The sequence below is a fragment of the Clostridium celatum genome, from assembly GCF_021412605.1.
GTDB classification, from domain to species: domain Bacteria; phylum Bacillota; class Clostridia; order Clostridiales; family Clostridiaceae; genus Clostridium; species Clostridium celatum.
This window is the reverse complement of the sequence record NZ_JAJKGM010000006.1, coordinates 1-57,671: the sequence shown is the minus strand read 5'-3', so window position 1 is coordinate 57,671 and position 57,671 is coordinate 1. Positions and strand designations below refer to the sequence as shown.

The 57,671-nt window shown below is 27.8% G+C and carries 50 protein-coding genes and 1 other annotated feature (1 of these 51 running past the window's edge); of the genes, 15 read left to right on the top strand and 35 right to left on the bottom strand.

Annotated features, from left to right (window positions below; all coding sequences use genetic code 11):
* Positions 1-863, bottom strand: partial view of a S8 family peptidase gene (locus tag LPC13_RS04340; RefSeq protein WP_040420234.1) — the 5' portion only. Its footprint begins 127 nt before the window's first position; only the first 863 of its 990 coding nucleotides appear in the window; its start codon is at positions 861-863; its stop codon lies beyond the left edge, outside the window.
* Between the two features lie 289 nt (positions 864-1,152).
* On the opposite strand from LPC13_RS04340, the gene LPC13_RS04335 reads away from it, so the two are divergent.
* Complete coding sequence (locus LPC13_RS04335) at positions 1,153-1,575, top strand: zinc ribbon domain-containing protein (RefSeq protein ID WP_040420233.1); 423 nt, start codon at positions 1,153-1,155, stop codon at positions 1,573-1,575.
* A gap of 68 nt (positions 1,576-1,643) precedes the next feature.
* The gene (locus LPC13_RS04330) at positions 1,644-1,799 is read left to right on the top strand and encodes a hypothetical protein (protein WP_005216324.1); all 156 of its coding nucleotides are present in this window, start codon (positions 1,644-1,646) and stop codon (positions 1,797-1,799) included.
* Positions 1,800-1,910: 111 nt separating this feature from the next.
* Here LPC13_RS04330 and LPC13_RS04325 read toward each other — a convergent pair whose 3' ends face one another.
* The 6 genes from LPC13_RS04325 to LPC13_RS04300 all read right to left on the bottom strand — a co-directional run bounded on the left by LPC13_RS04325 (position 1,911) and on the right by LPC13_RS04300 (position 10,745).
* Complete coding sequence (locus LPC13_RS04325; RefSeq protein ID WP_005216322.1) at positions 1,911-2,714, bottom strand: class I SAM-dependent methyltransferase; 804 nt, start codon at positions 2,712-2,714, stop codon at positions 1,911-1,913.
* 92 nt (positions 2,715-2,806) lie between these two features.
* A complete protein-coding gene (locus LPC13_RS04320; protein WP_005216320.1) occupies positions 2,807-3,718 on the bottom strand; it encodes an AEC family transporter in 912 nt (303 codons plus the stop codon).
* Between the two features lie 179 nt (positions 3,719-3,897).
* Positions 3,898-8,247 carry a PolC-type DNA polymerase III gene (locus tag LPC13_RS04315; protein WP_195244428.1) on the bottom strand — a complete coding sequence of 1,450 codons (4,350 nt, stop codon included), beginning with the start codon at positions 8,245-8,247 and terminating at the stop codon, positions 3,898-3,900.
* A 149-nt stretch (positions 8,248-8,396) separates the two neighbouring features.
* Complete coding sequence (locus tag LPC13_RS04310; protein ID WP_005216310.1) at positions 8,397-8,807, bottom strand: arsenate reductase ArsC; 411 nt, start codon at positions 8,805-8,807, stop codon at positions 8,397-8,399.
* A gap of 220 nt (positions 8,808-9,027) precedes the next feature.
* The gene (locus tag LPC13_RS04305) at positions 9,028-9,975 is read right to left on the bottom strand and encodes a ribonuclease Z (RefSeq protein ID WP_005216308.1); all 948 of its coding nucleotides are present in this window, start codon (positions 9,973-9,975) and stop codon (positions 9,028-9,030) included.
* Between the two features lie 29 nt (positions 9,976-10,004).
* Entirely contained in the window at positions 10,005-10,745 is a 741-nt protein-coding gene (locus LPC13_RS04300; RefSeq protein ID WP_005216306.1) for a nuclease-related domain-containing protein, read from the bottom strand.
* Between the two features lie 153 nt (positions 10,746-10,898).
* Between LPC13_RS04300 and LPC13_RS04295 the strand changes: the two genes are divergently transcribed.
* From LPC13_RS04295 to brnQ, 3 genes are all read left to right on the top strand, one after another.
* Positions 10,899-12,296 carry an MATE family efflux transporter gene (locus LPC13_RS04295; protein ID WP_040420232.1) on the top strand — a complete coding sequence of 466 codons (1,398 nt, stop codon included), beginning with the start codon at positions 10,899-10,901 and terminating at the stop codon, positions 12,294-12,296.
* Positions 12,297-12,416: 120 nt separating this feature from the next.
* Entirely contained in the window at positions 12,417-12,860 is a 444-nt protein-coding gene (locus LPC13_RS04290; protein WP_005216303.1) for a MarR family winged helix-turn-helix transcriptional regulator, read from the top strand.
* Positions 12,861-13,155: 295 nt separating this feature from the next.
* Positions 13,156-13,407 (top strand) — a binding site (T-box leader).
* A gap of 226 nt (positions 13,408-13,633) precedes the next feature.
* On the top strand, positions 13,634-14,974 hold the full coding sequence (brnQ, locus tag LPC13_RS04285; RefSeq protein ID WP_195244425.1) for a branched-chain amino acid transport system II carrier protein: 1,341 nt from the start codon (positions 13,634-13,636) through the stop codon (positions 14,972-14,974).
* Positions 14,975-15,099: 125 nt separating this feature from the next.
* Here the strand turns inward: brnQ and LPC13_RS17075 are convergent, their stop codons facing one another.
* The 6 genes from LPC13_RS17075 to LPC13_RS04255 all read right to left on the bottom strand — a co-directional run bounded on the left by LPC13_RS17075 (position 15,100) and on the right by LPC13_RS04255 (position 19,320).
* Positions 15,100-15,819, bottom strand: coding sequence for a GNAT family N-acetyltransferase (locus LPC13_RS17075; protein WP_234088626.1), 720 nt, complete (start codon positions 15,817-15,819; stop codon positions 15,100-15,102).
* A 171-nt stretch (positions 15,820-15,990) separates the two neighbouring features.
* On the bottom strand, positions 15,991-16,734 hold the full coding sequence (locus tag LPC13_RS04275; RefSeq protein WP_234088625.1) for a hypothetical protein: 744 nt from the start codon (positions 16,732-16,734) through the stop codon (positions 15,991-15,993).
* A 69-nt stretch (positions 16,735-16,803) separates the two neighbouring features.
* On the bottom strand, positions 16,804-17,550 hold the full coding sequence (locus LPC13_RS04270) for a DUF434 domain-containing protein (protein WP_234088624.1): 747 nt from the start codon (positions 17,548-17,550) through the stop codon (positions 16,804-16,806).
* Between the two features lie 183 nt (positions 17,551-17,733).
* A complete protein-coding gene (locus tag LPC13_RS04265; protein ID WP_147576287.1) occupies positions 17,734-18,093 on the bottom strand; it encodes a DUF2500 domain-containing protein in 360 nt (119 codons plus the stop codon).
* Between the two features lie 30 nt (positions 18,094-18,123).
* The gene (locus LPC13_RS04260) at positions 18,124-18,426 is read right to left on the bottom strand and encodes a hypothetical protein (RefSeq protein WP_040420230.1); all 303 of its coding nucleotides are present in this window, start codon (positions 18,424-18,426) and stop codon (positions 18,124-18,126) included.
* A gap of 51 nt (positions 18,427-18,477) precedes the next feature.
* Positions 18,478-19,320 (bottom strand): hypothetical protein, encoded by an 843-nt coding sequence (locus LPC13_RS04255; protein WP_040420229.1) that lies wholly within the window; start codon positions 19,318-19,320, stop codon positions 18,478-18,480.
* Between the two features lie 171 nt (positions 19,321-19,491).
* On the opposite strand from LPC13_RS04255, the gene LPC13_RS04250 reads away from it, so the two are divergent.
* The 3 genes from LPC13_RS04250 (at position 19,492) to LPC13_RS04240 (ending at position 23,777) form a co-directional block, all read left to right on the top strand.
* On the top strand, positions 19,492-19,932 hold the full coding sequence (locus LPC13_RS04250) for a MarR family winged helix-turn-helix transcriptional regulator (RefSeq protein ID WP_040420228.1): 441 nt from the start codon (positions 19,492-19,494) through the stop codon (positions 19,930-19,932).
* 142 nt (positions 19,933-20,074) lie between these two features.
* The gene (locus tag LPC13_RS04245) at positions 20,075-21,808 is read left to right on the top strand and encodes an ABC transporter ATP-binding protein (RefSeq protein WP_005216282.1); all 1,734 of its coding nucleotides are present in this window, start codon (positions 20,075-20,077) and stop codon (positions 21,806-21,808) included.
* A gap of 34 nt (positions 21,809-21,842) precedes the next feature.
* A complete protein-coding gene (locus LPC13_RS04240) occupies positions 21,843-23,777 on the top strand; it encodes an ABC transporter ATP-binding protein (protein ID WP_234088634.1) in 1,935 nt (644 codons plus the stop codon).
* Positions 23,778-23,926: 149 nt separating this feature from the next.
* Here the strand turns inward: LPC13_RS04240 and LPC13_RS04235 are convergent, their stop codons facing one another.
* The 9 genes from LPC13_RS04235 to LPC13_RS04195 all read right to left on the bottom strand — a co-directional run bounded on the left by LPC13_RS04235 (position 23,927) and on the right by LPC13_RS04195 (position 32,416).
* A complete protein-coding gene (locus LPC13_RS04235) occupies positions 23,927-24,730 on the bottom strand; it encodes a hypothetical protein (RefSeq protein ID WP_234088623.1) in 804 nt (267 codons plus the stop codon).
* A 6-nt stretch (positions 24,731-24,736) separates the two neighbouring features.
* Positions 24,737-25,984: an ABC transporter permease gene (locus LPC13_RS04230; protein WP_005216277.1), complete on the bottom strand. Its 1,248-nt coding sequence runs from the start codon at positions 25,982-25,984 to the stop codon at positions 24,737-24,739.
* Positions 25,984-26,646 (bottom strand): ABC transporter ATP-binding protein, encoded by a 663-nt coding sequence (locus LPC13_RS04225; RefSeq protein ID WP_005216276.1) that lies wholly within the window; start codon positions 26,644-26,646, stop codon positions 25,984-25,986. The genes LPC13_RS04230 and LPC13_RS04225 overlap by 1 nt, the downstream gene beginning before the upstream one ends.
* A 112-nt stretch (positions 26,647-26,758) precedes the next feature.
* Entirely contained in the window at positions 26,759-27,103 is a 345-nt protein-coding gene (locus LPC13_RS04220; RefSeq protein ID WP_040420227.1) for a hypothetical protein, read from the bottom strand.
* Positions 27,104-27,361: 258 nt separating this feature from the next.
* The gene (locus tag LPC13_RS04215; RefSeq protein ID WP_005216274.1) at positions 27,362-27,991 is read right to left on the bottom strand and encodes an ABC transporter ATP-binding protein; all 630 of its coding nucleotides are present in this window, start codon (positions 27,989-27,991) and stop codon (positions 27,362-27,364) included.
* Positions 27,981-28,925: an ABC transporter ATP-binding protein gene (locus LPC13_RS04210; RefSeq protein ID WP_005216272.1), complete on the bottom strand. Its 945-nt coding sequence runs from the start codon at positions 28,923-28,925 to the stop codon at positions 27,981-27,983. The genes LPC13_RS04215 and LPC13_RS04210 overlap by 11 nt, the downstream gene beginning before the upstream one ends.
* Positions 28,926-28,946: 21 nt before the next feature.
* Positions 28,947-29,813 carry an ABC transporter permease gene (locus LPC13_RS04205; RefSeq protein ID WP_005216270.1) on the bottom strand — a complete coding sequence of 289 codons (867 nt, stop codon included), beginning with the start codon at positions 29,811-29,813 and terminating at the stop codon, positions 28,947-28,949.
* Positions 29,806-30,789, bottom strand: coding sequence for an ABC transporter permease (locus LPC13_RS04200; protein WP_005216269.1), 984 nt, complete (start codon positions 30,787-30,789; stop codon positions 29,806-29,808). The genes LPC13_RS04205 and LPC13_RS04200 overlap by 8 nt, the downstream gene beginning before the upstream one ends.
* Complete coding sequence (locus tag LPC13_RS04195) at positions 30,782-32,416, bottom strand: ABC transporter substrate-binding protein (RefSeq protein WP_005216266.1); 1,635 nt, start codon at positions 32,414-32,416, stop codon at positions 30,782-30,784. The genes LPC13_RS04200 and LPC13_RS04195 overlap by 8 nt, the downstream gene beginning before the upstream one ends.
* A 196-nt stretch (positions 32,417-32,612) precedes the next feature.
* Here LPC13_RS04195 and LPC13_RS04190 point away from each other — a divergent pair, with 196 nt between their 5' ends.
* Positions 32,613-34,256 carry a potassium/proton antiporter gene (locus LPC13_RS04190; RefSeq protein ID WP_040420226.1) on the top strand — a complete coding sequence of 548 codons (1,644 nt, stop codon included), beginning with the start codon at positions 32,613-32,615 and terminating at the stop codon, positions 34,254-34,256.
* Positions 34,257-34,360: 104 nt separating this feature from the next.
* Here the strand turns inward: LPC13_RS04190 and LPC13_RS04185 are convergent, their stop codons facing one another.
* Positions 34,361-34,687: a metal-sensing transcriptional repressor gene (locus tag LPC13_RS04185; RefSeq protein ID WP_425458695.1), complete on the bottom strand. Its 327-nt coding sequence runs from the start codon at positions 34,685-34,687 to the stop codon at positions 34,361-34,363.
* A gap of 440 nt (positions 34,688-35,127) precedes the next feature.
* Here LPC13_RS04185 and LPC13_RS04180 point away from each other — a divergent pair, with 440 nt between their 5' ends.
* A complete protein-coding gene (locus LPC13_RS04180) occupies positions 35,128-36,231 on the top strand; it encodes a DEAD/DEAH box helicase (protein WP_005216261.1) in 1,104 nt (367 codons plus the stop codon).
* A 115-nt stretch (positions 36,232-36,346) separates the two neighbouring features.
* Positions 36,347-37,729 (top strand): GTP pyrophosphokinase, encoded by a 1,383-nt coding sequence (locus LPC13_RS04175; protein ID WP_234088622.1) that lies wholly within the window; start codon positions 36,347-36,349, stop codon positions 37,727-37,729.
* 144 nt (positions 37,730-37,873) lie between these two features.
* Here LPC13_RS04175 and LPC13_RS04170 read toward each other — a convergent pair whose 3' ends face one another.
* The gene (locus tag LPC13_RS04170) at positions 37,874-38,830 is read right to left on the bottom strand and encodes a poly(ethylene terephthalate) hydrolase family protein (RefSeq protein ID WP_005216258.1); all 957 of its coding nucleotides are present in this window, start codon (positions 38,828-38,830) and stop codon (positions 37,874-37,876) included.
* A 124-nt stretch (positions 38,831-38,954) separates the two neighbouring features.
* On the opposite strand from LPC13_RS04170, the gene LPC13_RS04165 reads away from it, so the two are divergent.
* Positions 38,955-39,446, top strand: coding sequence for a TetR/AcrR family transcriptional regulator (locus LPC13_RS04165; protein WP_005216256.1), 492 nt, complete (start codon positions 38,955-38,957; stop codon positions 39,444-39,446).
* Between the two features lie 119 nt (positions 39,447-39,565).
* On the opposite strand, the gene LPC13_RS04160 is transcribed toward LPC13_RS04165, so the two are convergent.
* The 4 genes from LPC13_RS04160 to LPC13_RS04145 form a co-directional block, all read right to left on the bottom strand.
* Positions 39,566-41,335, bottom strand: a complete 1,770-nt coding sequence (locus tag LPC13_RS04160) for an oleate hydratase (RefSeq protein ID WP_005216254.1) — start codon at positions 41,333-41,335, stop codon at positions 39,566-39,568.
* A 223-nt stretch (positions 41,336-41,558) separates the two neighbouring features.
* Positions 41,559-42,134: a TetR/AcrR family transcriptional regulator gene (locus LPC13_RS04155; protein WP_005216252.1), complete on the bottom strand. Its 576-nt coding sequence runs from the start codon at positions 42,132-42,134 to the stop codon at positions 41,559-41,561.
* 272 nt (positions 42,135-42,406) lie between these two features.
* Positions 42,407-42,817, bottom strand: coding sequence for a peptide deformylase (locus LPC13_RS04150; protein ID WP_040420225.1), 411 nt, complete (start codon positions 42,815-42,817; stop codon positions 42,407-42,409).
* 197 nt (positions 42,818-43,014) lie between these two features.
* The gene (locus LPC13_RS04145) at positions 43,015-43,398 is read right to left on the bottom strand and encodes a DUF3221 domain-containing protein (RefSeq protein ID WP_005216249.1); all 384 of its coding nucleotides are present in this window, start codon (positions 43,396-43,398) and stop codon (positions 43,015-43,017) included.
* Between the two features lie 502 nt (positions 43,399-43,900).
* Between LPC13_RS04145 and LPC13_RS04140 the strand changes: the two genes are divergently transcribed.
* Complete coding sequence (locus LPC13_RS04140; RefSeq protein WP_234088621.1) at positions 43,901-44,722, top strand: nitroreductase family protein; 822 nt, start codon at positions 43,901-43,903, stop codon at positions 44,720-44,722.
* Positions 44,723-44,821: 99 nt separating this feature from the next.
* Here the strand turns inward: LPC13_RS04140 and LPC13_RS04135 are convergent, their stop codons facing one another.
* The 4 genes from LPC13_RS04135 to LPC13_RS04120 form a co-directional block, all read right to left on the bottom strand.
* Positions 44,822-50,566 carry an endo-alpha-N-acetylgalactosaminidase family protein gene (locus tag LPC13_RS04135; RefSeq protein WP_005216246.1) on the bottom strand — a complete coding sequence of 1,915 codons (5,745 nt, stop codon included), beginning with the start codon at positions 50,564-50,566 and terminating at the stop codon, positions 44,822-44,824.
* Positions 50,567-50,915: 349 nt separating this feature from the next.
* Entirely contained in the window at positions 50,916-51,149 is a 234-nt protein-coding gene (locus tag LPC13_RS04130; RefSeq protein WP_005216245.1) for a hypothetical protein, read from the bottom strand.
* 80 nt (positions 51,150-51,229) lie between these two features.
* Positions 51,230-51,793: a chromate transporter gene (locus tag LPC13_RS04125; RefSeq protein WP_005216244.1), complete on the bottom strand. Its 564-nt coding sequence runs from the start codon at positions 51,791-51,793 to the stop codon at positions 51,230-51,232.
* Positions 51,793-52,368 carry a chromate transporter gene (locus LPC13_RS04120; protein WP_005216243.1) on the bottom strand — a complete coding sequence of 192 codons (576 nt, stop codon included), beginning with the start codon at positions 52,366-52,368 and terminating at the stop codon, positions 51,793-51,795. Before LPC13_RS04120 ends, LPC13_RS04125 begins: the two co-directional genes overlap by 1 nt.
* 148 nt (positions 52,369-52,516) lie before the next feature.
* On the opposite strand from LPC13_RS04120, the gene LPC13_RS04115 reads away from it, so the two are divergent.
* The gene (locus LPC13_RS04115; protein WP_005216242.1) at positions 52,517-53,383 is read left to right on the top strand and encodes a LysR family transcriptional regulator; all 867 of its coding nucleotides are present in this window, start codon (positions 52,517-52,519) and stop codon (positions 53,381-53,383) included.
* 53 nt (positions 53,384-53,436) lie between these two features.
* Here LPC13_RS04115 and LPC13_RS04110 read toward each other — a convergent pair whose 3' ends face one another.
* Entirely contained in the window at positions 53,437-53,916 is a 480-nt protein-coding gene (locus LPC13_RS04110) for an LURP-one-related/scramblase family protein (protein ID WP_005216241.1), read from the bottom strand.
* A gap of 322 nt (positions 53,917-54,238) precedes the next feature.
* On the opposite strand from LPC13_RS04110, the gene LPC13_RS04105 reads away from it, so the two are divergent.
* Positions 54,239-55,093 carry an MBL fold metallo-hydrolase gene (locus tag LPC13_RS04105; protein WP_005216240.1) on the top strand — a complete coding sequence of 285 codons (855 nt, stop codon included), beginning with the start codon at positions 54,239-54,241 and terminating at the stop codon, positions 55,091-55,093.
* Positions 55,094-55,160: 67 nt separating this feature from the next.
* Here LPC13_RS04105 and LPC13_RS04100 read toward each other — a convergent pair whose 3' ends face one another.
* The gene (locus tag LPC13_RS04100; protein WP_051040733.1) at positions 55,161-56,462 is read right to left on the bottom strand and encodes a L,D-transpeptidase family protein; all 1,302 of its coding nucleotides are present in this window, start codon (positions 56,460-56,462) and stop codon (positions 55,161-55,163) included.
* Positions 56,463-56,601: 139 nt separating this feature from the next.
* Entirely contained in the window at positions 56,602-57,507 is a 906-nt protein-coding gene (locus LPC13_RS04095) for a hypothetical protein (RefSeq protein WP_234088620.1), read from the bottom strand.
* Between the last annotated feature and the right edge of the window lie 164 nt (positions 57,508-57,671).

The window sequence follows — 57,671 nt, the reverse complement described above, 5'->3', positions numbered from 1 at the left end:
GTTTTCTTAATTAATTGTGCATAAATTTCTGTTTCACTTAATTTTCTTTTAAATACATCTTCTGCCCAATTAATTATTAATGCCAATGCTCCTGCAACATGCGGTGTTGCCATAGATGTTCCTTGCATCTCAGCAAATTTATTTCCTGGTGCTGTTGATAATATTCCCCTATTATTATATCCTTGTCCAGGTGCAACTAAATCAACTTGATTATTTGAAGCTGAAAATCTACTACTTTCTTTATTTGCATTAATAGACCCAACAGATATTACTTCATTATAAGCAGCAGGATAACTTAATTCTGTTGTTTTAGCTTTTGCATCTCCATCATTTCCCGCTGCACATACTACAAGTATCCCCTTATTTACTGCATTTTTTATAGCATCATGAAGTGCAATATCGTCATATTTTCCACCTAAAGACATTGAGATTATATTAACATTTTGTTTCACTGAATAATTTATCCCATCTACAATCCAGTTGTAGTTACCTCCATTTTTACTTAAAGCCTTAATTATTAAAAGATTTGCTTTAGGTGCAACTCCTACTACTCCATTTCCTATCTCACTTGCGGCAATAATTCCTGCAACATGAGTTCCATGTCCAACATAATCTGTTACAATACTCGTATTTCCTTTATCATCATCAGTAAAATTTCTTACACCTACTATTCTATCCTTTAAATTAATATGGGTAATATCACATCCAGTATCAATAACAGCAATAGTAATATTTTCTCCCTTTCTACCTCTATCCCAAAACTTTGGTGCATCTATAATATTAACTCCATCTGGAATACCACTAGCTACACTTTGTTGCTGAAGTACTGTATATGAAGTTAAATTTATATCTCTGTTTATCATAATATTTCCCCTCATTTTATCATTAGATTATTTTTATCTTCTAATAATAAAATACGAAGTAAACATTATTATGGTTACGAAAGGTTTATAAAATACAAAAGACGTTGCATTTTGTGCTGCAACGCCCCATAATCAAATTCTAGTTACTTTGTAACTAGATGACTATGCTTTTATTATTTCTTTTTATTAACTTTTTATTCATTATTTATTCTCATAATATAAATTGTACATGGTTATAAAATATATTATAATTATGGTAAATTTATATTTTAATATAAGGAGTGTTTATATGAAATTTTTACAAGGTAGATATGGAGTAGATTTGTTATCCCTATTGCTAACTTTACTTGCAGCAATACTTAATATTTTTGATATAACAAGACTTTTAGCACTTATAATCTTAATTTATGCAATCTATAGAGCTTTTTCAAAAAAAATATATAAAAGAAAAGAAGAATATAATATATTTTTTACATACACAAATAAAATTTTAAAAAAATTTGGTAAATCTATCCCATATAATCTTCCTGTTTATGATTTAAATAATTTAGTTATTTACTTTGATAACTTTAAAAAAAGATATATTGAATTTAGAAATTATAAAATTACAAAGTGTCCTAACTGTAAGCAAAAATTACGCTTACCTAGAAAAAAAGGTAAGATAGTAGTTACATGTAAAAGATGTGGACATAAATTTGATTTAAAAACATAAATATTTTTATTAAATTTGTAACATACTTAAAATAAATAGTTTTAGTAGTTATTTTATGGAGGTTACAAATGAAAAAATTTCTTATGTATATACCAATACTTTTTTTAACATTATCTATGTTTTCAACATCTAATATATATTCTATTTTAGTTGAAAATAAATCAAAAATTACAAATTATTCAATTACTGCTCCAAATAAATCATTGCCGAAATGGTGGAGATAACTTATTTAGAAGTTAGTATTTATAGTTTAAAAAAAGAGATAAAGTCAGTTTATTACTGATTTATCTCTTTTTTATATTTCTCTCAAATATATTTTCTATTAATACTACCCACTAATTAAAAGGTTTTACTCCTTTCGCCATTAAATTTAAAAATATTATTGTACAATTATTACTTAAATTTGTATCATTACATAGTTTTAAAATTTTTGCTATTCGTGGATTTTTTCTTGATATCATTTTCAATTCTTGTTGTCCTATTTTGGGAGTTCCAATTATGTTTTTTATACCTACTATATCACTATGAATAGTAACAGCTTCAAAATCTAATTTTTCAAATCCTTGATATTTTAATATTTTTACAAGCTTTCTACCTATTTCTCTATTCCAACCTACACGTTTTTCTATTTGGCTTATATAGCCTCTACCACTTTTGAATAACATATCTGGATCACTTACACCATAAAGTCCCCTATCAGAGTCTATTATTACAACTATACCACCTGGTTTTAATAGTCTATATACTTCTTTTGCTGCTTCAAATGGATTTTCTAAATGTTGAAATACAAATCTGCAAATTATGAAATCATAGGTGTTTTCAGAAAGACCACTATCTAAAATAGATCCATACTTGAAATTAATTCTTCCTTCCGAATACTTCTTTAATCTTTCCTTTGCTATACTAAGCATATTTTTATCAACTTCTAAATCAGTTATATTTGAATTAGGTAAGTTATCTAATAATAATTCACTATAGACTCCTGTTCCAGAACCTACATCTAATATCTTCATTCCATCTCTTAAACCTAACCATTTTAGAGTTCTAAACTCTTTTTTCCAACCAAGCTTTGCTTGCATTTCAAGTCTATTAATTTCATTATTTAATCCAATAATATTATAAATTGAATTATAACTCACTACATTCCCCTTTTAGTGCTAATTATTCTTTATCTACATGTTATGTTTTTAATAATTAATGTGTTCTTTAATACTTAATAAAAATATATTTTCTATAATATGAATTTCAATAAAATTGGAAATGTTACTAAGAATAATAATGTAGTTATAAAAACAATTATTGCTGAATATTCTACTTCTTTTTCATAGCTTTCAGCTAAAATTGATGTCATTGCAGCTGCCGGCATTGCAGTAAGTACAATCAAAGTCTTAACTACTATAGAATTATCATTTATCACTTTAGATATTATTATAAGAATAATAGGCAATAAAATTAATTTTAAAAATGCACTATAATATATAGTAAAATCCTTTAAATATTTTATAAAATTAGCCTTTGAAAGTATAACTCCTACTATAATCATTGATAAAGGACCTGTTAATGAACCTACTAAATCTAAAGTATTCAAAATTACAGTTGGTAAATTTAAATTAAAAATCATAATTATTAATCCTATAACTACTGCAATAATTGAAGGATTTAAAATAACCTTTTTTATATCTTTAAAACTAACCTTACCTGTATATAACAAAACTCCATAAGTCCATAAAAATATAGTAAAATACATATTAAATATAGATGCATAAATTACTCCTTCAGCTCCAAAAATACTAATTATTACAGGAAATCCTATAAAGCCACAGTTTGAAAAAACATTTGCAAATTGAATTATTACCTTTTTGTCTGATTTTAAAGGTAGAAGTAATAAATATGAAACTATTATTGTTATTAAAATTACTATAGGACTATAATAAAAACATTTTATTATGTTATTTTTAACCTCTTCATTCATATCAAAAATAAAAGATACAATTATCATAGCTGGCAATGTTATTTCTAACAACAAATTAGTTAAACCTTTATTAATTTCTCCTGTAATAATATTTCTCTTACTCCCATAAATACCAACCAAAATTATCAAAAACAATGATATTACACTATTAATTATTACTGATAAATCCATTTTTCATCCCCCTTCATTTCTATATTATTCTAAAACTATCTATAAGAGAAACACTTAACATCTTAATTTTTACAAATTTTTTTATACCAAATATACTCACTTAAAAATTTTAACAAATAAAAATGATAAGTTAAAGAAAACTCTACGTTTTAACTTCAACTTATCATTTAAATTTTTAACTAAAATAATGATAATTGGTTTGTTTCTGACATTCCTTCTAAGCATCCATGATTACTTAAAGTTTCAATTACTGTCTTAGAAACCTTTGATCTCAACCTTAAATCTTCCTTTGAAATAAATTCCCCATCTTTTCTAGCTTCTGCAATAGATTTAGCTGCATTTACTCCAACTCCTTGAAGAGAACTTAGCGGTGGTCTCAATGCATTATCTACAATTTGGAATTTAGTTGCATCTGATTTATATAAATCAACCTTTAGCATTTTAAAACCTCTCTTATACATTTCAAAAGAAAGCTCAAGTACAGTCATTAAACCCTTATCCTTTACTGATGCCGAATTTCCAAGAGCATATAGTTCTTGTAATTTAGCATGTACTGCACTTTCTCCTTTACAAACTAAATCTGCATCAAAATCATCAGCACCTCTTACTGTAAAGTATGTTGCATAATATGCTAAAGGATAATAAACCTTAAAGTAAGCAACTCTAACTGCCATCATAACATATGCAACAGCATGCCCTTTAGGGAACATGTACTTAATTCTTTTACAAGACTCTATATACCAATCTTCAACTTTATTTTCCTTCATTATTTTTTCAAATTCTTCTGTTAAGCCTTTACCTTTTCTTACACTTTCCATTATTGTAAAAGCTGTTTTTGGTGGTACACCTTTATACATAAGGTATACCATGATATCATCTCTTGTTGCAATACAATCTCTAAGTGTAGTGTATCCTTCCTTAATAAAGTATTGAGCATTATTAAGCCAAACGTCTGTACCATGAGATAAGCCAGATATTCTAACTAAATCTGAGAATGTTTGTGGCTGTGTATCAACAAGCATTTGTCTAACGAATTTTGTACCAAACTCAGGAAGTCCATAAGATCCGACTTCACATTCAAGTTCCTCTTTAGTAACTCCTAAAGCTTCTGGTGATGTAAATAAAGACAGTACTTTTTTATCATTAAGTGGAATAGTCTTAGGATCTACTCCAGTTATATCTTGAAGCATTCTAAGTACTGTCGGATCGTCGTGTCCAAGTATATCAAGCTTAAGTAATCTACCTGAAATTGAATGATAATCAAAATGTGTTGTAGTTACATCGGATGTAGAATCATCAGCTGGTCTTTGTATAGGCGTAAAATTATAAACATCTGTATAATTAGGTACAACCATGATACCACCTGGATGTTGTCCTGTAGTTCTTTTAATACCTGTACATCCTATTGTTAATCTTTCGATTTCTGCTTGAGATACCACTATTCCTTTTTGATCTAAATATTTTTTAACAAATCCATATGCAGTTTTTTCAGCCACTGTTCCTATTGTACCTGCCTTAAATACGTATCCTTTACCGAATAAAACTTCTGTATATTTATGAATATCAGCTTGGTTATCTCCTGAAAAGTTTAAGTCGATATCTGGTTCCTTATCCCCTTCAAATCCAAGGAAAGTTTCAAATGGTATATCATGCCCATCCTTAATATATGGCACATGACAATCTGGACAATCCTTATCTTCTAAGTCTGCACCCGAACTTACAGATCCATCTAAAAAGAATATAGATTTTTTACATTTTGGACAAACATAATGAGGTGGAAGTCCGTTAACCTCTGTTATATCTGACATTGTTGCAACGAAAGAAGATCCAACTGATCCTCTAGAACCAACTAAATATCCATCTGAATATGACTTTGCAACTAACTTTTGTGCAATTAGATAAAGTACTGCATACCCATTATTAATGATTGAATTTAATTCTTTATCTAATCTCTTTTGAACTACTTCTGGTAAATTATCACCATAAATAGAGTGAACCTTATTTAAAGTCATATTTCTAATATCATCATCTGCACCTTCAATTTTAGGCGGATAAGTTTCATCTGGAATTGGTTTTAATATATCAATAGAATCTGCTATTGCTTGAGGATTTTTAATTACAACTTCTCTGGCAATATCAGAACCTAAATATGAAAATTCCTTAAGCATTTCTTCTGTTGTCTTAAAATATAGTGGTGGTTGATTATCAGCATCAGCAAATCCTTGCCCTGCCATTATAATTCTTCTAAAAGCTTCATCATACGGCTCTAAGAAGTGAACATCTCCAGTTGCAACTGTAGGCTTATTTATTTCCTTAGCTAAGTTATATATTTTTCTATTTATATCTCTAAGCTCTTCTTCATCTTTAACATTACCTTTTTCAATTAAGTACGCATTATTTGCAATTGGTTGAATTTCTACATAATCATAAAATTCCATTATACTTTTTATTTCATCATCACTTTTACCACCAATTACAGAACGATAAATCTCTCCAGCTTCACAGGCCCCACCTATAATTAAATGTTCTCTCATTTCCATAAGTCTTGACTTCTTAGTTCTTGGTCTTCTAAAGAAATTATCTATATGTGCTTCTGAAACAAGTTTATATAAATCCCTAATACCTTCTTGTGATTTTGCTAACATTATTATGTGATATGTAGGTAATTTCTTAATATCAACCTTTTCTAAGAATACCTTATTTAACTCTGTTAAAGTTTCTATTTCTAATTCTTCTTTAATTTTCTTTATACATATAACTAAAATATCACCTGTTGCCTTTGCATCATCTACTGCTCTATGGTGACTTTCAAGCTTAACACCTAAATGCTTAGCAACTAAATTTAACTTTACGGATTTAAGCTCTGGATATAAAAATCTACAAAGCTGTACAGTATCAACGATGGTATTATTAAACTCTAAACCTAAATCCATGCAGTTTTTTGATATAAAGCTGCAATCAAAACTTGCATTATGAGCTACAACAACTGCATCCCCTATAAATTCTAAAAATCTTGGGAGTACATCATCTATTGCATTTGCATTTGCTACCATATCATCACTTATACCAGTAAGTTCTGTTATATTATATGGTATAGGCCTTCTTGGATTAACAAACTCACTAAAGTTATCAACTATAACTCCATTTTGAATTTTAACTGCACCAATTTCAATTATCTTGTCATTTTTAGATGAAAAACCTGTTGTTTCTATATCAAATACAACATATGTATCATCTAAGCTTTGACCTTTTTCATGTAATGCAAGAGGCACACCATCATCAACTAAATATCCTTCAACACCGTATAAAACCTTTATCTTATTTTTCTTAGCTGCAATTTGTGCATCTGGGAATGCTTGAACCCCACCATGGTCTGTAATTGCTATTGCAGGATGACCCCATTTTGCAGCTCTTTCTACAATTTTACCTACTGGTGTTGTACCATCCATAGCACTCATAGTAGTATGGCAATGAAGCTCAACTCTCTTTTCTTCAGCTCCGTCCATTCTTTCAATTTTCTTCATCTTAAGAATATCTCTGCCCATTATTACAACTTCACGCTGATAAGTATCGTATATAGCTTCTCCTCTTACTTTACAATAAAGGCCTTTCTTAACATTTTCAAGAACTTCATCTTTTTCTTGTTGCTTTAAGAAGCACTTAACTGTAATTGACCCTGTATAATCAGTTATATAGAAAGTTAATATTATCTTACCTGTCTTAGTTTCCATAGTTTCAACTTTAAATACTTCGCCAAGTATAGCAACAAAACCTGAAGTTTCATCTATATCTCTAATTGCAGTTGCCTCAATAGAAATATTTCTACCATATATAGCATTTTCAGCCTTAGGCTCTCTCTTATATGTATTTTCTCGCTTTTCATATGGCTTCTTTTCTTGTGGTTTATTAGCTACTGGTTTAGATTGACTAGCTAACTTTGACTCTGAAGCCATTTCCTTAGCCCTATCTGAAAGTGCCTTAGTTAATAATTCTCTTTCTCTTCTTTCAGCTTCCTTAGGATCAATAACAATTTCCATAGCAGGATCAAATTTAACTTCAATTTTACACGTTATTCCAAACATAGCATTTATGGAATTTTCTAAAGACTTTACTCCATCTTTAGCCTTTAAATGATCTGTTAATTTTTCATAACCATTATAAAGAACTACTTTATTTCCTGTAACTTCTTTTCTACAATTCATTAATAGTGTCTTACAAAGTGGTGTTTTCTTTAAAGTATCAGTAGTGCACTCAATCCAATGATTTTTTATTACTTCCTCTAAAGTAATATCACTGGCATCTCTATAAAAAACTATCTCAACAGTTATTTTTATCATAAGAGTTCTACATATAATATTTTTTATTAGCTCTTCTTCTTCTATAGCTAATTTTTCTTTACCTCTTAAAATGACCTTTAAAATCATACTTTTTCTTAAAAGTTGAAATTTTATTATTTTAAGCTCCTTATCTTCTAAGCTTTCTTGCTTATTTATTTCAAGGGTTAACTTTTTAATAATGTCTTTGCTCATATTCTTCCCCCTTAATTTCAACTAAAATAATCAGCTTTACTATTATATCATAAATTAAAATTACTTAAATAACTTTAATTTATTCCATTTATAATAATAAAAAAACAACCTCAAAACTACTTCTTTATAGCTTGAGGTTATTTAATATCTTAAACTAATTCATTATTTTTTATTCTTTCCATTAAATCTTTAATTTTAATTTCTATAGTTTTTGCTGTCTTAATAAAGTCTTCATCACATTTTCCTGTAGGGTCTTCTAATCCCCAATCTTCAATATGCTTTGCTGGTAAATATGGACATACTACATTACATCCCATTTTTATAACTATATCTACAGTTGGAATATCATTTAATAATTTTGATTTTTGTGTTTCATTCATATCAACATCATATAACTCTTTTATTATTCTTACTGCATCTTGATTTATTTGTGGTTTTGTTTCAGTTCCTGCAGAATAACTTTCAAAAACATCTGATCCATATATTCTCCCTAATGCTTCTGCCATTTGAGATCTACAAGAATTGTGCACACATACAAATGCTACCTTTGGTTTATTCATAACTTTCTCTCTCCTTATATAGATATATATCTATATAGTATAAAGAAATTATATTCATAGTCAATATAGTTTCTTCATATTATTCTTAGTTGCTAAAAATCACTAATAATTTCCTAAGTTAATAATCCCTTTGTAGAAAAAATAATCACTAAATTTTATCTTTTTATATCTACTTAATTAAATATAAAAATAATAAATATCGTATTTTTATTACTTCTACTTACTCTGTAAAGCTAATATTTTTTATTAATCTATCTTCACCTATTATTGTATTTTCAAAAATATTAGTTGCATTTTCTATAAATTCCTTTGGTTCTGCTAAAGCTGGACTAAAATGTGTTAATAAAAGTTCTTTACATCGTCCTTCTTTTGCAATAGTAGCTGCTTCACTAAATGTCATATGTTTATTTTTTATTGCCTTATCTTTATCTAAATCACTTCCATAAGTTCCTTCACAAATAAATAAATTACTTTCTTTAATAAAATCTATCATTTCTTCCTTGGGTCTGCTATCTGTAATTAAACTTAACTTTATTCCTCTTCTTTCATCACCTAAAACCATCTCTCCAGTATACTCTTTACCATCATATACTATCACTTCATCAATCCCACCTTTTTGAAGCTTATTCCATAATATTTTAGGCACTCTATTTTTCTCAGCTTTATCCACAGAAAATTTTCTATCACGTCTAAAATAAAAGCTATATCCTATACATGGTGATGAATGTTCAACTTCTAATGTAGTTAATTTTATTTCTCCTTTTTCTTCTACTACATTTATATTTTCTTTAGTAACATTTAAATTAACCTCTCTTGGATTTTCTATTATATTAATATCGTATGGCAAATACTTTGCTATAACTCTAAGACTATTAACAACTTCAGTAATTCCTTGTGGTCCAATTATAGTTAAAGGCTCCAATCTTCCACTATTTCCTATAGTTGCTAAAATTCCTGGAAGTCCTACAATGTGATCTCCATGGCAATGAGTAATCATAATTACATCTACAGACTTAAACCCCCACCCTACTATTCTCATAGAAACTTGAGTTCCTTCACCACAATCTATAAGTATCTTTCTTCCTTTAAAATTCAAAAGTGTTGCCGATAAATTTCTATAAGGCATAGGCATTCCACCTAAACTACCTAATAAACATAAATCAACCATATTTACACCAACTTTCTACTGTATACTTATTAATATTCCATCCTAAACGTACACCCTGGATAGTTTTTGCATCCTTTAAAGCTACCATATCTATTATGACGTTTCTTTAGCTTTCCTCCACATCTAGGACATCTATTTTTATTTAATCTTTTTTTAGCCTTTTTAACACTTCTTTTAATACTTTTAATATGTACTTTTCTTTCTCTTAAAGAATTTATATTTAATTCTTTAAGCTTTCCATAAATATTATTTACCTCTTCTATAGTAAATTCTCTCTCTTTATTTTTCTTTATAATCCTATTTATTTTATTACAATAAACTACGTCTGTTTCAACATTAATATTTAATTTTGCTCTTTTAGTAAATGCAATTATTGAATTTATCTTTTTATATTTAAGTTCCGGAATTATATTTTTTAATGCTATTATATGACCATTATTTTGCTTTATAGGATTTCTTAGAGTTTCTTTCTTATTAAAAAGTATTTGTATCCAATTGTGGTCATATTCATTTCCTTTAATTATTCCTTTATAGTTTTTAGTTTCTATAACAAATATTCCATAAATTGATATAACTATATGATCTATTTGGGTAGTAGTGTTTGGTGCTTTTAAAAGTATATTATTTATTACCTTATATTTTTTCTTATTTAATTTACTAAGTCTTTTACTTACTATTATTTCCCCTATATAACCTTTAACCTTAGATTTATATACATTTATAATAGTCAGTAAAATTATTAATATTCCAACTAATGCTTTTATCTTCATGTACTTCCTAATCTTTCTATCTGATTTGATAATATTATTTTGCCATCTTCCATAGTTATTGTAAATATTTTATTTTTTCGTTGCTAACGCAACAATGTTATGATAAAATTCATTTCGTTGCTAACGCAACAATATTTAAAGGAAGGTGAAAATATGTCTAAAACAAATAATCAAGACACTCTTGGTAATGAAAGTATTTTAAAACTTTTAATTAAATTTTCAATTCCAGCCATAGTTGGTATGATAGTAAATATGCTTTATAACGTAATAGATAGAATTTACATCGGTAATATACCTAATATTGGTGGACTAGCTATAACTGGTGTAGGTATAACTATGCCATTAACTACAATAATAACTGCATTTGGTATGCTAATTGGTATTGGAACATGTGCTAATATATCTATTGCATATGGTAAGAAGAACAAAACTGAAGCTGAAAGTTTCTTAGGAAATGGTGTAGCACTTATAATTATCATTAGTATCTTAATTGCTATACTTGGTAATATATTTGCTAAACCACTTTTAACTTTATTTGGTGCAAGTGAAAATACATTACCTTATGCATTAGCATATATAACTCCATTGTTTACAGGAACAATTTGTAATTTATTTGCATTTGGTTTAAATAACTCTATACGTTCAGATGGTAATCCTAAGCTTAGTATGCTTACTATGATTATTGGTGCAACTATAAACTTACTGTTAGACCCTATTTTTATCTTTGGCTTAAATTTAGGAATAAAAGGTGCAGCCTATGCTACTATTTTATCGCAATTTATAGCTAGTTGTTGGGTTTTACATTACTTTACAAAAAGCAAAAAATCTTCTATAAATATCACATTACCTAAAATGAAATTAAAAAAACATATAGTTAATTCAATATTAATGATAGGCTTATCACCATTTTTAATGCAAATAGCTAGCAGTATCGTTTCTGTTCTTGCAAATAAAGCTTTAATGACTTATGGTGGAGATTTAGCAATTGGAGCTATGGCTATAATAACTTCTATTTATTCAATATTCATAATGCCTATATATGGGTTAAATCAAGGTACTCAGCCAATTATAGGATATAATTATGGTGCAAAAAAATATGATCGTGTAAGAAAAACTTATATTTATGGTTTAACTTGCTGTACGATTATACTAGTATTAAGTGCTATCTTTATTCAATTATTTCCTGAAAAAGCTGTTGGAATGTTCAATAACGATCCACTCCTTACAAATATAACCATATCAGGAATGAAGCTTTATCTTTTATCAATGCCTATAATAGGAATTCAAATGACTGCTTCAAATTATTATCAAGCTGTTGGTAAAGCGAAAAAGGCAATGTTTATAAGCTTAACAAGACAAATAATCTTTTTAATCCCTGCATTTTTAATATTCCCTAAATTATTTGGGCTTACTGGAGTTTGGCTTGCTGGACCTATTGCAGATTTTTTAGCTATATTACTTTCAGGAATTGTTATATTTAGAGAAATGACCTCATTAAAAAATCTCTCTACTGAAGAATCTGATCTAAACACTAAGAAATCTGTTGCATAATAATTAAATTAATATTTCATAATACAATTATTAATTGTATTATAATATAGATTTTTATTTAATTAACATGTTAAAATATCAGTATATATTTTAATAATCGAAAGAAAAGGTAATATATTTATGAATTTATATGATAATGAAACTGTATCAAAATATTTAAGCTTTTTTCATAAAATAGGTGTGAGTTTTTTATCAAATGCTTATGAAAAATATGAAATAGGTGTTGGACAGTATCAATTTTTAATTCAACTTTATTTAAATGATGGTCTATCTCATGATGCTTTAACTGAAAAGGTATCTGTAGATAAAGCTACTACTACAAGAGCCATAAAAAAACTACAAGAATCTGGCTATGTAAAGCTAGAACTTCACGAAAAGGATAAAAGAAAATATCATATATACCTTACAGAAAAAGCAACGTCACTAAAAAATGAAATTTTTGATGTTTATTATTTATGGGAAGAAGAATTAGTTAAATCTCTTTCTGAAGAAGAAGTAAAAACATTACTTTCATTATTTAAAAAAATGTATGAAAATGGTCTGGATAAATTCTTAGTAAAATAAAAAATTAGAGAGCAAGATATAACTTGCTCTCTGTCTTTATATACATATATTTTTCATACATACCTTCTTCAATTATAATTTCAAATTCTAATACAACTATATTTAATACTCACCTCTTTCTTACTTCTCCCTTTAGTTTAATTATTTTTTACTTTTCAATAATATAATTCTCAAATAGTAAATTTACTCTATACTATATATTCATACTTACTCATTAATCTTTATACCAATTATTTTTAAATTTGTGTTGACATATTAAATTCAAAGTTGTATCCTTAATATAACAATTAAGTTAATAAATTCTGTGAAGAGAAAAGTAAGTCTTATATTTGTTCTACAGAGAGTTGGTATTTTGCTGCAAACCAATGTTCAATGTATTACTGAAAATCATCTCGGAGAAGCAGTACTGAACTTTTTAGTAAGTATTGCCGGAGTCTTTCCCGTTAAAAGAAAATCGTATTGTTTGATATGTAACTAAGTGCTATAAGGGATTTTTATAATCTTTTTATAGAATTAGGGTGGTAACGCGGTTAATTCCGTCCCTTGTTTTTAAGGGACGGATTTTTTTTATTCAAATTTATTAATTTAATTAAGTTTTTCACAAAAAGGGGGCAACGTTATGAGTATAGAAAGCGACATAGATATTAAAATAAGAAATTTAAAATCAGATTAAATCATACTACTTGTTATACATTATTGTTAATATTTACTTTAATAAACATATAAATGCTATTTTGTATAACAAATAAATTAAAAATACTGGGGGCAAAATTATGAAAAACTTATCAAAAAAAGATTTATTATTAGTAAGCTTAATGCTTTTCTCATTATTCTTTGGAGCTGGAAATTTAATCTTTCCACCATTTTTAGGGCAATCTGCTGGAAATAAAACTTGGGTAGCTATGGCTGGATTCCTTATAACAGCAGTAGGCTTTCCAATCTTAGGAGTTGTTGCTGTTGCTAAATCTAACGGATTATACAATTTAGCAAAAAAAGTTAATCCTATATTTGCACTAATTTTTACAACATTAATATATTTATCAATAGGACCTGGACTTGGAATTCCAAGAGCTGGTAGCTTACCTTTTGAAATGGCTGTAGCACCTTATTTACCACAAGGCATGTCAAGAACTTTAGCATTATTTTTATTTACTTTAGTTTTCTTTGCTGTGGCTTACTGGCTTTCATTATCACCATCAAAGTTAGTTGATAGAATGGGTAAAGTTTTAACTCCTACTCTTCTATTTTTAATTGCTATAATTTTTATATCTTCATTATTTAGCCCATTAGGCTCTTATGGAAATACTGCAACTGAATATGTTGCTAATCCATTTTTAAAAGGATTTTTAGAAGGTTACTTAACTATGGATACAATTGCTGCATTAAACTTTGGTATTGTTATCTCACTTACTATAAAATCTAGAGGAATAAAAGATGAAAATTCAGTAATTTCATCCTCCATAAAAGCTGGACTTATGGCTGGTTTACTATTAATTGTTATTTATTCAATGCTTGCTCACCTTGGTGCAACTAGTGGTAATTTATATGGTTCAACTTCAAATGGTGCAGAAACCTTGACCAATGTAATGTCTCACATTTTTGGTGCTCCTGGACTAGTATTACTAGCTGTGGTATTTACTTTAGCTTGTTTAACAACATCTGTCGGACTTATAACTTCTTGTAGCCAATACTTTGGTAGTTTAACAAGTAGGATTTCTTATAAAAACTGGGTAAGAATTTTAGTCCTTTCAAGTATGTCTCTTGCTAATATGGGGTTAAATAAAATACTATCTATTTCAGTTCCTATATTGAATGGAATTTATCCAATTGCAATCATGCTTATAGTTCTTGGAATCCTAAATAAATATTTTAAAGATAACTCTACTATATATAAATTAACTATTTTATTTACAGGAGTTGTTAGTTTTTTAGATGCTCTATCTCAACTTGGATTGAATATTGACTTTTTAAATAAATTATTATACAAACTTCCACTTTATTCTCAAGGTCTTTGCTGGCTTGTACCTGCTTTAATTGGATTATTATTAGGGGTTATACTTTGTTTATTTAGAGAAAAATTATCACCTTCAAAATTAAAATCTACTTTAAATTAATATAAATTAAATGGCAAGTAAAAAAAACTTTTGATAATTTTTTATATACATTATCAATTTTACTTCTAACTTGCCATTTATCACTTCTAATTTTAACTAAATAAATTTATATTTAACTTTTAATTTTATTTTATCATTAGCCAATATACCATTTCACTAGAAAGTTCAAATCCTAGTTTTTTTTGAAGCTTAATGGATTTTTCATTATTAACTTTAACTTGTCCATAAGGTATTCTACTTTGCTGTAATGCTAAATTAGTTGCAGGTTTTTGTAATAATGCTCCAATCCCATTCTTTCTATACTGTGGTAATACTTCTAATATTCCCATGGAACCCTCTTCATGTGTTCCAATAAAACCGACTAATTTTTCATTAATAAAAGCACCTAACATAGTATTAGTATTAATTCTCTCCTTTATATATTTAATATCTACAGTATTTTTACTTGAATAATTATTAAATATACTTTCTACATATTCTTCATTAAGAATTTTTACATTAATACTACTTTCTTCAATATTAAAAGGTTTATTTTTTGTATAAACACTCTGATAACAACTCATTTCATCATAAACATTAAATCTTTCTTTTAAATAATTACAATAAAAATATTGATGAATAACTAGCATTTCAACACCTTTAGGTATTTTATCTATTAAAGCCTTTGCTGTTTCCATATTAAAAGCTGTTAACATTATTAATGCCTCTTCTTTATCAGATATTAAAACTCCACCTTCAATATACTCAATTATTTTATACTCATTATTCTTAATACATTCTATCATATCAACATGAAGTAAATACTCTTTATATAAAAATTCTAAAACTTTTTCTATAGCTATCACCTCTCATAAGATTTTCACAATATCCTTTGATTTTCATACCTATTACAAAGTTATTACTTTTCTTTTAATTATAAACTATAATTAAAAGAAAAAATATGTTTAATACAAAATAAAGCCATAGGATTATCTATGGCTTAGAATACAAATTATTTCTATATAAAATTAAACTTTTTATAAAAACTCTTCCTCTACATCAAAATTATCTCCACCACTTAAATTCTCTTGTAAATTTATATTTTCTAAATCTCTAAAACTGTCTAACTCACTTAAATCTTCTTGTGAATTTATATTTTCTGAATCCCTAAAACTATCTAACTCACTTAAACTACCTATTTCACTTATACTATCAGTATTAACTAATTCTTCTGTAGAGTTTAAACAATCTATATACTCAAAGAAATTTATATTATTTTCGCAATTTGTATTACTTTCACACTCTGTGTTATTTAAAGATTCTGTGTTATTTAAAGATTCTGTGTTATTTGAAGTTTTAATACACTCTTCATATCTTAATTCTAATATACATCCTTTTTCTTTAGCTTCAATTGATTTATCAATCATATTTAATGCATTTTTTAATGAACATACAGCCCTCTCAATATATTCTTCTGAAAGATCAAACTGCTCATTAGCACTATCTTTTAATTCTTTACAGCTATTACTGTTTGTATTGCATACATTTCCGCAAATATCCTCACGCAAAATCTTTTCTGCTACACGCTTACATGCTCTTGCCTGATCATAAGTTCTACTTGCATTACATAATGTTTTAATGGCCTCAATAATTTCTTTCCTTGCTGTTTTATTAAGCAATTCCTCACTCTTATCAAATAACCTTTCTGAAAGTCTAATTAAAAGATTATACTTTTGTACAGTTCTAATTAAGTTTTTCTTATTGCAATTACAACAACTCATTCTATCTCCTCCTTTGTAAATAAAATCATTTATACTATTTATTATATGGAGATACATGTAAGCTGTTATTTATTTTAATACATTCTTAATAATATCAAGATTAACTATATCTACATCAGTAATATATTCCTCAATAATATACTTAGCTAAATTAATCCAACCTGTACATTTATCAAGTATTATAGAATCGCTAGATACAACATAATCCATATTTTCAAGTTCTTTATCAGGATTTTGAACAATATAAACATTAGTATTACAATTCCATCTTGTACTTGCTTCTAATATGTTTGTTTTAAGTTTTCCAGAATTAGATACAGGCTTATCTATATAAAAATTAACACCTCTTAACTTTAAATCCTCAAATGCTTTTTCTAAAATCTCTAATACAATATATGTTTTATCAATTAATCTATACGTACCCCTAAGACCAGCTAAATCTCTAATTGTTCCATCCATACATCTTATTAAAAGCCCCTTAGATAATGCCACTTCTAATGTAATTATAAAATTAAACGCATCAATGTTAATATCTTTTCCGCTTAATTCATCAATCTTATATTCCTTAGCTTTTCTTAAAGTTAAATTTTTAATTGCACAACTTGCTCTTTGAATTGCTATACGTTGTCTTGATGAAAACTGATACCTTCCCCCCACAAGCTCCATAATACTCGATATATAATATCCTCTATCTAATAACCATACAACCTCTTCTTCTGCTTTCCTTAACATATATATATTTTCAATTGAAAAAAATCTATTATCTTTGGAATCTGTACCTCTTACTGTAATTTTCTTTTGATTTTCCTTCTCCATACTTATTACCTACCTTATTATACTTATATAAGGTTATTATATCCCAAACAAAACTATTACTTTAATTATTATTAAAATTAATTATATGCTACTTACCTTAATAAATTTTTCGTATACTATAAATAAGAGAATCAAAATGATTCCCTTATTTATAGATTATTTCTTATAAATTTTGCATTTTTATTAAACTATATTCCTTTCAAAACTAATAAACCTGCTTCCTTGGAAAGATAAAATTCCATTATCACCTTCAGCTATTAATCCATATTTAGTCGATGGAACCCTAAGTTCTATCCTTTCCCTATTACTAAACTCAAATGTAATATAATACGTTGTAGAACTAGAGCTAGTATGAGTGTTGTTATTATGATGATGGGTAGTATGTCCCCTCTTTGCAACTACTATAGCATCTACTGGTATTATTGGCTGCTTATTATTATAGCTCCATTCTTTTATTCCTTTAAAAATACTAATAATTATTACTCCTACAATTAAAATAAACATTATAGGAAATATAATTGAGAATATATCGCCAAACCACATATTTATCATCCTCCTAAGCAGTTGTTCTTTTTAAAATATATATGTAATGTTTTGTGGTTCATAATATGATAATCCATGAGCTTTTACCATAGATTGAACCAAATCATTTAAATACTCAGCATCTTCTATCATGCACCCTATTATTACAAAACCTTTTCCTTTATCTGCTGTTATATTAAGCTTTTTTGAAATTAAATCTTCATAAAACTCATCAATTATATCTATATCACCAACTAATGTAGTATTACCTTCACATAACATTTCATATAAAACTTGTGCTCCTGCTGCACTAGATACTGCATCACTATTCCATACTGCACAATACCAATCCATAATTTTCTCCTCCATATATTTCTTTTTTCAAACCTTCTAAAAAAATTTCTACTAACTATTGAATATAAATCTATAAATCATCCTCCAAATATATGTTAAAATTACATTAATTATAGAAAATAAAATAGCTAACATTAAAAACATAAGTATATAAGTATTTATAATACAACCTATTTTTAATAATTTCTCTGGACTAAAACCTAAAAATACCATAACTACGTTTACTATAAATATAAGTATAAAAACACTAGGTAATCCTTTTAAAGCCCCCTTTACATCAGCAGAACTTAATGACCTATGTGATGCCACAGACATTGCTAAAAATATAAATATCCAAAATTGTATCTTTGAAAAATTATCTCTTGCAAAAATTATTGTAATCATATCAAAACTTGTTTTCATTATTATAGAAATAAACTCTAAGCTAAAAACTCCAATTTCTTTACTTATATCTAAAGAATATTTAATTATTTCTAGTAATTGAAAATACGTATTTGGTATTAATAACTTCAATATTACAAAAAGGAATAAAGTTCCTCCTATTATAGGTGCTATACCTACTAAAAATAAAAACATCCTATGTATAATATTACTCTTATTATATGAATAATTTACATATCCGAGCCTTCCATCAGTATACCCTTTAATAGGTCTAAATAGCTTTACTTCTGTTGGTTTCATTCCACCTAATAAAACAAAAATTAAATGACTTAATTCATGAATTACTACTCCCAATCCAGTAATTATAATACCTTTATATCCTATTCCTATATATATGTTTTTTATAGCCTGTCTCTCAAATATCTCTATTAAAAATCCTACAATAGTTATGCAAATCAAAGTATAACATAAAGTTACAAATGAATTTTTAATCACTTCAAAAACTATATTCATTACTTCTCCCCTAAATATTTTTATAGTACTCTTTAAAATTATATCAAACAAACAAAATTTATCCAATCTAAATCCCATAGTAACAAAATGGTACAAATTTATTCTTATTTGACTATAATATCTATTAGTGATAAAATACATAGCATACTATGTATTCAAGGAGAAGAAAAAATGAGTGACTTTAATCCTAGAGATCATGTTGGTCTTTTAATTAAATTTCTTAATGGAAGGATTTCAAATAAAGTTAATAAAAATCTTTTACAATTTAATTTAACTGGCGTTCAACATGAAATATTATGCTTCATTGATAGAAATGAACGAAAAAGAGATGTTTTTCAAAAGGATATAGAAAAATGCTTAAAGCTAACTAATCCTACAGTAACTGGTATAGTAAAAAGATTAGAAGAAAAAAAATTGATAGTTAGATGTCCAAGCACTGATGATGCAAGATATAAATGTCTACATTTAACTAAACAAGGTCAAGAAGTTATTTGTAAAAGCCTTAAATTTGGAGCAACTCATATTGAAGGTAAATTAACCGAAGGAATGACAGATGAAGAGATTAAAATGTTTAAGTATTTATTAAATAAGTCACTAGATAATATGGAATAATACTATTATTCATTTTTAATACAATATATAGTCTACTATGTATTTAAAATTAATGTAAAAACATGAATATTACTGTAATAAATATCTACTACAGTAACAGTAGTGTTTTATATAAATAAAAATTTTATAAAGAGGTGAAATCATGATAAAAAAACTACTTCCGTATATGAAGAAATATAAAACGCCTTTAATATTAGCAGTTTTATGTGCTGCTTTAGAAGCTATTTTTGAATTATTAATTCCATTAGTAATGGCTCAAATAGTTGACGTTGGTATTTCTGCTGGAGATACGGGCTACACAATAAAAATGGGACTACTAATGGTTGTTATGGCAATGATATCACTAGCTTTTGGCCTTGGGCTGTCAAAATTTTCAGCACAAGCTGGACAAGGCTTTGGTTCAGAACTTAGACAAGCTGAATATGAAAAAATTCAAACTTTTTCATTTAAAAATATTGAAAGGTTCAGCACATCCTCATTAATTACTCGTTTAACTACAGATATTACAATGATACAAAATTCTCTTACAATGGGAATTAAACTTTTAGTTAGAGCTCCTATGATGCTTATAGTTGCTTGTATATTATCTATTACAATTAGTTCTAAGCTAGCAATGATATTCTTAGTATCTATGCCAGTTCTTATTATTTCAATTGGACTTATAATAAAAAATGTTAAACCAAGATTTGAATCAATGCAAAAGAAAATTGATAATCTTAATACTACTGTTCAAGAAAATTTAATTGGTATTAGAGTTGTTAAATCTTTTGTAAGACGTAATAAGGAAAAAGAAAAATTCAAAGTAAGTAATGATGATTTATTACAAGCTTCTGAAGGTGCTTTTGGTATAGTTGTTCTAAATATGCCAATTATGCAAGCTGTTGTTTTTGCTAGTGTTATAGGTATTCTTTGGTTTGGTGGAAATATGGTTTACGCAGGATCATTAACAGTTGGTAAACTTACAAGCTTTATGACTTACTCTTTCCAAATATTAATGTCTCTTATGATGCTTTCAATGGTTCTTATGATGATGTCTAGAGCTGTTGCATCAGCACAACGTATAATTGAAGTTTTAGAAGAAGAATCTGATATTAAAGACCCAGTAAATCCAATAACTAAAGTTAAAGATGGATCTATTGAATTTAGAAATGTTAATTTTAAATACGAAGATGATAGTGATGAAAATAACTTAGAAAACATCAATATCACTATTAAAGCTGGTGAAACTGTTGGTATAATAGGTAGCACTGGTTCCGGTAAATCAAGTTTAGTTCAACTTATTCCAAGATTATATGACACAACTACTGGAGAAGTTTTTGTTGGTGGAGTTAATGTTAAAGACTATCATTTAGAAACATTAAGAAACGAAGTTGCAATGGTTCTTCAAAAGAACACTTTATTCTCTGGAACTATAAAAGAAAATCTTATGTGGGGTAATGCAAATGCAACAGATGCTGAAATTGAAGCTGCTGCATCCTCTGCTTGTGTAGATGAATTTATAGATAGACTTCCTGGTAGATATGATATGCATCTAGAACAAGGTGGTGTTAATGTATCTGGTGGTCAAAAGCAAAGACTTTGTATAGCGAGAGCTATATTAAAACAACCTAAAGTATTAATCTTAGATGATAGTACAAGTGCTGTTGATACTGCAACTGATGCTAAGATTAGGAAAGCCTTTGCAGAAGATTTAAAAAATACTACTAAGATAATAATTGCTCAAAGAGTTAATTCAGTATCTACTGCTGATAAGATTATCGTTATGGATGATGGTAAAATAAGTGCTATTGGTACTCATGATGAATTAATTGAAAATAGCGAAATCTATAAAGATGTTTACAAATCTCAACAAGAAGGGGTGGGTTTACGTGAGTAAGGAAAAAATTAAGCCTAAAAATATTTCTCATGGAATGCCAGGTAAAGGTGGTAAAAAACCAGGACCTCCGAAGCCTAAAAATATGAAAAAGACAATTAAAACTTTAATGCACTATGTAGGTAAATATAAATTACTTCTATTATTCGTAATGATTTTAATAGTAATAAATTCCTTTGCAATGATTGCAGGTTCATACTTCCTAAAACCACTAGTAAATAATTATATATTACCTGGTGACTTTGCAGGTCTTGCTAAAATGTTAGTATTGCTTGGAACAATTTTTGCTTTAGGTGCACTTGCTTCTTATGGATATTCAAGAATAATGGTTCATATTTCACAAAATACAATAAGTAATATAAGAACAGATTTATTTAATAAGATGCAAGAACTTCCTATTAAATATTTCAATAGAAATACTCATGGTGACTTAATGAGTTTATATACTAATGACATAGATAATATCGGTGAAGCTTTAAATAATAGTTTTACAAATATTTTATCTTCTGGACTTACATTTATGGGAACTATAATAATGATGGTTGTTTTAAGTCCAATCTTAAGTGTAATTACCATTGCCTTCTTAAGTTTAATGATATTTATTATTAGTAAAGTTGGTGGAAAAAGTAAGTACTACTTTGGCATGCAACAAAAAAATATTGGTAAATTAAATGGTTATATCGAAGAAATGATAGAAGGACAAAAGGTTATTAAGGTATTCTGTCATGAAGATAAAGCAATTGAAGACTTTAGAGTTCATAATGAAGAGTTAAGAAAGGCTTCTACTGGCGCTCAAACATTTGGTGGATTTATGATGCCAATGCTTGGTAATCTTTCTCATATGAATTATGCTGTTACATGCTGCGTTGGTGGATTAATGACTATAGGTGGAGCATTTGACCTTGGTTCTTTAGTTTCTTATCTACAATATACAAAACAAGTTTCTAACCCAATTGCTCAAGTTTCTCAACAAGTTAACATGATATTAGCTGCCCTTGCTGGTGCTGAAAGAATATTTGCTGCTTTAGATGAAGAAGTTGAAGTTGATGAAGGTGAAGTTACTTTAACAAGAGTAGAAATCAAAGAAAATGGTGAATTAGTAGAAACTGAAAAATATACAGGCCACTGGGCTTGGAAGATTCCTGCAGCATTAGCCTCAAAATTAAGAGATAGTGAAGATAAGGAAGCTTGCGCTGATTTAGCTAATGATAACTTAAAAGCTCCTGCATTAAAAGAGCTTACTGGTGATGTTAGATTTAAAAATGTTGTATTTGGTTACAATGAAGAAAAAATAGTATTAAAGGATATTAGTTTATTTGCAAAACCTGGACAAAAAATTGCCTTTGTTGGTTCAACAGGTGCAGGTAAAACTACAATAACTAATTTAATAAATAGATTCTATGAAATAAATTCTGGTACAATAACTTATGATGGAATAGATATTAAGGATATTAAAAAGGATGATTTAAGAAGATCATTAGGAATAGTTCTTCAAGATACTCATCTTTTCACCGGAACTATAGCTGATAACATCAGATATGGTAACTTAAAGGCTACCGATGAAGAAGTTAAAGAAGCAGCTAAACTTGCAAATGCACATACATTTATTAAACACTTACCTCATGGATATAATACAGTTATTACTGGAGATGGTGAAGGTTTATCACAAGGTCAAAGACAATTATTAGCTATAGCAAGAGCTGCAATTGCAAATCCTCCAGTATTAATAATGGATGAAGCTACAAGTTCAATAGATACAAGAACTGAAAAACTTATTGCCGAAGGTATGGACAAACTAATGGAAGGAAGAACTGTTTTCGTAATTGCACACAGACTTTCTACTATTAAAAATTCTAAAGCAATAATGGTTCTTGAACAAGGTGAAATAATTGAAAGAGGAGATCACGATTCTCTATTAGAAGAAAAAGGTAGATACTATCAATTATATACTGGTAAATCTGAATTATCATAATATATATATCCTTATATAAAAATATAATTTAATTAGTATATATATTCTAAAAGAAATAGCACTAAGTAATATTAAAGCTCATTACTTGGTGCTATTATTATATTGGGGGAATAAATTATTTATACTCTGATATGCATATATCTAAAAAATTATAGCTCCGGTTTCATTAACCACTCATATACTGCATAGAATACATCGAGATCTCTACCTTGTAAACTTGAAAGTTTTGAATAATTTCCTGCCTCTATTAAATCATTTATCTCAACAACTAATCCTTTCAAACTCTCTACTTGTTCTAATATATCTGTATACTTACCTTTATCTAACCCATCAAAAGTATCATCTAATGTTTTTATTAAATCATCAGAGATTTTATCAATATCAGTTGTACTTAATCCTATCTTTTCATAATTAATAATAGTATTTGCTTCTAAAATTACGTTGCTAATAGCATCAACAAATCCTCTATCTACTAATTGAGTGTATAGCTTTGCTTCCTCAGTTAAAGATTCTACATCTGCCTCTTTAAGTTGTCCATTAACTATTCTATAACTATATGAATATCCCATTTCATCAGTTATATCTTCAAATTTAATTTCTCCTACAACTTCTACTGCTAAATCTGAAAACTCAATTTTCTTTCCTTCTTTAGGATATACAGCCATAGTATTAACAAGTTGATTAGTATTAGGTAAACAATATACACAACTTTGATATGGCATATTCATTAGATATATCATTGAGCCATCTAAAGGTGAACTTTGAGCCATAAATCCTGTAATTTTAACCTTTGTTCCATCTAACTTGCGTAACTCTTCTACATCTATCATATCCTTAAATCTTATTTCTGTAACTGTTCCTGATGCCTGATTTATACTTTTTGAATCACTATTCTTATTACATCCTACTAATAATAAACAAATTGTAACTATCATTAAAATAAACTTTTTCATACTTTATTAATTCCCCTTTTTAGTTCTAATATAGGTATATAAAATTGTTGAAATCATTATAATTCCTATATAACTTAATGTAATATAAATTTCATTTGGATAAATCTTAGTTACATCTAAAACAATTCCTAATTGTGATGAAATATTGTTTGCAATTTTTAATACAAACTTATTTATCACTAATGATGCTACTATACTTATTGATACTAATATTCCTGTTTGCCATATGACATAACTATATATCTTTGATTTTTTCATTCCTAAAAATCCAAATAAATTTATATCTCTTTTCAAATTAATAAGCATTAAAAAGCTCATTACACAAGTTAAAAGTATTGCTAATATTATTATGATTCCACATAATAATAAAGCTACTTGTTTGCTCATATCTATATTTCCAACTAATTTTCTTAAAACTTTTGTTGTATTTATAACTTGTATATCTGCATTTTCATTAAAATCAGCCTCTAATTTATTTGCTATAGACATATTGCCTGTTTTTATTAATAATGAAGTATATCCAGCAACTTCTTCATGTTCATGATCTTCTTCATAATGAATATCATAACTATACTCTTTATTCTGACTATGACTTTCATTATCATATTCAAGTTCTTCTGTAGATATACCTTCATTTTCATCATCTTCACTATGCTCATGAGAAGCATGTACACTTTCTACATTAGTAAAGCAAGTATTATCATAAGATGTATTTGTTACTTTTAGTATACCTACTACTGTATATGGACTATGGTAATGCTGCTCTGATAAAGCACTAGTCCCATGAGCTGTTATTAAGCTATCTCCAATTTTAAGGTTATAGTCTTTAGCTACATTACCTCCTATAACAATTTCAAAATTATTGGCAAATAAATTACCTTCTTCTAACTGATACTCTTCTAATAAATCACTAGTAGTTCCAACTATTCTACTGTCTCTATAATAATCAGCTATAGCTAGGGGAATTATTTTTGCTAAATCATATTCTTCAGATATTTTATTAAGATATTTACTATCTACTGTTCCTAGAGGATCATCTGAAAAGAATAAACTTGACATAACTAATTGTGTATCGCTTCCTTTTGGTCCAACTATTATATCATATTTTTTATCAACTTGATAAAATCCCTCTTCTATTTGTGAACTAATATTAATAGCTAACATACTTATAGATACTGCAATAAATATAGCTAAACTAAATAAAATACTTATTGTTTTTTTGCTTAATAAAGATTTTATAGAATACTTTATCATTAGTTTATACCTCCAATACTCATCTTAGTAAAATCTTCATAATGAATAACTTTATCAAAATACGAGGTTAAACGTTCATCATGTGTAACTACTATTAAAGTACTTTTAGTTTTTTTATGCAATTCTATAAGAAGCTTTATAATTTCATTTGCTAATGCTTGATTTAATGAACCAGTAGGCTCATCACATAAAATTATTTTTCCTTTTTGTAAGAGTGCCCTTGCAATACAAACTCTTTGCTTTTCTCCACCTGATAATGTACTTACCTTTTGTTTTAACTTTTTTGATAATCCAACAAGTTTTATCGCCTCTTCTATAGAAATATTAGTACTTTTTACATGATTTATTATATTTAAATTATCGTAAACAGTAAAATTATCAAATAAATTAAACTCCTGTGATACATAGCTAATATTATTTCTTCTATACTCTTGCAATTTATCTTTTGGTAAAGCTTCTAACCTATATTTAATATTTTCTATGGTTGCTTGTACATTACCTCCATCAGCCTTTATATTTCCACTTAATAAATTTAATAATGTTGATTTACCACATCCTGATGGTCCAAGTAATACATAAGATGTGTTATCTTCAAAAATTATATCTTTAAACTTTATTTCATTATCTTCGAATATTTTTACAACATGCTTTATTTCTATCATTTAACTTTTCTCCTTTTGAATTATTTATTTTCTCATAAAATTAACTTATTTTATTTTTTAAAATTCAAATAGAGTTAACTATTTTAAAATCAAAAAATAATTCAAAAGGATTTTAAATATCTAACCGCACCTTAAGGGATACTAATGTATTATTATAAAAATACTTATTAACTAATATTAAAATAAATGCTATTATTGCTATATTAAAAAGATTATTAATATTAAAGAAACTAAGTGAAATCCCATATTTATTTATGTGGACTATACAATCATTTATTTCAATACATATTTTACAATTTTCATGTGTACAATTATGATAGGCATTAGATACACTATATCCTATATTAATTAAAATATTAAATAATATGAAAGTTGCTATTAACATAGCTATTAACCGATTATTATTAGTTTTTTTAATAACCTTTTTAAATTCATATTTATTTTTAATATAATTCACCACTATCCTCCTTTCCAACATTTGCATTTATAAATACAGATATAATTTTACACTAATACTAATTTTTTCACCAATATTAAATTTACTTTTTTAGATTCCAGTAAGTATAATTCATTTAAAAATCACATATAAAATATATTAAATATTCAATAAAACAAAAAGCAGTAAATTAGAGAATGAAACTTTTAAGTAATTCAGATCTACTCTTTATAAGTTCTTCCTAAACCTACTACTCTTTATTTTAGACTTTTCATTATTTTATACTGCTACTTCTTCCACTTTATTTAATTTCGGCAATTCTATTACCCTATCACAAACTCTTTTAGCTAATTCCATATTATGAGTAACTACAAGCATCCCAAATTCATTTTTCTTGGAAATCTTTAAAAGAAAATTCCATATTTGTGCTTGAGTTATTACATCAAGCATTGTGCTTATTTCATCACAAACTAAAAATTTAGTTTCTGGACTTAAAACTCTTGCTATACAAAACCTCTGTAACTCTCCACCAGATAATTCACTTGGCCACCTGCTAAGCCATGACTTCTCTATGCCCATTTCACTTAAAATATTATCATCTATCTTAAATGCCTCATTTAAGATTTTACTCATTTTCCACCTTGGATTAACTGACTTTTCAGGATGCTGATAAATCATTTGAATTGGGCAATATCCCTTTTCAGGAATTGGTTTACCATCCCATAAAATTTCACCTTTTTCAGGTTTTATATATCCCGATATTATCTTAGATAAGGTACTTTTTCCATAACCTGATGGACCGACTAAAGCAACCCGTTCTTTAGAGTCTATAGTAAAGCTAACATTTTCAAGTATCCAAGGAGAATTTTTGTTGTATCGATAACTTATATTTTTTACCTCAAGTAGCATTAATACATCTCACCTCTCCACCTCTTAATCTTCTCATTTCAATAGCTTTATTACAAGCTTCAGACCTTATAGGGCATCTATCCCCAAATAAACAACCTGTTGGTAAATTTCCAGCATAGGGTTGAAATCCTGGTATAGCTTTAAATTTATTTTGTGGAAGTGCATCAATAAAAGCTTTGCTATATGGATGTCTTAAAAACTCCTTACCTTTTATAAAATCATATACTTTTGCAATTTCAACTATTGTTCCTGAATAAAAAACAGCTATTCTATCAGCAACATTTAATGCTAAATCTACATCATGAGTAATTAACAAAACCCCACAACCACTATTTGCAATTTCTCTAAAGTGTTTTAATGTATCCATAGCTAATTCTAAATTTAAACCTGGAGTTGGTTCATCTGCTATAATTAATTTTACATTATTCATTACAGCTGTTGCTATTAATACTCTTCTTGCCATACCTCCTGATAATTGAAAAGGATATTTATCTGCAACATTATCGTCTAAATCATATTTTTTAAATACCTCTCTTTGTTTTTCTTTATTACCATTAATTCCAATAACCTGTTTTCCGATTTTCATTAACGGATCTAAAAATTCTATTGATTGAGGTATAAACGCTATATCCTTCCCTCTAATCTTTTTTAAATATTTTTCTGTTAGATTTTCTTCACAAAACTTTATATTGCCCTTTACTTTTGCATTACCAGGAAGTATTCCCATTATTGCATGAGCTAGAAGACTTTTACCTGAACCACTAGAACCTACTACTGCTACTATTTCTCCCTTTTTTACATTTATGCTTAATTCATGAATAACTTCTAAATCATTTTTATTTAATCCTTTATCATACATGCTAAAGGCTACTGATAAATTTTCTACTTCTAATACTTTTTCATTTTCTTCTAATACCATTATATTATCCTTCATATAATCCTCCTTTGCATTAATTTACTGATTTCCACTACTTGGATTAATTAACAGCTTAAGATTTTCCCCAATTACATCAAATAGTAATACAACACTTAATAACATAAGTCCTGGAAATAATGCAAGCCACCATTTACCTGTTGCAATATGCTTCATTGCTTCTGATAAAATAACACCAATAGCAGGAACCTCTGCTGGCAGTCCAAACCCCAAAAATGTTATAGAGGCTTCATGCATAATTGCATGTGGAAATAATAATATAACTCCAATTAAATATACTGGAAGTACATGAGGTATAATATGTTTTTTTGCTACTTCAAATTTACTTTTTCCCATCTTATAAGCAGCTTGTACATACTGTGTTGAACGAACTTGTAAAACTTCTGCACGTACTAATCTTGTAAGACTTGTCCAGTGAGTAACTGCAACTGCTACAGTAACTCCAAAAGCTCCTCTTCCTAGCATAAATGATATTAATATTAATAAGATAAGATGTGGTATTCCCATACAAAGATCTACACACCAATTAATAAATTTATCATACCATCCACCTATAACAGCAGATGAAATTCCAAATATAAGAGCAATAAATGAACTTACTATAGATGCAAAAACACCTATTAATATACTATTAGATAAACCTTTAATACATCTCCAAAACATATCTCTTCCCATAAAGTCAGTTCCAAATAAATGTTCTAAAGATGGACTCATAAATTTTGCAGAATAATCTACTGCGTATTTATCTGGACTCATTGTTAAACCCACAATAAAAATTACCATTAAATAAATAACTGAAAGCGTCACATAAAAAGTTATTCTTTTTCTAGTATTTGAAAATATTCTTATTCTTTTCTTCTCTAAATTAGCGGAAGGATTATTAAGCATTATATCCCTCCTCTTTTAATCTTGGATCTAAAACTCCATATAATATATTTGCAATAAAGTTTCCTACAAATACAAATATAGCACTAAATATTGCTATTCCAAGTAATAATGGAACATCACCTTTTAAGCCTGCAGCTGTTGTTGCAGTACCTAAGCCTGGATAAGAAAAAACTGTTTCTGCTAAAGCAATCCCTCCAAAGAGCTCACTAAAAGATGCAAACTGTTCAGTAATTGCTGGTAATGCTATATTTTTAATTCCATGTCTCATTATTAATTGAGCAGTATTTTCTCCTCTTGCTTTTGCAAAAAGTATAAAATCACTATTCATTATTTCTATTAATTTTTGTCTTGTAAATAAAGTTATCTTACCTATGCTTAATACGCTTAATGTTAAAGCTGGTAATATAAGATGATATATTCTATCCCAAATAGTTATGTCTGAAGATAATTTTCCCATTGGAGCTGCAAGCCCTATAGGAAACCATCCTAACTTAACTGCAAAAAGGCTTAAAACCAATAATCCAATCCAAAATGTTGGTGCCGATTGAAGAGCAAGACAAAATATCTTTATAATCTTATCAAATATACTTCCCTTATATACTCCAGCTAAAATTCCTATTATAAATCCTAAAACTCCTGAAAATACCCACGCTACCAGCATTAAAACAATTGAGTATTTAAATCTTTCTAAAATTACTGTTTTTACTGGTTGCTTAAAAGTTATTGATGTACCTAAATCACCTTGTAATACATTCTTTCCCCAAGTTATAAATCTAGTCACTGGGGGATCATTTAATCCCCAGTGTTCTGCAATTTCTTCTTTTGCAGCTTCTGATAAAGTAGACTCTGTTCCTACATATGCTGTTAATGGGTCTATAGGAGATGATGTAACTAATATAAAAGATAAAATACTAACTGCAATTAAAAGTGATAACATTCTTAAAAATGTTGAACCAATATATTTAATTCTATTCATTTATCTTCCAATCCTTCATATTACAAATAATTGGAGAACCATGTCCATGTGGATGTGGGATTTGCGTATCTACTGAAATATCAACAGAGTCATTTATAAAATAACTATGCTCAATATTTACTATATATAAATAAGGATAATCTTCTGCTGAAACAGTTTGAACTTCCTTCCACTTTTCAACTGCTTCCTCTTGATTATTACTATCTATAGCCTCATCAATTAATTTATCTACTTTTTCATTAGAATATCCAACTGTATTGTCATAACCACCAGTTAAGAATAAATCAGAATAAAGTAATGATCTTAATACTGTTGGACTATATTGACCCCATCCCCATACTATTCCACATCTATTAGCTTTTTCAGTAATTTCATCCCATGTCGCTTGTGTTACATTAATACTTATTCCCAATTTCTTAGCATCCTCTGCAACTGCAACTGCTAATAAATAACGTTGTTGGTCATTAGCTGCTGCACATACCTCAAACTCGCACTTTATTCCATCTTTTTCTCTAATTCCATCATTATCTGAATCAACCCATCCTGCTTCTTCTAAAAGCTTTTTAGCTTCATCTTTTTGATTATCTTCATAAGTAGTAGTATTACCCCAAGATAAATTATTAGTAAAGCCAACTGCTAGCTTACCTATACCATTTAACGCATTGTCTATTATTGATTGTCTATCTATTCCTATACTTAAAGCTTTACGAACTGCAATATCAGAAGTAACATTATTTCCTACAGTTACTTCTTTTCCATCTTTATTTGTTATGGTTTGCTCCTTTAAGCATGGCAAACTAATATTACGAACATCCATTGTTTCAAGGTTTTCAATATGCATTCCATCTATTTTTTCATCTGCATAATTAGGTGCTACCATAACTATATCTAATTGACCTGATTTTGCATTGGAAAATGCTGCTTCATTGTCCATCTTTATAAAAGTTACTTGCTTAATTTCAGGTGCACCTTCATAATAATCTTCATTTGCTTGCACTATAATTTGTTGGTCTGTATCATATTGAACAACTTTCCAGGCTCCAGTACCTATTGGATATTTATCAAAGGTTTCACTATCATAAGCATCACTTGGAACTATTCCTAAAGATGCTACTGAATCAAAGAAAGGTGAGTAAGCCTCTGACAATTTAAATTCAACTGTATATTCATCTAAAGCCTTTACTGATTCTAATCTTGATAGATCTACATTTTCATTATTTCCTTGATTTTCTTTAACAGTTTCATAAGTAAACACTACATCTTCTGCAGTAAAATCTGATCCATCTTGAAATTTAATACCTTCACGTAATTTAAATGTATAAACTAAAGAGTCTTCGCTTATCTCCCATTCTGTTGCTAAATCTCCTTCATATTCTGAATTTGGATTTACTCTTGTTAATGCACAATTTGTAAATGAGTACCCATAACTCATTGCACCTTTAATAGGATCTAAACTACTTTCAAAAATATTAGTTCCAACATATATTGATATACCATTCTTAGAACTATTAGTAACAACCTCTTCTTCATTAATATTGTTATCAGATTCATTGCCAGCACTACCGCATCCAACAAGCATTAAACTCATCGCAACAAATAGTGATAATACTACTTTTCTTTTTTTCATTTTCTTCCCCCTAATAATATTTTTAAGTGAGCTATTAATAAAATCTTATCATTTAACATTTTTTACCACAAGCCCGGTAGGGGGTATTTTTTTATAATATTGATGATATTTTGTATAATTGAAATAAAGAAAAAAATATAGTAATATATACTTAAAAATGTAATAGTTGTTTATTTTTTACAAAGGAGGAAAAACTATGTTAAACTTGATGATTATTTGTTCACTAATATTATTAATATGTATAACTTCTACAAAGATATTATATAAGTTCGGTGTACCAATTCTTTTAATCTTTATAGTTCTCGGAATGCTTTTTGGGTCAGATGGCATTGTTGGCATATACTTTGATAATTATGAACTAGCTAGTGATATATGTTCTATAGCATTAATATTTATAATGTTTTATGGAGGCTTTGGTACTAATTGGAATATGGCCAAACCTGTCGCATTACAATCTATAGCTATGTCTTCATTAGGAGTTGTTTTAACTGCTGGATTAACAGGTTTGTTTTGCTTCTTAGCATTTAAAACAACATTATTAGAAGGATTACTTATAGGTTCAATAGTTGCATCTACAGATGCAGCATCTGTTTTTGCTATATTACGTTCACAAAAGCTAAATCTAAAAGGCTCACTTGCTTCTACCTTAGAAATAGAAAGTGGTAGTAATGACCCATTTGCGTACATGCTTACAATAATTATATTAGGATTAATGTCTAATGGTGGATATGGCTATATAATTCCAATATTATTAAGTCAAATTATTGTAGGAATACTGGCATCAATTATATTGTCAAAATCCTCAATTTTTTTACTAAGACATACCAAATTTGAAATAGAAGGGTTTTATCCTATATTCATAACTGCTATAGCAGTATTATCTTATTCATTAAGTGAATATTTTGGTGGAAATGGATATTTAAGTGTTTATATAACAGGTATTATCATAGGAAATAGTAAAATTCCTCACAAAAAAAGCATATTCCAATTTTTCGACGGTGTATCTTGGCTAATGCAAATATTGTTATTCTTCTTACTTGGATTATTAGCATTTCCATCTAAAATTCCATCAGTTATGCTTAAAGGAGTATCAATTTCAATATTTATGATTTTAATTGCAAGACCAGTTGCAACATTTAGTATATTAAGCCTATTTAAAGTTCCTTTTAAGCAAAAACTTTTCATATCATGGGTAGGTATTAGAGGGGCAGCCTCAATAGTTTTTGCAATATTTGCTATAACATATGGTGTTCCAATAAATAATGATATTTTTCATATAATATTCTTTATAGCATTATTTTCAGTTTCCGTACAAGGAACCCTTATACCTCTAGTTGCAAAAAAACTTGATTTGATAGATAACTCTGAATCAGTCTTAAAAACATTTAATGATTATAAAGAATATAAAAGTACACAATTAATTGAATTTAATATTAGTGAAAATAATAGTATTGCTAATAAAACTTTAATGGATGCTAATATTCCCGAAGATATTCTTGTTGTTATGATAAAACGTAAAGGGGATGTATTTGTACCTAATGGTGCTACAGTAATATTACCTGGTGATATACTTGTTTTATCAGGTAATAATCTAAATAATTTTAATTTTTATAAAGAAGATAAAAGTACAAATTTAATGGAGATTTCAGTTAAAGATAATAGTATTATTGCTAACAAAGCCATAAAGGATTCAAATATAGCAAGTAATATTCTTATAGTTATGATAAAACGTAAAGATAAGATAATAATCCCAAATGGAAATACAGTAATACTACCCTATGATACATTAGTTGTGACAGCTAATGATATAACAGAAGTAGAAAGTCTTGTAACGGCTTAGTTTATGTGAAAACAAATATAATGAACTTTATAAAACATTAGAAAAGAGGCCATTTGTAAATAATTTTCAAAACAGCCTCTTTTCAATAAAATTCCAATATTATGTCATTTAATAAATTGTCCTATTGCTTTATTTAAATCTTCTATAGCTTTTTTATCACCTGATTCTACTGCAACTACTATACAATTTTCAATATGCTCTTGTAAAATAACTTTTCCTGTGTTATTTAAGGCTGCTATTACTGCAGCTAATTGAATTAATACTTCACTACAATCTCTATCATCTTGCACCATTCTCTTTACAGATTCTAAATGCCCTATTGCACGTGATAATCTATTAACTACTGCCTTAGTATTTTCATGTATATGTTTATGTGTATGCTTTCCATTATCATCATGGGTATGTGTGTATATATGCCCATCTTCGCCTATATGAATGTGTTCTTTAACTGCATCTTTATCCAAAACTATACCTCCAAATTATTTATTTAAACCATATTTATTATACCATTTTTTGTTATAAAATAATTATATTGTAAAAATTGCTTTTTACAATTATCAGATAAATTAAATTTATTTCATCCATTTTAACTATATTCTTTTAATTAATAATATCCTATTACTAATTACATATATTAATTCTTTTTTTATTTATATGCCTATACCGACATTAGTTTTCTATTGAATTTAATAAAGTATTAAATATTTTGCAAAAGAAATACCTACTGATATTCTTTCATAGCTTTAAGTTTAGCTTACTAACTGGAGACTTGTAGTTTTAATTATAAGAAATAAATTTTAATTTTTACAGTTGTAATTAAATTAGTATGTTATAATTATATGAAACTTAAGACAAATGGAAGGTATAATATATGAATTTTAAAAACTTAGGAATTAGTAATGATATAGACAATATACTAAAAAAATCTGGAATTAAAACCCCAACGCCTATTCAACAAGATAGTATTTCACATATTTTAAGTAATAAAGATGTTATAGCAGAAGCTCAAACAGGTACTGGAAAAACTTTAGCATTCTTACTACCTATATTTGAGAATATCTCATTAGGCTCTAAAGGCATACAAGCCTTAATAATTTCTCCAACAAGAGAACTTGCTATTCAAATCACTGAAGAAGCTAATAAATTAAGTACTGCTAAAAATGTTGGTGTATTATCTATGTATGGCGGAAAAGATATTGGCTCACAAATGAAAAAACTTCAAGGAAATATTAGACTTATAATTGCAACTCCTGGAAGACTTTTAGACCACCTTAAAAGAAAAACTGTAAATTTAAGTTCATTAAAAACATTAGTATTAGATGAAGCTGATCAAATGCTTTTAATGGGTTTTAGAAATGAAATTGAAGCTATAATGAAAGAAACTCCAAAGAAAAAGCAAATCTTATGCTTCTCTGCAACTATGGATTCATCTGTAAAAAAACTTGCTTATAGATATATGAAAGAGCCTATAGTTGTAACTGTTAAGAAAGAAGAAATAACTTTAAGTAATATTAAACAAGATGTTGTAGAAACTATTGATAGAGAAAAAAGAGACGCCTTATGTAAAGTCTTAGATATAGATAATCCATTTATGGCAATTGTATTCTGTAGAACAAAAAGAAGAGCTGACGAACTTGAAACTGTAATGCATAGACGCGGATATAACTGTAAAGTAATTCATAGCGATATTCAACAATCTAAAAGAGAACGAATAATGAAATCTTTTAGAAATGCTGACATTCAATATTTAATTGCAACCGATGTGGCATCTCGCGGCTTAGATATTAGTGGAGTTACTCATATTTATAACTATGATATTCCAGAAAATGTTGAAACTTATATTCATCGTATAGGTAGAACTGGAAGAGCTGGTGAAGATGGTTATACTTGTCTTTTTGTAGACCCTAAGGATTCTAGAGTACTTTCTGAAATTGAAAAAGAAATTAATTTTAAAATTCCTAGAAGAAATTTATAAACACTTAACTTTATTAGCTCATCTATAAATTACATTAAAACATTTATAAACTTCCTGTATTTATAATTAGATATATAGCTTTGTAATTTTATAATATTTAGATAGAGGTGTAATTTTGAATATTAAAGAATTTGACTATTTAGAAATAGCGTTAAATGAATTAACAAATAATCAAGAAGTTCTAATTAAAGCTTCTATTGATTTAGAAAAAATCTTTTTTAATATTTTAGATGAAAGTTATTGTGATTTTTCTAATATTAGCTGTAGAGTTAAATCTACAGAAAGCTTACGTGAAAAAATACTTAGAAATCATTATTATAAACGCTACCCTAATGCCAATGACCTTATATTTAAATTAAGTGATCTTATTGGAATAAGAATTGAATGCAGATTTGGTGATGACGAAAAGAAGATTTATCGTTTCTTAAAAAAATATTTCAATAAAAAACTTGATGATGATTTTTACTGTAGTGATAATTATAATAATATTTTTCTTAAACTTTCTGGTAAACAACCACAAAAGCAAAAGAATGGCTTCACAATTTATAGGATTGATGGAAAACTTCTTTATGAGAATTTATTAATTCCATTTGAATTACAAATTAAATCTCTTACAAATATGTTTTGGAGCGAAATTGAGCATCAAATAATATATAAAAATTCTAATTATGTTATTGAAGATCAATTTTTAAAAGATATTATGAATTCTATAAAAAATAATTTAACTATGATAGACAATCAGTTATTAACGGTTTTAAGACATGTTGAATCAAAAAAAGTTAAAACTAATGTTTCAAATAAAAGAAATCTTCAAGAAATAGTATCAAAACTTATATACGATATGTTCTCATCAAAAATGAAAGAATCTATTGATATGACTATTAATTTTAAGGATTCTTGTGAAACTATAGTTGAATATGTATTCTTTAAAAACAATATATCTAACGAAGCTGATTATACTGATATACTAATAAATGCTTTAAATAGATTAAACTTAATTTCAGATGAACAATTAGATTTTAATTCTCATTTAATATTTGAAAGAAGTGTAGTTTATGATCACCCATTTAAAAAAATACTTGGTGAATATTTTGAACAAGTAATGAATAGTGAGTTTAATTGGAATTTATTCTTTAGAATTTTATTCTCCTTAGAGCCTTTAGATAATGCTGGAGACTTTGAAAAGTTTTTATCTTATCTTAAAGTTAGCTATACAGAAAGTAAATATATTAATAAGCAAAAAGATATTTTAATTTCTAGGTTTGATAATGACTTTTTAATAATTGAAGATGCAGTTAAAGAACAAATTGCTAAAACTTTAGTATCTATTGATAAAATAAATATAGTTTATGATTATGTTATTGAAGAGGTTAATGCTGCTGTTGAATATATTTATAAATATATTTATGATAACATAAACACCCTTGAACAATGGTTTAATAATTCAGAAGCTATATTGTCACATTTAAATACTGAAATAATAGAATCCTTAGAATAATTTATATGAAACAAAAAAGAACTATATCTTATAAAATAGTTAAACTATCTTTCATAAATAGTATAATTTAGAATAATATAGTTCTTTTTTATTTACCTCATATTTACTTACATAATTAAATCTTCTGTAATTGAATACTTAAATCTACAATTGGATACTTAAATCTAGGTTTTTTCTCCTTATATCTTGCCAATTATTTTTATTAGATAATATTTCAGGTGAATCACCACTGAATACTTCACTTGCTTCATTATCATTCATTAATGTATATCTAAACCAAGCTGTCATATATCCATCAGCATAAAGTAGCATGTCCCCATGGTCCACATTTTTTCTTCTAGCCATAATCGCCTTAATATCATTATTTAAATACATATAGTTATTAATTATAGACTCAAGTGGAGCTATTGTTTCTGAATCAACTTTACCCGTGCCTGCAACCATAAAATAAGGTATTTCTATTTTTGTTACATCATATGTCCACTTAAGAGCGTTAGCTAATTCAATAGATGTGGTACTTGCAGTATAAATAGATTTAAAAACATCACTATTATCAAAATCAGTTACAGCGTTTATTGCACCTACCCCACCTTGAGAATGTCCTGATATTCCTACATTTTCTGTATCTAATTTATTATAAAAAATACTCTCTTTATTGTTATTTAATGATAATATATAGTCTAATGTAATTGAAGAAGATTCACCTGTTGCAGAGCTCGCATCATCATTTCCTACAACAACAAATCCCCATGAAGCTAAATGTTCAAATGTTGCTTCATATTTCGAATACGGTACCCCTGTTCCATTTACAAATATTACAATAGGATATTTTTTATTATAATTTTTACTTAATTGAGATGGATACCATATCTTATATTGAGTAAATAATTCTTCTCTACTTTTAAATTCAATAGAGTCAACCTCAAACTCCCCATAATTAGTATATTTTTTTTCTAATGTTCCACATGCGTCAACATAATTAAAATAATCACTTTTAACTGCTTTTACCTCTAGATTTTTTAATATTATTAAAAAAGTAATTATTAATAAAAATATAATTATTAATACTATTAATGTAATTTTTACTATCTTCTTTATCATTTATATCCCCCTTGACTATCCTATGATACATATGTATCATTATTTTGAGACAAGTGTATCATATAGCATTCTAGAAGACAATATTTAATAAGAAAATGAGACAACTAGCGAGGTTTTGTATCAAATGAAAACAGAGAAAAGTAATTCATATGTTAAAAAACAGATTACCAAGGCACTTATAAAATTAATGCAGACTAACTCTTTTGAAGAAATAAAAATAACAGATATAGTAAAAGAAGCTATGGTTGGAAGAGCATCTTTTTATAGAAACTTTACTAACAAAGAAGATGTATTAAAACAATATTTAATTCAACTAATTCAAGAATGGGGAAGTGAATTTGAACAAAGTAAAGATCCAAACTTAGTGGAAAGTTTATTTAGTCATTATAAAAAATATAGTGAATTTTATAAACTACTGTATTATTCTAATTTATTTCATTTAGTTTTAGATAATATTAAATCTGTTTGTGGTCCTAAACCAGAACAAGATTCATTACAAGCTTATACAAGTGCATGGTTTGCCTATGGTTTGTTTGGTTGGATTAATGAATGGGTAGCAAGAGGAATGAATGAATCTCCAACCGAAATGTCACAATTAGGCAAGTTAAATGGGTAACTTTAAGTTTCTAAAAACTAAAAAGTGGACATAATGATATGCTCCCATTATAGTAGACAGTTAAAATAATAAACCTGCTCTATAATGGGAGGAATTTTTTATACTTAACTTTAAAAATTCTATATTAAGTTATATCTTTTTAATAAATCTTCAATTACAGTTCCTGCAATTTCCTTTTTAATTTTCTTTTCTGCCAATGTTGCCATAAATGGTAATTTAATATCTGTTATTTTCTTGCCATCCATCATCTTAGATGTAGAATCTAAAAGCACTCTAATATCATAACAAGAACCAAATACTTCTGGAACTCCACGATCTACATCTAACAATGTATATACTGCTTCCATAGCTGTTCTTACTGAATATTCTGTAGTAAATACAGTATCACGGACAGTATCTGCAAACTGTCCTAAAAAAGCAAAGTTAACACATCCATCTGGTACAACCTTTGGTCTATCACCTGCACTTCTTGGCATAAAGAATGCAGTTATATATGGCATCATACAAGGTACACAACGTGCTGAATTCCTAGCCATATCTGGAATTTCTTCTACTGGAACACCTAAGTGATATAGCCATTCTTGGGTAATCTCATAGCCAGTACATTCCTTCATTGGTTTATTAATAAAATCACCTGGTACATCTGTAAATAATCCATAAACCCATACAACAAGTTCATTATCAGATTGTATCTTAAAGTGTGGCTGACGATTTAATGTATAGCTCATTAACCAAGAAGAGTCTTTAACAGTTATAATACCACCTGTAACAACATTTCCACTAAAAGGGTCACGCTTGCATATATTTTTTATATATGGTGGTATTCTATAATCTAATGTTGTTATTGTTGCCGATTCCCAGTTAGTGGCTTCTATATTAGTGCAGAATTTATCCGGATGTCCAAATGAGGTGTCTTGTGCTGCGATATTTCTCCACAGTTTCCAACATGCGCCTTCTTCAGTATTCAAAACTGGTGCATGGTCCTGATCACCTAAAGTAGCATTTTCTGTACAACTACCATTTGTAACAAATACTAGATCATCTTCGACTAAATCTATATTTTCTCTTTTCCCATTATGAATACATTGAATTTGTTTTGCTACTTTCTTATCTCCAACAATTTCAAAGATTACATTTGTCACTACAGTATTATATTGAAAATTTACTCCATTGGATTCTAAATATTTAATCATCGGTAGTATTAATGATTCATATTGATTATACTTTGTAAATTTTAAAGCTGAAAAATCAGGAAGTCCACCAATATGATGAATAAATCTTTGTATATAAAGTTTCATTTCTAGTGCACTATGCCATTCTTCAAAAGCAAACATTGTTCTCCAATACAACCAAAAGTTCGATTCAAAAAACTCTTCTGTAAATACATCCTCAATCTTTTTATCATATAAATCTTCATCCTTTGTTAAGAACAAATGTATAATTTCCATAGAAGCTTTATCACTTAAGGTAAACTTACCATCAGTATACGCATCTTCTCCTCTATTAACTGTTGCTCTCATTAAAGAATAGTTTGGATCCTTTTTGTTTAGCCAATAATATTCATCTAATACAGAAGCACCTTCTGTTTCTAATGATGGTATTGATTTAAATAAATCCCATAAACATTCAAAATGGTTTTCCATTTCACGTCCACCACGTATTATAAATCCTTTTTCTTTATCTTTAATTCCATCACAAGCTCCACCTGGTAAATTCATTTCCTCTAGAATATGAATATGTTCACCTTTCATTTGACCATCTCTAACTAAAAAACACGCTGCTGCTAATGATGCTAGCCCTGCCCCTACCAAATAAGCTGATTTTCTATCTACATCTGCTGGTTTTTGTGGCCTTGCAAATGCCTCATAATTTCCATTACTGTAATACATAAAAATCCCTCCCTTTTAATACTTAATTTTTACTCTTATCTTTATATCATTTAATTATTTAATTTATATTTTTATATTAGCTTTTTTTATAAATACTTTCTCTAGACATCTTTATCTTAATGTCTAATTATTAAACATTTCCTTATAATTGTAAAAAAACTAGACAAATCTTAAAATTTGTCTAGTTTTAAAAATTACTATTTATCACTTATTTAATTTCTTATCACTCTACTTTAAAACTTTTATCAGTTCTATAACCTTCTAATGCCTTTTCTATATTTCCACTAATTAAAATATTTAATCGTTGGATTATATCATTAGGATCTTCTCGCATTCCCTTTCTAATCCAATCTATTACTAGTCCAACAAATGCATATTTATAAAAATCTGCTATAAATGACTTATCCTTATCCCTAACAGAAATACCCTTAGATTTTTCATCAACCACTCCAATTAAAAGTAAATATGTTTCATTATATAAATATCTCTCTAAATATTCCCTACTTACAGAATTATAAGTATTAAGTACAAATTCCTTATTTTCTAATATATAATTAAATATTTTACTAAATCCTTGTTGCCAAGTATCATATGTTTTTTTCCCTTCTAAAGCCTTCATTGCTTCATTAGTGTATACCCACTCCAGCAAATCATATATATCTTTAAAATGATAATAAAAAGTTTGTCTATTTACTTCACAATCCTCTGTAATATCTATAATTTTTATCTTATCTAATGGTTTTTGTGATAATAATTTCTTTAAAGATGCTGCAAATGCCTTCTTAGTTGTTTGCGACATATAAATCCCCCCTAATATTACTATATAAGCTTACATCAAACTATATATTTTATTTACAATAACTTCCTTTATGAATTTATAATATCATAAATTCTTATTCTATACTGATTTCTTTATTTTATATCTACTTAATAAAGAGAATATTAAAAATGTTGTTTTAAATTAAGATAATAATAAAAGCAAAGAGATTCTCTCTTTGCTTTTATTATTATCTTAATTTACTTGTATAACTAAAAAATAACCTTTAATAAATTAGTAATAAGTATTTATTATTAAATTATAATACCTTCAAAGTGGTCTATTTCATGTTGAATTATCTGTGCTGTAAAACCATTAAATACTTGTTTATGCTTCTTAAAATCTCTATCAAAATATTCTACTTCTATTATTTCATATCTTTTTGTTTTTCTAAACCCACTTAAAGATAAGCAACTTTCTTCTGTATCATAACTTTTTTCTTTTTTTAATATAACTGGATTTACCATTGGAACAATTATATCACCTATACTAAATACCAATATACGCTTTTTTACTCCTATCATATTAGCAGCCATCCCAACACAGTCCTCTAAATTTGCTCTTAATGTATCAATTAAATCATCAATAACTGCTATATCCGCTTTAGTTGCAGCTTCTGATTTCTCCCCCAAAAATAATATATCTTTTACAATTGGTCTTATCATAATTACTTCAACCTTTCTAGTTTCTTCGTACAAATTAATTTAATATATCATAAATATTTTAAATATGTTCATTATTTATCATTACTAATTATATATTAAATAACTATATATTTAAATATTAACATATTACTTTTTCTTTTTAATCATTTCGACGATAATTATTGAAATAGCAGTTACAAATAAAACTATTGCCTTAATTAATTATCTATTTCAGAGAAATCAAAAGTCCACTCCATTTCTTCTAGGCTTTTTAATGTCTCTTTTGGTATATCCTCTATAGTCCCTCTTTCAATTAACTTACAACTATATATATCAGTACCTGCTGGATAGGTTTCTCTAATTTCGCTATTACATATAATTTCAATTTTATCTCCTGTTTGTAACCCTTCAAAAATACTATCCTTTTTAGAACTATTTCCCATTACAATTGGTGAGTTATTTTCATCAATAATAAGATGTGTATCACTAGTAGATTTTAAATATCTACCTGTCATAGATACTTTATTTACTTTAGAACATCCTCCAAGTATAGATATAATACAAATACACCCAAGAAATAATGTAAATATTGATTTTCTCATAATTCTTACCTTCCTTTTATTCAGTATATCTATTAGACAAATAAATATTTAATAAAGTTCCTTATTTGAAAATATTTACATAGCCATTGATTTAAAATTTAATTTTTTTTCATTCTAAAACCTTAATATTATGTTCTCCTCTAAACTTTTATTTCATTTCTTTTAAGATACTATTCTATATTTTGCAAATTTACTCTACTATATCCTATATTCCTAATTGAAAGGAAAAATTATTAATGAATACTCTATTTAATAAACCTGTAACAGAATTAATAACTTTAAGACATTCACTTAGAAACTATAAAAATTCATCTTTATCAAAATATATAATTGAAAAATATAAGAATTAATTTGATAAAAAAGGGGAACTCTAATAATGAGTTAAAGCTTGGCACTTATTTCGTTATAAAAGGTACAAACTACTTTTTAACAGCAGCCTTGGAAAGTATTAAGAGATATAGATGAAATCATATATCTCATTTTTTATTAAGGAGTGTATATAATGTTTAAAGTTAATAGAGAAAAATGTATTGCCTGTATGCAATGTATTAAAGATTGTCCTACCCGTGTTATTTCTTTAGTAGATGGCAAAGCAGATATTAATAATGAAGGTTGTATAAAATGTGGCCATTGTGTTGCTATTTGCCCAGTAGAAGCGGTTTCAACAGATGATTATAATATGTCTGAAGTAAAAGAATATAATAAAGGAACCTTTGCAATAGATGCTGAAAATCTTTTGAATTTTATTAAATTTCGAAGAAGTGTTAGAAGATTTAAAAATAAATCAGTAGAAACAGAGAAAATTAAAATGATAATTGATGCTGGAAGATTTACTCAAACTTCAACTAATAGTCAAGATGTTTCTTACACTGTTGTTACTGAAAAATTAAACGAACTAAGAGAACTAGCTTATGAATCATTAAGAAAAAAAGGTGAATATATATTAGCTAATTTAACTCCTGAAACTGAACATCTTAAAAGATATGCTAACATGTGGCTATATAGCTATAAGCAATTTAAAGAAGATCCAATAAAAAATGATAGATTATTCTTTAATGCACCTCTTGCTATATTTGTTTCTTCACCATCTCCAATAAATGGTGGATTAGCTTCTTCAAATATGGAGCTTATGACTGATGCCTTAGGTCTTGGTACTTTCTTTAGTGGCTTCTTATTAGTTGCTTCTCAAGATAATAAAGAAATATTAAATTTACTTGGAATACAAGATAGTAAGCAAATAATATCTTGCTTAGTTATTGGATATCCTGATGTTAAATACCAAAGAACAGTCCCAAGAAAAGATGCAAATATAAATTGGATTTAATAAAATACATAAGAGCTAGATGAAGATTTACCTAGCTCTTAGTTTGTTTAAAATAAAATTTTAATTTTCTTTTTATTTAATAGTATATTGTTTAATTGATTATTTCTTTCTTCTAGTAAGGAATCCAGCACCTGCTGCTAATACACCTGTAAGAGCTACCCATAAGCTATTTACTCCACCTGTGTTTGGTAATTTTCCAGAGTTTGAAGTATTGCTTGAGTTATTGCTTCCAGTACCACTTGCAACATTATTACTTTCACTGTTATTAGTACTTCCATTATTATTACTGCTTCCTGAATTACTTCCTGATGATGCAGTTTCTTTTAATCCATCAATTGCAGATTGTAAACTCTTTTCTGCATTTGCAATTTCATCTTCAGTTGCATCTTCATTATTCATAACTGCATTAGCCTTTTCTACAGCTGCTTCTACAGCTTTCCAACTCTTAGCTGTATACTTGCTACTATCAAGAGTTTGAACTTTATTTATTAAATCATTTAATTTATCTTTACTTGGTTTTAATCTTAATTCTAAGAATGATCTTAATAAAGATTTATAAGTTTCAGAAACTTCATTTTCCATTGCATTTTCATCTGCCATAACAGCATTTGCAACTTCTAATGCAGTTTGTAAGTTTGTCCAAGTATTAGAAATATACTCATCACCATTTAATCCATTAATTCTTTCTATTAATGAACCTAAAACTTCTTTATCTCCCTTTTCAAAAGATAACATTTGCATTACTGCACTTAATCTATCAAATGATGCATTTATTTCTGCTTCAGTAGCATTTTCTTTTGCTAATATAGCCTTAGCTTCTTCTAAAGCTGCTCTAAACTCAGTAACTACTGCTGGTACAACATTTGCTAAATCAGATTCTGTTACTTCATTGGCTATTTCTACTGCTATTTGTAATGCACTCTTATTTACTACTACATCTTCACCTTCATCTGTAGAAGTTAAATCCTTAATATATAAATCATCTAATACTAACTCATCATATCCATTACCCTTATCTATTGATAAGTAGTAATCAACTGCATCTCCAGTTGTAAATTCTATCTTGAATTCTTTAACTTCTCTGCTGTAGTTTGGTCCATCTTCTGGTGTTCCTATAACTTCACCCGGAGTTAAAACTTCACTAAATAACACACCTTCTGTTGCTGATTTAATTGCTACAGAATATAAATTATCAATCTTATTAGTGTATTTGAATCCTAATTCATAAGTTGTATTAGGTTCCAATTGTAATGTTGATTGGTCTGTTAATAACATTTCACCAACAGTTCCAGCTTGTTGATTAGTCTTTAATGAGAATCTATCACTGATTACCCAGTTCATGTATTGTTTTCCTTCTGGATCTTTTTCTGCATAATGAGTTCTATTATCAGTTCCTAAAGCTTGACCCATATATAATGGTCCATGACCTTCATCAACATTTTCAAAGTCTTCGTATAATACATACCCTTCTCTATTTGTTGCTTCTGATTCTAGAGGATTTGTCCAAATTCTAAAGTCATCTAACATTACACTTGTAGCTTCTTCTGATCTTGGAATATCAACATAAAGCTTGGCTGTTGTAACTCCTTCTGGCACTGTAAATTCAACTCTCATTCTAGTTAATTTTTCACCATGCCATTTTAAACCTTCACCAACATTCATTCTAGTTGTTGCTCTATCAATTGTACTTGTAGTGTCTACTCCACCACAATTAACGCCTAAAGTAACTTCTCTATCTCCATAATTCTTAACCCATACAGAAGCAGTATAAGTTTTTCCAGGTTCTAAACCAGTTAAATCTTGAGAAATATTTGCACCTTCTCCAAATACCTTATCTTCATCTGGAATTTCTACATCTTGATAAACATTTAATTCTGCTATTGATACAAATCCATTTACATATTCATTAGCAACTAATCTAATATGTGTAGCCTCTACTGTATCAAAGCTTATTGTTTTAAGTGATGCTGATTTATCCCAATCACCTTGAGCTACTGTTGTAAAGTTTATTCCATCATTACTTACTTGTAATTCATATTTTGTTATTATACCATTAGTTCCTGATTGTCTTGGAAGGCAAGTAACTTTGTTTACTTCATAGCTTCCACCAAGATCTAAAGTAATGCTTTGTGGGCCTGTAACTCCTGAATAGCTAGCATGCCATAAAGTTCCTTCATTTCCATCAATAGCTTTGCTTGCATCTTCACCTGATTGATAAGTTGTTGCTGTTGCTGTCATTTGAGATTGTGGTATTAATGATGGATCTACTTTATCTATTCCTTGAATAAATAATGCATCATTACCATTTCTTCTAGCAACTGTTTCATTAATTATAGAAATATGATCCATATTGTCAGAAGTTGATTCTACTGTCCAATTATCTAATGTTTGAGAATCAAATCCTGGATCATTTATTAATGTTCCTTCTCCCCAATTATCAATTCTATCTTCAGAAACTTTTTCTTGGAATACTACATAAGGAGTATTTTCCTTAGCATCAATAGTAACTTGTCCATTAACAACTTCTATTTCTTCAACAAAAGTTCTACCTAAGTCTGAAAGTTCATATAGCTTAACAGTTTGAGTTCCTTCCCATCCATTTGGAAGTTCCCAAGTAGTTTCTCCTCCGTATGGATTCCAGTGATATACTTTATTCTCTGCTTCATCACTTAATTGTTCCCAAGTCCAAGGAATAAATAATGTTGTCTTCCCTATTCCTCTATCATCAATAGTATCTTGAGCAGTAGATGATATTAACTTACCGTCCTTATACATGTTGTTATATCCATTTTCTCTTATAACTTCTAAGTTATCATTAAACTTAACAAATCCACCATCTGTTCCGTCATCTTCCCACTCTTGAATTTCAAAGTGTTGCATATATTTTGATGGTAATGTTTGATTATAGAATGTTTCTACAGCATAGAATCCTTCTATATCATGTCTAGTTCCCCATCCACCAGATAACATATGCTTACCACCTTTTAATAGGTCATCAGACATATAGACATCTTGTTCTTGGTTTCTTATAAATCTCGTAATTGTACTTTCATTACCTCTGTTTGGATATGCAGGGTCTCCTCCCCAGTGAGTCCAAGCAACTTGTTGTTCTAACGGTCCATTAAATTCAGTTGCAAGCATCCAATCATTATTATTAACTATTTCAGCTAATTCATTTGCATTCCATCCATTTCCTGTATATACGTCAACATATATCCATGCTAAATCTGGATGATCTTCTTTAAGCATGCTAAATCTTCTTTCAAGTTCACCTGTTATTACATCTTGTTTTTGATCTACATAATAAGAATCATCTTTCCATCCCCAGCCCTTTTGGAAACCTGGTTTTAAATTATCCACATCTAATTCAAAGGCATCTAAATGATATTCAGTGGCATTAACATGAACACCAATCTTAGCATTATAGTCTTTACCAATTTCAATTAAAGTATTAAGGTCATCTTTACCACCTTGTCTTATACCAGTATGTCCTCCGATATCAGCAATAACATCATCATGTCCTTCCCCTTGATATCCTTTTTCTAATACTAATTGCCCAAATCCATCAGTATAATTAGATAACTTTTTAACTGTATCTGCAGTATATAAGAATGGTGATTGTGCTAATGAACCAATGTTAAATGGTATATATGAGAAGCTATTTCTAACATAATCTGCGCCTTGAACTTCTTCCATGTTTTCTCTATAAAGTATAGCAGCATCTTGCCAATTTACTTTACCATTTCCGTTTTCATCTCTAGCAATCATAATTTGTGACCATGGTAATTCTTCTGGATTACCTGGAACTACATCTGATTCTTGTAAGCTTAACTTAACAGTTGTTCTGTTATTTTCATCTAGTGTAGCTTTTATTAAATCTCCATATTCACTACTTAAACCTATCATATTGATAGTATCTTTATAACCTTGTTCTGGAACTGCTCCACTTACATTGTTAATACAAATAATATAAGATGCTCCTGCTGCTTGTGCATTTTTAGCTTTATCTTCAAAAGTATGGGTTCCTCTATCTACTATAGCAACCTTTCCAGTAAGATCTAAACCTTCAAAATCTTCTACTCCACCTAATCCACAATAAACTGCTTCATATTCTTTACCCATATAGCTTTGAACTTTTTTGTCATTAGAGAAGATAGGTTGATTAGTATTACCCTTAATTTCAACTCCTCCAATAGTTCCTTCAAATGCTGGAGTAGTAGCAGAGTTTACTGATTCTCTATAAACCCAAGTACCATTTGATAACCCTGCTTTTTTGTAACCATCTTCATCACTTACATTAACAACTACTCTATTTCCACCTTCTACAACGTTATTATCTATAGTTATAGCAAATTTATCATCATTTATTATTCCATAAGTCTTAGAATAATCTCCAGCCTTAACATTAGCTACATCTTCAAAGCTTTCTTTAATATTATTCCAATCACCTGTAGTTAATACCCCTGATATTTTTCCATTTTCAGTACTCTTTACAGATGCTAAACTATGATTTGCAAAATTAATAGTTCTTACCTTAAAACTACCTTCTTCTTTTATTTCTGTAACTTCCATTCTTAAAACATTATCTTTAGCTAAAGATAATCTTACCTTCATAGTTACATCTAATTGATCAAAAGTCATAGTATAGTCTGCTGTTTTAGCATCTACTTGAGTAAATTCTACTGATGGAACATAACTAAAGTCATTTATATCAACTTTAAATAATTGTTCTTCTTCACCAGTTAAAACTTCTCCATCTTTCCATTCATATCTTATAACTCTTGGGAAGTTATTATCTAAAACTACAGTCATATCTTCTGAAACTAAAGTCTTTTCTTCTAAAACAACATCCGGTGGAAGTAAATCCCCATCAGTTGCAGCTTTAACTGTAACAGTAGCTGTAACTGTAACATCTTCTCTTCCTTCTAAAGTTCCTATAACTTCAAAAGTACCTTCTTTTGCATAACTTTCTTTATCTACAGAATTCCATATTACATTCTCGGTTCCAGTTGAATTATCTTCATAAACTACATTAACCTTAGCTGGTAATTTAGGTGCAGTTTTAACTATAGTTTCAACATTAACTTCTTCTACTGACTTTATATCTTTATTAAGATTATTGTCTTCTATTGAGCCTACTGGACCAAATTTTAAATAATTTACCTTAATACTTTTACTATCATACCAAGTTCTAAATCCTACTCCATAACCTTGTCCTGTTGGCATATTATTTATATCTACTTCATCACTAAATATTTGCTCTCCATCTACCCAAATAGTTATTTTTTTACCTTCAAATCTAGCCTTTAATTTATAAGCTTGACCTTCCACAAGTGTAGGTCCTGCTATATCATCTTTCCAACCTGAGTTACTTTCTACTAACCACTTACCTGAATCATTATATCCAATAAACAAATAATTACCATCTGTTGCTGGTCTTACAACAACACCAAATCTACTAGTTCCACCCTCAAATGAAAATTCTGTTTCAACTTCCCCATCTGTTAGCATAGGAGCTTTTTGATCATAGAATACAAAATTATTTCCGGCAGAACTATTTCTTGTTATATTCAAATATCCATTTTCTATTGTTCTAGTTCCATCGCCCGAAATATTATGCCACTCAGGAGCATTAGAATCTGTTTCATCAAAGTTTAAAGTATATACCTCACTACTTTTAGCTTGAGCATTTTCAACTCTAATAACCTCACTATTAACATCATTAGCCTTAACTGGTACAGCTATTGATGCTACTTGATTTGCTACTACTGCAGTTGCTACTAATACAGCCAATCTTTTACTTAAAGTTTTTCTTGAATTAGCTACATTTTTATTGTTTTTCATTCTTTTTCCCCCTTTACTTATGCGAGAATTCTCTCGTTATTAAAATATTACATTATCTGTAAATGTTTTCTCAACAATTTTATTGTTGTTTTATATTAATATATTGTGTTTTGTAATTATATTGTATCTTTGTTTTATTTTATAAGTATTGTAAATTATTTAAAATTGATGTTGATCATATATCAGAATCTATGTTATCGCTCTTGTTATAAGTTTAATGACTAAATATAGTAAAGATATTAACCTTTACACTATTTATCAGGATTATCTCAAAATAAACAAAAAAAAGTTTAAGATATTGTTATAAGCAATATCTTAAACTTTTTTCAGCATGATGATTTCTAGCAATTTAATTTTTATCTTCACAACCTAGCTGCTCTTTTAATATGTCTTCTATAGAAGGATGTCCCTTAGGAAGCTTTCTTCCATTAATTAATAATAAAATACTAGTATTTAATGTTGGATGACACTCTGGCAAATCTACTTCTTCTAAAATTTTATATAAATATTTTCCTAAATAGTTATATATTCTGCTCATTTGACAAGAATAAGCTCTAAACTCATATCTATTATACAACCCCATATATTCTCTTTCCTTTATCTTAAGCTATTCCACAATATAATAATATTCTCAAAATTATCATTAGTTACAAATTTAAAATTTTAAGTAATTAAATAAATTATTCCTCCAAGAAAACCTGAACCAATCATCACATATATTGGATTTACTTTAAATTTACGCAATATAACTATAGATATTGTGAAAAGTATCACTGCAATAAAATTAATTGATTCTATATTAAAAGAAAAGCCCTTTTCTCCAAAAATAGTAAGAATTAAAATAGATATTCCAGCCGATGCAATAAGTGCTACAACAGCAGGTCTAAGTCCTGACAAAATACCTTTTATTACGTCTACATCCTTATACTTAAAGTATATAAAAGCAAGTGTTGAAACAATAATACAAGATGGTAATATACAGCCTAAAGTTGCAACAATTGCTCCCTGGATACCTATAACTTTTATTCCAACAAAAGTTGCAGAATTTATTGCAATAGGCCCTGGTGTCATTTCAGCAATTGTAATTAAATCTGTAAATTCAGTTAAAGTAAGCCAACCATGAATATCAACTACTTGATTTTGTATTAATGGCATTGCTGCCATTCCTCCTCCTATACTAAATAATCCAACTTGAAAGAAGCTCCAAAAAAGCTCTAATAAAAACATTATTCTTCGTCGCCACCTTTCTTTTTAGCTTTAATAACAACCTTTAACGCACCTATTATTCCACAAACTAATATTATATACATCACATTTACCTTAAAAAAATATGTAGCAATAAAAGCCCCCATCATAACAACTATTGATATTATTTCTCTTTCTTTAGATATATTACTAGCCATATTTATCACAACATCAGCAATTACAGCTGCAACACCAGCTTGCATACCTTTTAAAACTGAATTTACAACTATATTTTCTCGAAACACTGTGTAAAAAATAGAAACGATAGATAATATAATAAATGGTGGTAATATTGTACCTATAATTGATACTAATGCACCAAATATTCCAGCAATTTTATATCCTACTAAAATTGAAGCATTTACAGCCACCGCTCCAGGTGAAGATTGTGCTATAGCTGTAAGATTTAGCATTTCCTCTTCTTCAATCCATTTTAAATCATCAACAAACTTTTTCTTCATAAGCGAGATTATTACATATCCACCTCCAAAAGTGAAAGCACTCAAATAAAAGGTAGATAAAAAAAGCTTAATATATATTTCCTTTTTATTTTTCATTCACGACTCCCCCCTTAAAACAATCTTTTACTTTTTTTCTTATAAACACCTATAATGTAAGTATATATATTGAGAGGTCATATGTTAAATAGTATAATTATATATAATTCATAAGATTTTTATTATATATAATTAAGAGAGGTATATTATGACTTTACGACATATTAAAATATTTGTAACTGTTTGCCAAACTGGTAGCATCACTGCTGCTGGTGAAAAATTATTTATTGCACAACCTTCAATAAGTGTTGCAATTTCAGAACTTGAAAATTACTATGGTATAAAACTATTTGATAGAATTTCAAAAAGATTGTATATAACAGAGCCTGGAAAAAAACTTTTACAATATGCAAATCATATCGTAAAGTTGTTTGATGAAATGGAAACGGAAGTTAAAAATTTTGATAATCATGGAGTTATTCGTATAGGTGCTAGTATAACTATAGGAACTTATCTATTGCCTAAGTATGTAAAATCATTTAAGGAAATTTATCCTGATATTGAAGTACAAGCTATTGTAGATAATTCCGATACCATAGAACAACATATATTAAATAATTATATAGATATAGGTTTAATAGAAGGTAATATTCATAATTCATATATAAAAAGCCATCACTTTAAAGAAGATAAATTAGTATTAATATGTGGTATTAATCATCCATTATCTAATCATGACGAACTAGATATTAATGATATAAAAAATGAGAATTTTCTTTTGCGTGAAAAAGGTAGTGCTGGAAGAGAATTATGTGATAATATTTTTGCTACTGCAGGAATTGATTTAAATATAATTTGGGAAAGCTCAAGCACTCAAGCTATAATAAAAGCTGTTACTCTCGGACTTGGATTGTCTATATTACCTTATTTATTAGTTAAAGATAGCATAAATAGAAAAGAAATTAAAATGCTTAATATAAAAAATATTTCTCTTGATAGATACTTTAGTGTTATTTATCATAAAAATAAATTTCTAACTAATAGTGCAAAAGCTTTTATTGATATATGTGAATAGTATAAAAATATGACCAGGGGAAATAAAATTATTATCTTTCACCTGGTCATATTTTAATTATTATTTTTCTTATCAATTATATTATCAATAATTACTACTAATGCTATTATAAATGGATTATTCTCATAGTCTATATCTACATAATAATTATCTGTAAATGATAAAAGTTCCTTATCTATATATGCAACAGTTCTCCCATTATGGTTAATTCTATATCTATAATGCCAAATATCACCTTCGATTTCAAAGTTACCATAATTACTTTCTACCAATATATTATCTCTAAAGAAAGTTATTTGCTTTTTTACATATCCTATAATGTTATCATTACTATCATAAATTTCATAGCTTGGCATAAACTTTAAAAGTTTTTCTCTTACTCTATAAAGAACATTGTTATTTTCTATTACTCTAAATTGTAACCCAAAACTAAAGAACTCTTTATCTATAAAATAAACTTCTTCTCCTCTATTATTTTTAACCCAAAAATCTTCCTTTATTTTAAAAAGCTTTGATTTGATATAGTACCTCATAAAAACCCATCCTTTTTATAAAAATTTAATTACCTATATATTACTATATTATTTAACTCTTTTCATCTTTATATTATAGTGCATATAGCTATTAAAATTATAATTTAATTATTTTAAATGACTACTTTATTTATGTAAAATTAATTTATTTATACAAAATTGTCTTTCTAAATTATTTATATTAATAATTCTCTATTTTCATATATTTTTTTATAGAAAGCTAAATTGCTAGTAAACATAACTTAATGATATAATTATTTAATAAATTGCACAAATTAAATTAATGAATTTAATTTAAACTAAATATAAAGGTTGTGAAAATATGCTAAAAAAGCTTACTGATAGAGTTTATTATATGGATTATAAAAAAGCTGGAGATAGACCTACTTTAGGTCTTATTATTGGAGATAACTGTAGTTTAGTTATTGATGGTGGTAATTCTCAAAATCATGCGGAAGAATTTTTAGAAAAAGCTAAGAAAGTAAGCAAATCTCCTCTGAAATATTTAGTTATAACTCATCACCATTGGGATCATATAGTTGGAGCTAATTACATGAACTTAACTACTATAGTTAATGGTATAACTTATGATAAACTAAAGGAACAAAGCAAGCTTGAATGGACAGATGAAGCTATTAAAGAAAGAATAAAAAATGGAACTGAAATAGAATTTTGCTTAGAACATATTAAAATAGAACACCCAGATAGTAATAGAAAATTCACTCTGCCTAAAGGAGAAATAGTATTTGATGAATATTTAAAGATTGATTTAGGTGGAATTAAGGTTTCCCTAGAACATATTTCTAGTGACCATGCTAATGACAATACAATTGTTTCAGTTGAAGGTGATGATAAAAATACTGTTTTTGTTGGTGACTCACTTTATTTAGATATGTTTAATGGAAATTGGAGTTACACTAAATCAAAGCTTATACCTCTACTTATTGAAATAAAATGTTGCGAAGCTGACTATGTAGTTCCATCTCATAATGATATTTACACAAAAGATTCCTTTTTAGAGTTTTTTAATTATATGAAAAAAATAGCATTAATAACTGAAAATAAACTTTCCATTGATGAAGCATTAATTGCATTTGAAGATGAATTTAAAAGAAAAGCTACTATCTCTGAAAAAGAAGACTTACTTTCATTTATATATGGAAATGAAAAATTGTAAATGAAAACCCCTATAGTTTCTATATCAATACAAATATATATTAATATAAAAACTATAGGGCTAACTATTAATAATTATTGTATATATTATCATATGTAAAATCTAATATAATCTTAGGATTATTATTGGGTTTTAGCCATTTTAATATATTAATAAGCTTATCTTCAGCTATAGCTACACATCCATATGTATAACTTCCTAAATCACAATGTAAAAATATAGCTGAACTTTTTCCTGATATTACAGGCCATCTATTATAATCTATGACTATGGAATAATTATAATACCCTTGAAAGCTTGATAAATGTTCAGCCGAATTCCATCTTCCATTTGCATCTCCAAACTGCATAGTATTATAGTAATCAGAATTTTCATCATCCACCCAATATTCACTTCCATCTAATACTCTATATGGAAGTGCTGAACCTGGATTTTCATTTATTCCAAAGGCTTCACTTAATGTATAAATACCTGTTGGTGTGCACTTGTCCATTTCATATACATCACCATAATATTTCATTCCATTTTCTCCTAATCTAGCCGGCATAGAATCAACTTCAATCCATTTTCCATTAGATAATTTTTCCCACATAGTAAGTTCTGCATAACTACCACCATTGCTTACTACAGTAATTAATTGATTTGAACTTTGTGCTGCTATAGTATTTGAAATTTTAGGTTCATTATCATTATTAGTTTCTGTAATAGCTTCATTTTCACTAACATCAGTATTTTCCTCTGTAGTTGCTTTTTCAGCTTCAACTTTATTAGTATTACCAGCGTTTTCTTCATTTAATGCTATTTCTTCTTTTCTATTTTCTATAATAGCTTCAATTTCACTAACATCTTCTTTAGGGTTTTCACTCTTAAATATTTTTAATAGAGTTTCTCCTTCTACTATATCCATTTCAATAACTTCTATAATTTTGCTCTTTTCTTCATCTAATAGTTTTATCTTTTCTTTACAATTATCTATTTTTAATCCTAAACTTTCTTTAAGTTTTTCAAATATATCTTCATTCAAAGTTTCTCTATAATTATTTAAAAACTCTTCTAAAGCTTTAATTAAATCTCTAACATAGGCTTCTTCATCAATTTCTATATATTTTGTAAGCATTTTCTTATAATTATTTATTTTTTCTATTTCCTCTTTACTATATGCTGAAAAATCCTGTATATCTTCTAGCTCACCTAATGCATAAATGTATTTTTCCTGCTTAATTAGATCCATTATATAATTATATTTATCATCCTTATCAATTTTAGCAGATACTTTAACTCCTATTATTGATGCTAATATTAACATTATAACTGCTGTAATTATTGCTAATATACTTTTTTTATACCTTGAAATGTTTAACTTATTCAAAAGTACTCCCCCTTTGTTATACTAATTTTAATATATATTTTAAATAATCACAAATGGTAACTATATCTAAATCTTATTTATAAAACAAAAATACCCTAGATAGTTATATTTATCCCTATCTAAGGTATTTTGTTATTAATTAATATTCTTTGTAAAAATCATCACAATCTTTTTCTAGAGTTTCCCACATATCATCTAAGTTGTCACATATGCTATCTAAATCATCACATATATTCTCTAAATCATAGCATCCATCATCATATTTCTTTTCATGTTTATCATGGCATCCATCTTTATGATAGCCCATATCTTTATGATGCTTTTCATCTTTATAATAACATCCATCATCATAATATTCGTCTTCATAATTACAATCATCATTATAGCTATAATCATTATTGCAATTGCATTCATCATATTTCTTTTCATGCTTATCATAGCATCCATATTTATGACAACCCTTATCTTTGTGATGCTCTTCATCCTTATGATGCTTCTCATTTTTATAATAACATTCATCTTCATAATAATTGTCTTCATAATTACAATCATCATTGTAGTTATAATCATTATTGCAATTACATTCATCATATTTCTTTTCATGCTTATCATAGCATCCATATTTATGATAGTCCTTATCTTTGTGATGCTTTTCATCTTTATGATGCTTCTCATTTTTATAATAACATTCATCTTCATAATTACAATCATCATTGCAGTTATAATCATTATTACACTTGCATTCATCAATGTACTTACAATGACGAATGTGATTACATTCATCGTTACAACTACATTTTTGTTTTTCATTGCATACTAATGCTTCTTTTAAAATCTCCTTAATTGATGGATGACCCTTTTGCAATTGGCATCCATTAGCTAAAGCTAATAAGCTTTTATTTAATGGTTTATAGCATTTTGGTAAATCAACTTCTTGTAAAATTGAATATACTGCTTTTCCTAAATAATTATATATTCTATTCATTTGATAATAATAAACTCTGCGAGCATAATTGTAACCATAATTTGAATTATTACATCCCATTTCGAATACCCCTCTTTCATCTTACGCTATACTATAATATTATTCATTTTTTTATCTCACGTTACAAAGTTAGTCAAATTTATACACAATCGAGTAGGAGGAAAATAATTATTTTATTTTCCGTCCTCTCACACCACCGTGCGTACCGGTCTGGTACACGGCGG

Bases quoted from the DNA above. Each gene is read 5' to 3' on its own strand.
- LPC13_RS04335 (WP_040420233.1), top strand. From the start codon at position 1,153: ATGAAATTTTTACAAGGTAGATATGGAGTAGATTTGTTATCCCTATTG.
- LPC13_RS04330 (WP_005216324.1), top strand. From the start codon at position 1,644: ATGAAAAAATTTCTTATGTATATACCAATACTTTTTTTAACATTATCT.
- LPC13_RS04320 (WP_005216320.1), bottom strand. From the start codon at position 3,718: ATGGATTTATCAGTAATAATTAATAGTGTAATATCATTGTTTTTGATA.
- LPC13_RS04315 (WP_195244428.1), bottom strand. From the start codon at position 8,247: ATGAGCAAAGACATTATTAAAAAGTTAACCCTTGAAATAAATAAGCAA.
- LPC13_RS04310 (WP_005216310.1), bottom strand. From the start codon at position 8,807: ATGAATAAACCAAAGGTAGCATTTGTATGTGTGCACAATTCTTGTAGA.
- LPC13_RS04305 (WP_005216308.1), bottom strand. From the start codon at position 9,975: ATGGTTGATTTATGTTTATTAGGTAGTTTAGGTGGAATGCCTATGCCT.
- LPC13_RS04300 (WP_005216306.1), bottom strand. From the start codon at position 10,745: ATGAAGATAAAAGCATTAGTTGGAATATTAATAATTTTACTGACTATT.
- LPC13_RS04295 (WP_040420232.1), top strand. From the start codon at position 10,899: ATGTCTAAAACAAATAATCAAGACACTCTTGGTAATGAAAGTATTTTA.
- LPC13_RS04290 (WP_005216303.1), top strand. From the start codon at position 12,417: ATGAATTTATATGATAATGAAACTGTATCAAAATATTTAAGCTTTTTT.
- brnQ (WP_195244425.1), top strand. From the start codon at position 13,634: ATGAAAAACTTATCAAAAAAAGATTTATTATTAGTAAGCTTAATGCTT.
- LPC13_RS04275 (WP_234088625.1), bottom strand. From the start codon at position 16,734: ATGAGTTGTTGTAATTGCAATAAGAAAAACTTAATTAGAACTGTACAA.
- LPC13_RS04270 (WP_234088624.1), bottom strand. From the start codon at position 17,550: ATGGAGAAGGAAAATCAAAAGAAAATTACAGTAAGAGGTACAGATTCC.
- LPC13_RS04265 (WP_147576287.1), bottom strand. From the start codon at position 18,093: ATGTGGTTTGGCGATATATTCTCAATTATATTTCCTATAATGTTTATT.
- LPC13_RS04260 (WP_040420230.1), bottom strand. From the start codon at position 18,426: ATGGATTGGTATTGTGCAGTATGGAATAGTGATGCAGTATCTAGTGCA.
- LPC13_RS04255 (WP_040420229.1), bottom strand. From the start codon at position 19,320: ATGAATATAGTTTTTGAAGTGATTAAAAATTCATTTGTAACTTTATGT.
- LPC13_RS04250 (WP_040420228.1), top strand. From the start codon at position 19,492: ATGAGTGACTTTAATCCTAGAGATCATGTTGGTCTTTTAATTAAATTT.
- LPC13_RS04245 (WP_005216282.1), top strand. From the start codon at position 20,075: ATGATAAAAAAACTACTTCCGTATATGAAGAAATATAAAACGCCTTTA.
- LPC13_RS04240 (WP_234088634.1), top strand. From the start codon at position 21,843: ATGCCAGGTAAAGGTGGTAAAAAACCAGGACCTCCGAAGCCTAAAAAT.
- LPC13_RS04235 (WP_234088623.1), bottom strand. From the start codon at position 24,730: ATGAAAAAGTTTATTTTAATGATAGTTACAATTTGTTTATTATTAGTA.
- LPC13_RS04230 (WP_005216277.1), bottom strand. From the start codon at position 25,984: ATGATAAAGTATTCTATAAAATCTTTATTAAGCAAAAAAACAATAAGT.
- LPC13_RS04225 (WP_005216276.1), bottom strand. From the start codon at position 26,646: ATGATAGAAATAAAGCATGTTGTAAAAATATTCGAAGATAATGAAATA.
- LPC13_RS04215 (WP_005216274.1), bottom strand. From the start codon at position 27,991: ATGCTACTTGAGGTAAAAAATATAAGTTATCGATACAACAAAAATTCT.
- LPC13_RS04210 (WP_005216272.1), bottom strand. From the start codon at position 28,925: ATGAAGGATAATATAATGGTATTAGAAGAAAATGAAAAAGTATTAGAA.
- LPC13_RS04205 (WP_005216270.1), bottom strand. From the start codon at position 29,813: ATGCTTAATAATCCTTCCGCTAATTTAGAGAAGAAAAGAATAAGAATA.
- LPC13_RS04200 (WP_005216269.1), bottom strand. From the start codon at position 30,789: ATGAATAGAATTAAATATATTGGTTCAACATTTTTAAGAATGTTATCA.
- LPC13_RS04195 (WP_005216266.1), bottom strand. From the start codon at position 32,416: ATGAAAAAAAGAAAAGTAGTATTATCACTATTTGTTGCGATGAGTTTA.
- LPC13_RS04190 (WP_040420226.1), top strand. From the start codon at position 32,613: ATGTTAAACTTGATGATTATTTGTTCACTAATATTATTAATATGTATA.
- LPC13_RS04180 (WP_005216261.1), top strand. From the start codon at position 35,128: ATGAATTTTAAAAACTTAGGAATTAGTAATGATATAGACAATATACTA.
- LPC13_RS04170 (WP_005216258.1), bottom strand. From the start codon at position 38,830: ATGATAAAGAAGATAGTAAAAATTACATTAATAGTATTAATAATTATA.
- LPC13_RS04165 (WP_005216256.1), top strand. From the start codon at position 38,955: ATGAAAACAGAGAAAAGTAATTCATATGTTAAAAAACAGATTACCAAG.
- LPC13_RS04160 (WP_005216254.1), bottom strand. From the start codon at position 41,335: ATGTATTACAGTAATGGAAATTATGAGGCATTTGCAAGGCCACAAAAA.
- LPC13_RS04155 (WP_005216252.1), bottom strand. From the start codon at position 42,134: ATGTCGCAAACAACTAAGAAGGCATTTGCAGCATCTTTAAAGAAATTA.
- LPC13_RS04150 (WP_040420225.1), bottom strand. From the start codon at position 42,817: ATGATAAGACCAATTGTAAAAGATATATTATTTTTGGGGGAGAAATCA.
- LPC13_RS04145 (WP_005216249.1), bottom strand. From the start codon at position 43,398: ATGAGAAAATCAATATTTACATTATTTCTTGGGTGTATTTGTATTATA.
- LPC13_RS04140 (WP_234088621.1), top strand. From the start codon at position 43,901: ATGTTTAAAGTTAATAGAGAAAAATGTATTGCCTGTATGCAATGTATT.
- LPC13_RS04135 (WP_005216246.1), bottom strand. From the start codon at position 50,566: ATGAAAAACAATAAAAATGTAGCTAATTCAAGAAAAACTTTAAGTAAA.
- LPC13_RS04130 (WP_005216245.1), bottom strand. From the start codon at position 51,149: ATGGGGTTGTATAATAGATATGAGTTTAGAGCTTATTCTTGTCAAATG.
- LPC13_RS04125 (WP_005216244.1), bottom strand. From the start codon at position 51,793: ATGTTTTTATTAGAGCTTTTTTGGAGCTTCTTTCAAGTTGGATTATTT.
- LPC13_RS04120 (WP_005216243.1), bottom strand. From the start codon at position 52,368: ATGAAAAATAAAAAGGAAATATATATTAAGCTTTTTTTATCTACCTTT.
- LPC13_RS04115 (WP_005216242.1), top strand. From the start codon at position 52,517: ATGACTTTACGACATATTAAAATATTTGTAACTGTTTGCCAAACTGGT.
- LPC13_RS04110 (WP_005216241.1), bottom strand. From the start codon at position 53,916: ATGAGGTACTATATCAAATCAAAGCTTTTTAAAATAAAGGAAGATTTT.
- LPC13_RS04105 (WP_005216240.1), top strand. From the start codon at position 54,239: ATGCTAAAAAAGCTTACTGATAGAGTTTATTATATGGATTATAAAAAA.
- LPC13_RS04095 (WP_234088620.1), bottom strand. From the start codon at position 57,507: ATGGGATGTAATAATTCAAATTATGGTTACAATTATGCTCGCAGAGTT.